The sequence below is a fragment of the Flavobacterium frigidarium DSM 17623 genome, from assembly GCF_000425505.1.
In the GTDB taxonomy this organism is placed as follows: domain Bacteria; phylum Bacteroidota; class Bacteroidia; order Flavobacteriales; family Flavobacteriaceae; genus Flavobacterium; species Flavobacterium frigidarium.
This window is the reverse complement of sequence record NZ_KE384392.1, coordinates 329329-380712: the sequence shown is the minus strand read 5'-3', so window position 1 is coordinate 380712 and position 51384 is coordinate 329329. Positions and strand designations below refer to the sequence as shown.

Annotated in this window: 44 protein-coding genes; 16 read left to right on the top strand and 28 right to left on the bottom strand. The window is 34.0% G+C overall.

The genetic code is table 11. The features are described from left to right. Positions 1-429: 429 nt before the first annotated feature. The 5 genes from H603_RS0114495 to H603_RS0114475 all read right to left on the bottom strand — a co-directional run bounded on the left by H603_RS0114495 (position 430) and on the right by H603_RS0114475 (position 3743). Complete coding sequence (locus H603_RS0114495; protein WP_026709292.1) at positions 430-909, bottom strand: hypothetical protein; 480 nt, start codon at positions 907-909, stop codon at positions 430-432. A gap of 213 nt (positions 910-1122) precedes the next feature. Further along, entirely contained in the window at positions 1123-1803 is a 681-nt protein-coding gene (locus H603_RS0114490; protein WP_157510455.1) for a hypothetical protein, read from the bottom strand. A gap of 162 nt (positions 1804-1965) precedes the next feature. Beyond that, on the bottom strand, positions 1966-2757 hold the full coding sequence (locus H603_RS0114485) for a hypothetical protein (protein WP_026709290.1): 792 nt from the start codon (positions 2755-2757) through the stop codon (positions 1966-1968). 3 nt (positions 2758-2760) lie between these two features. Then, the gene (locus tag H603_RS0114480; protein WP_026709289.1) at positions 2761-2985 is read right to left on the bottom strand and encodes a hypothetical protein; all 225 of its coding nucleotides are present in this window, start codon (positions 2983-2985) and stop codon (positions 2761-2763) included. Further along, on the bottom strand, positions 2982-3743 hold the full coding sequence (locus H603_RS0114475) for a hypothetical protein (RefSeq protein ID WP_026709288.1): 762 nt from the start codon (positions 3741-3743) through the stop codon (positions 2982-2984). The genes H603_RS0114480 and H603_RS0114475 overlap by 4 nt, the downstream gene beginning before the upstream one ends. A gap of 30 nt (positions 3744-3773) precedes the next feature. Between H603_RS0114475 and H603_RS0114470 the strand changes: the two genes are divergently transcribed. Continuing rightward, positions 3774-3986, top strand: coding sequence for a hypothetical protein (locus H603_RS0114470; protein ID WP_026709287.1), 213 nt, complete (start codon positions 3774-3776; stop codon positions 3984-3986). Between the two features lie 276 nt (positions 3987-4262). On the opposite strand, the gene H603_RS0114465 is transcribed toward H603_RS0114470, so the two are convergent. The 5 genes from H603_RS0114465 to clpB form a co-directional block, all read right to left on the bottom strand. Beyond that, complete coding sequence (locus H603_RS0114465; protein WP_026709286.1) at positions 4263-4790, bottom strand: hypothetical protein; 528 nt, start codon at positions 4788-4790, stop codon at positions 4263-4265. Positions 4791-4959: 169 nt separating this feature from the next. Beyond that, positions 4960-5814 carry a toxin-antitoxin system YwqK family antitoxin gene (locus H603_RS0114460; protein WP_026709285.1) on the bottom strand — a complete coding sequence of 285 codons (855 nt, stop codon included), beginning with the start codon at positions 5812-5814 and terminating at the stop codon, positions 4960-4962. 622 nt (positions 5815-6436) lie between these two features. Next, positions 6437-7309 (bottom strand): DUF2971 domain-containing protein, encoded by an 873-nt coding sequence (locus H603_RS0114455; RefSeq protein ID WP_026709284.1) that lies wholly within the window; start codon positions 7307-7309, stop codon positions 6437-6439. Positions 7310-7463: 154 nt separating this feature from the next. Further along, a complete protein-coding gene (gene xerA / locus H603_RS0114450) occupies positions 7464-8507 on the bottom strand; it encodes a site-specific tyrosine recombinase/integron integrase (RefSeq protein ID WP_026709283.1) in 1044 nt (347 codons plus the stop codon). 306 nt (positions 8508-8813) lie between these two features. Further along, a complete protein-coding gene (clpB, locus tag H603_RS0114445) occupies positions 8814-11420 on the bottom strand; it encodes an ATP-dependent chaperone ClpB (protein ID WP_026709282.1) in 2607 nt (868 codons plus the stop codon). A 198-nt stretch (positions 11421-11618) separates the two neighbouring features. On the opposite strand from clpB, the gene ytxJ reads away from it, so the two are divergent. After that, positions 11619-12008 (top strand): bacillithiol system redox-active protein YtxJ, encoded by a 390-nt coding sequence (gene ytxJ, locus H603_RS0114440; protein ID WP_026709281.1) that lies wholly within the window; start codon positions 11619-11621, stop codon positions 12006-12008. Between the two features lie 962 nt (positions 12009-12970). On the opposite strand, the gene H603_RS0114435 is transcribed toward ytxJ, so the two are convergent. The 14 genes from H603_RS0114435 to H603_RS0114370 form a co-directional block, all read right to left on the bottom strand. Then, positions 12971-14134 (bottom strand): hypothetical protein, encoded by a 1164-nt coding sequence (locus tag H603_RS0114435; protein ID WP_026709280.1) that lies wholly within the window; start codon positions 14132-14134, stop codon positions 12971-12973. Then, a complete protein-coding gene (locus tag H603_RS0114430) occupies positions 14131-15117 on the bottom strand; it encodes a DUF2157 domain-containing protein (RefSeq protein ID WP_026709279.1) in 987 nt (328 codons plus the stop codon). Before H603_RS0114430 ends, H603_RS0114435 begins: the two co-directional genes overlap by 4 nt. Before the next feature lie 145 nt (positions 15118-15262). After that, positions 15263-16543: an argininosuccinate lyase gene (gene argH / locus H603_RS0114425; RefSeq protein WP_026709278.1), complete on the bottom strand. Its 1281-nt coding sequence runs from the start codon at positions 16541-16543 to the stop codon at positions 15263-15265. Between the two features lie 215 nt (positions 16544-16758). Then, positions 16759-17829 (bottom strand): M20 family metallo-hydrolase, encoded by a 1071-nt coding sequence (locus H603_RS0114420; RefSeq protein WP_026709277.1) that lies wholly within the window; start codon positions 17827-17829, stop codon positions 16759-16761. A 66-nt stretch (positions 17830-17895) separates the two neighbouring features. Further along, complete coding sequence (gene argB, locus H603_RS0114415; protein WP_026709276.1) at positions 17896-18681, bottom strand: acetylglutamate kinase; 786 nt, start codon at positions 18679-18681, stop codon at positions 17896-17898. Beyond that, entirely contained in the window at positions 18671-19618 is a 948-nt protein-coding gene (locus tag H603_RS0114410; RefSeq protein ID WP_026709275.1) for an N-acetylornithine carbamoyltransferase, read from the bottom strand. The genes argB and H603_RS0114410 overlap by 11 nt, the downstream gene beginning before the upstream one ends. 68 nt (positions 19619-19686) lie before the next feature. Continuing rightward, positions 19687-20448, bottom strand: a complete 762-nt coding sequence (gene proB / locus H603_RS0114405) for a glutamate 5-kinase (RefSeq protein ID WP_026709274.1) — start codon at positions 20446-20448, stop codon at positions 19687-19689. 92 nt (positions 20449-20540) lie between these two features. Next, complete coding sequence (locus H603_RS0114400) at positions 20541-21737, bottom strand: glutamate-5-semialdehyde dehydrogenase (protein WP_026709273.1); 1197 nt, start codon at positions 21735-21737, stop codon at positions 20541-20543. 187 nt (positions 21738-21924) lie between these two features. Beyond that, positions 21925-23061 (bottom strand): aspartate aminotransferase family protein, encoded by a 1137-nt coding sequence (locus H603_RS0114395; RefSeq protein ID WP_026709272.1) that lies wholly within the window; start codon positions 23059-23061, stop codon positions 21925-21927. Between the two features lie 228 nt (positions 23062-23289). Next, positions 23290-24267 (bottom strand): N-acetyl-gamma-glutamyl-phosphate reductase, encoded by a 978-nt coding sequence (gene argC / locus H603_RS0114390; RefSeq protein ID WP_026709271.1) that lies wholly within the window; start codon positions 24265-24267, stop codon positions 23290-23292. Positions 24268-24481: 214 nt separating this feature from the next. Continuing rightward, positions 24482-25675, bottom strand: coding sequence for an argininosuccinate synthase (locus H603_RS0114385; RefSeq protein ID WP_026709270.1), 1194 nt, complete (start codon positions 25673-25675; stop codon positions 24482-24484). A 54-nt stretch (positions 25676-25729) separates the two neighbouring features. Then, positions 25730-26347 carry a GNAT family N-acetyltransferase gene (locus tag H603_RS0114380; protein ID WP_026709269.1) on the bottom strand — a complete coding sequence of 206 codons (618 nt, stop codon included), beginning with the start codon at positions 26345-26347 and terminating at the stop codon, positions 25730-25732. A 476-nt stretch (positions 26348-26823) separates the two neighbouring features. After that, the gene (locus H603_RS0114375; RefSeq protein ID WP_026709268.1) at positions 26824-28002 is read right to left on the bottom strand and encodes a hypothetical protein; all 1179 of its coding nucleotides are present in this window, start codon (positions 28000-28002) and stop codon (positions 26824-26826) included. 132 nt (positions 28003-28134) lie between these two features. Further along, positions 28135-29604, bottom strand: coding sequence for an MFS transporter (locus H603_RS0114370; protein ID WP_026709267.1), 1470 nt, complete (start codon positions 29602-29604; stop codon positions 28135-28137). Between the two features lie 403 nt (positions 29605-30007). Between H603_RS0114370 and H603_RS0114365 the strand changes: the two genes are divergently transcribed. Continuing rightward, the gene (locus tag H603_RS0114365) at positions 30008-31627 is read left to right on the top strand and encodes an ABC-F family ATP-binding cassette domain-containing protein (RefSeq protein ID WP_026709266.1); all 1620 of its coding nucleotides are present in this window, start codon (positions 30008-30010) and stop codon (positions 31625-31627) included. 64 nt (positions 31628-31691) lie between these two features. Here H603_RS0114365 and H603_RS17575 read toward each other — a convergent pair whose 3' ends face one another. After that, positions 31692-31865 carry a hypothetical protein gene (locus tag H603_RS17575; RefSeq protein ID WP_169628303.1) on the bottom strand — a complete coding sequence of 58 codons (174 nt, stop codon included), beginning with the start codon at positions 31863-31865 and terminating at the stop codon, positions 31692-31694. A 286-nt stretch (positions 31866-32151) separates the two neighbouring features. On the opposite strand from H603_RS17575, the gene pyrR reads away from it, so the two are divergent. The 7 genes from pyrR to H603_RS0114325 all read left to right on the top strand — a co-directional run bounded on the left by pyrR (position 32152) and on the right by H603_RS0114325 (position 38846). Further along, on the top strand, positions 32152-32691 hold the full coding sequence (pyrR, locus tag H603_RS0114355) for a bifunctional pyr operon transcriptional regulator/uracil phosphoribosyltransferase PyrR (RefSeq protein ID WP_026709265.1): 540 nt from the start codon (positions 32152-32154) through the stop codon (positions 32689-32691). Between the two features lie 41 nt (positions 32692-32732). Next, entirely contained in the window at positions 32733-33659 is a 927-nt protein-coding gene (locus tag H603_RS0114350) for an aspartate carbamoyltransferase catalytic subunit (protein WP_026709264.1), read from the top strand. Between the two features lie 52 nt (positions 33660-33711). Next, positions 33712-34044: a hypothetical protein gene (locus H603_RS0114345; RefSeq protein WP_026709263.1), complete on the top strand. Its 333-nt coding sequence runs from the start codon at positions 33712-33714 to the stop codon at positions 34042-34044. 69 nt (positions 34045-34113) lie between these two features. Continuing rightward, on the top strand, positions 34114-35019 hold the full coding sequence (locus H603_RS0114340) for a ribonuclease Z (protein ID WP_026709262.1): 906 nt from the start codon (positions 34114-34116) through the stop codon (positions 35017-35019). A gap of 38 nt (positions 35020-35057) precedes the next feature. Next, the gene (gene pdxH, locus H603_RS0114335; protein WP_035676105.1) at positions 35058-35708 is read left to right on the top strand and encodes a pyridoxamine 5'-phosphate oxidase; all 651 of its coding nucleotides are present in this window, start codon (positions 35058-35060) and stop codon (positions 35706-35708) included. A 526-nt stretch (positions 35709-36234) separates the two neighbouring features. Further along, on the top strand, positions 36235-37785 hold the full coding sequence (locus tag H603_RS0114330) for an amidase (RefSeq protein WP_245576125.1): 1551 nt from the start codon (positions 36235-36237) through the stop codon (positions 37783-37785). Positions 37786-37895: 110 nt separating this feature from the next. Next, the gene (locus H603_RS0114325; RefSeq protein WP_026709259.1) at positions 37896-38846 is read left to right on the top strand and encodes an NAD(P)H-dependent flavin oxidoreductase; all 951 of its coding nucleotides are present in this window, start codon (positions 37896-37898) and stop codon (positions 38844-38846) included. A gap of 242 nt (positions 38847-39088) precedes the next feature. Here the strand turns inward: H603_RS0114325 and msrB are convergent, their stop codons facing one another. Both msrB and H603_RS0114315 read right to left on the bottom strand, forming a co-directional pair. Beyond that, on the bottom strand, positions 39089-39478 hold the full coding sequence (msrB, locus tag H603_RS0114320) for a peptide-methionine (R)-S-oxide reductase MsrB (RefSeq protein ID WP_026709258.1): 390 nt from the start codon (positions 39476-39478) through the stop codon (positions 39089-39091). An 18-nt stretch (positions 39479-39496) separates the two neighbouring features. Further along, on the bottom strand, positions 39497-40363 hold the full coding sequence (locus tag H603_RS0114315) for an alpha/beta fold hydrolase (RefSeq protein WP_026709257.1): 867 nt from the start codon (positions 40361-40363) through the stop codon (positions 39497-39499). 177 nt (positions 40364-40540) lie between these two features. Here H603_RS0114315 and H603_RS0114310 point away from each other — a divergent pair, with 177 nt between their 5' ends. The 6 genes from H603_RS0114310 to H603_RS0114285 all read left to right on the top strand — a co-directional run bounded on the left by H603_RS0114310 (position 40541) and on the right by H603_RS0114285 (position 50130). Then, positions 40541-41962: a glycogen synthase gene (locus H603_RS0114310; RefSeq protein WP_026709256.1), complete on the top strand. Its 1422-nt coding sequence runs from the start codon at positions 40541-40543 to the stop codon at positions 41960-41962. After that, on the top strand, positions 41959-43239 hold the full coding sequence (locus tag H603_RS0114305) for a glucose-1-phosphate adenylyltransferase (RefSeq protein ID WP_026709255.1): 1281 nt from the start codon (positions 41959-41961) through the stop codon (positions 43237-43239). The genes H603_RS0114310 and H603_RS0114305 overlap by 4 nt, the downstream gene beginning before the upstream one ends. A 53-nt stretch (positions 43240-43292) precedes the next feature. After that, complete coding sequence (glgB, locus tag H603_RS0114300; RefSeq protein WP_026709254.1) at positions 43293-45200, top strand: 1,4-alpha-glucan branching protein GlgB; 1908 nt, start codon at positions 43293-43295, stop codon at positions 45198-45200. A 201-nt stretch (positions 45201-45401) separates the two neighbouring features. Next, positions 45402-47801, top strand: coding sequence for a glycoside hydrolase family 31 protein (locus tag H603_RS0114295; protein WP_026709253.1), 2400 nt, complete (start codon positions 45402-45404; stop codon positions 47799-47801). A gap of 89 nt (positions 47802-47890) precedes the next feature. Further along, positions 47891-48709 (top strand): M48 family metallopeptidase, encoded by an 819-nt coding sequence (locus H603_RS0114290; RefSeq protein WP_026709252.1) that lies wholly within the window; start codon positions 47891-47893, stop codon positions 48707-48709. A gap of 119 nt (positions 48710-48828) precedes the next feature. Then, complete coding sequence (locus H603_RS0114285) at positions 48829-50130, top strand: MFS transporter (RefSeq protein ID WP_026709251.1); 1302 nt, start codon at positions 48829-48831, stop codon at positions 50128-50130. A 71-nt stretch (positions 50131-50201) separates the two neighbouring features. Here the strand turns inward: H603_RS0114285 and H603_RS0114280 are convergent, their stop codons facing one another. Continuing rightward, on the bottom strand, positions 50202-50930 hold the full coding sequence (locus tag H603_RS0114280; protein WP_026709250.1) for a head GIN domain-containing protein: 729 nt from the start codon (positions 50928-50930) through the stop codon (positions 50202-50204). Positions 50931-51384 lie beyond the last annotated feature (454 nt).

The window sequence follows — 51384 nt, the reverse complement described above, 5'->3', positions numbered from 1 at the left end:
CTTCTTAACAAGCTCAATCATACAAGAAAAATAGACTACAAAACAGCCATGGTGGTTCAATTAAATGAAGCCACATCTCAAAGTCGGTAGCTATTTTATTTATTGCTTCGCTAGTTCGATCGAAGCTCTTGGGTCTTACAATCATACTGATGCTGGTGGCTGCCAAAAGCAGACCACATATAGGAGTGTGAGCTTTAAGATTATAAAAGGAAACAATATGAAACAAAAGAGGAATTAATTCTTGGCTTATTGAAAAAGTTAGAATAACTTTTTCAGTCCTAAGCCTTCGGCGGACAAAAAGTTGTTTCCAACTTTTTCAATAAGCCATTGGGATAGAATTCAATACTCGAAAAACACCTTACATATAACCCTCTCAAAAGTTGTTAATAACTAAACGATGCTTTACATAGGAATGGCTGTTACCAGCAGTTATTTCTTCTTCAATTTAGTTATTAAATCAGTTATACTTTTTAATTCAACAGATGGGAAATCGCTTATCATAAGTGTAGAATCACGAAGCATAATTCGGTTGTATATTCCGCTATGAATTGGAATGTCTTCTTTGCTTAATTTTTTTTCACAAAGTTCGTTTATGCTTTCGAGAATTAATTCACTTTCTTCGTTATTTAGCTTAATTCTTTTAATTGAATCTGTAATTTCAGGATCTTTTCCGTTTTTACAGTTTTTAGTTTTTTCAATATAGTCAGCTAATAGTTGCCCTTTTAAATTATCTCTATAAATTGTAAGTATTTTTTCATTTCCACCCCATTCTCCACATTTGTCATCCACAGTTAGAATTTCTAATTGGTTTACTCGATTAATATAAAGTAAAAGATTTGATTTAGATTGTATTTTACAACCATTAAGTAAAAAAGATATTCCAATGAGGATTATAAATTTATTTTTCATATTAAAAAACCTTTTCTTTTAGTGTTAACAAATCCATTTTTTATAATCAAAAATCTTCTTTTTTTAGGCGGAAACACGCATAATTGCTGGTAACGTTTTGCCACTTAGCGATGTTGCGAACTTCGTGACCGATTATTTTCCGCTAAAGATAAAAAATCTTGCGAAACGTAAACGTGAATTTACCACAAAACTCGCAATATTGCTAAATGGCTGTTAGCTTACGTATTTTTTTAAGTCAACAGTGATTTTTCCAAATAACCATTTTTTATCTTTTCCATTCTCCATGTACTTGTATTTAATTTCAAAGACACCATTTATAATTTGTCCTTCATCAAATAAAGTCTCTGAAAAAATTCCGTTTGTGATTTTTAAAGTATTTTCAATTTTTCCATTCGGTAAATTTATTTTAAAAATCTTATTTGTGTTTAAATTTAAAAAAGATAAAAAATTAGAGTTCTTGTTGTCAATAGTTACAAAGTATGGATATTTCTGATTTTCGCTGTGGTATATTTCTCTTCCGAGTTCTGCTATTTTTTTTCCACTAGTTTTATCAAATAATTTGAATTCATAAGGGTCACAGCATCCAGAAACATTATGATATTCTACTATAAAAGAATTTTTATATTCTATCCAATTAGCAAATCCTAATCTCCCAGTTAATTCGATTAAGTCTTTATCTAATGAAAAAAGTATTTTCTTTTTCTTACTTTCGCTTTCAAATATAACCCAAGAAGAGTCGCAATTAAATTCTCGATATATTTTAGCTCCATTTTTAAAAATAGTTTTTTCACAAGAAATAATTTCATTCAATTCGGGTCGAGTTATGCAAATACAATTTTGACCCAAGCAAAGTTGTGAAATTATTGATAATATGATTGTTACAGCTATTTTCATAATATGTAAGCTAACGTCTTGACGCTTGGCGAGGTTGCAAAACTTCGTGAATCCAAACTGTCTTTGTTAATAATTAATCTCATAGCGGAACGGTAATTCCACTGTATTTTGCAATCTTGCCAAACGGCTGTTGTGTGAGGTTATTCTTCGGTTTTGATTTTGTTATATGGGATATTCAATCAAATTATGTTTTTCTTCTTCTGTTAAATCTATTACTGTAACTTCAGTTGAACTCATATATTTGAAGTTAATGTTTATAATATCCGAATTTGGAATTACTAAATATTTTGAAGGTATTTTATAATAGTCTTTCTTATCTTCCGCATCGTTTTCTAAATACCTCCTTTCGGGAAGTTTTAAATGGACAGCTTCTAAATCTCCTTTACTATCTACGTAATAATTAAAAAATTCTCCTGAATATAGAACACTTTTACCGTTAACTTTGCAAAGAACATTTACATATTTGTCCGTTATTTCTTTGAATTCATCTGGAATTTCTGGAAAATCAAGACATTCTCCTGTAAAAATATAATGCCACTTATTTGAAAATCTTAAAAATCTGTATTTTCTGTCCCAATTTAATTTACGTACTAACTTCATTGCCAAATAGCCCAATACAATAGATGAGATAAAAACAATTATATTATAGAAAAAGATTGGATAGAAAAAACACCTTAATTGAATAAAACTCTCTTCCGTTTTATTTGATGAAGTGACTCCTAAAAGTAAATTACCCAACTGTTTGAAATCAATAAAGTATGTGGAAAATAACTCAACTAAAAATATAGAAAAAGTATGTAATATAATTGAAGGAAGTATAGACCAAGTTAAGTCATTTACTAAATTTCTATTTGGGTCTCTCACACTTAATTTTGAAGAGTTATAAGAGATTCTGAATAAAAGTCCTGGAGCTAATATTATAAAAAGAAGTATCGAAGTAAAAGCTATGTTCATATTTTATCCAAGTTCACGAACTCTAAAATATTTATCTCCAATTTTCAGAACTTTGCTTTTCCCGTCAGTTGTATCAATTCTATTAACTAATCTAACTAAAGCACTTCTGACTTCTGTAGTCTTTACTGTTGAAGTTGCTTTTTTAGATTTTTTAAATATGTTTAGGACAGCTGTCATAATCAAAAGTTTTAGTTTATCAAATATACAACAAATTTTATTCCAAATCATACTCTTACTTTTTTATCCCAATAAAAATAAAGTACAATAAATAAAAGAAAAAAGTATGCTATAAATTCAGAGTAGTCATAAAATGCAAAAATGCCGTAAAAAGAATTAGAACAATAACTTTTGCCGTTAAATAAACTGTGTTTAAAGAATGGAACAAATGGATAAAAATTACTTTTGGAAAAAATTTCCATTCCTCCACTTGAACTATTTGACGTTTCTTCATTGTACGGATTGTCATATATTGTTACTGTTTCTTTTGTAAATAGTGCGTGTTTAGTTTGTGAGGAACTCTCACAACCTTCAGTGTGGAAAACTCCCTCAATATGAAAAACATTTACAAATAAAGCTATAACATTAATTATAAGAAACTTTATAATAAGGTTTCTTTTGTGTTTTAAAAAATCTAAAAAATTCATTTGTTTGTAGTTTATAGTGTTTATTTTAATAGGTTTGGTGCTTTTTTTATTTAATTTATTTGTATTTAAATAATTTTTAAAAATTCTAAATTGATTAGGTATCCTATTTGCTAAAATGTAAAGCAATATAGATAAAGTTATTATACTTGATATTATTGAAAATATAAATCTATACTCACTTTCGTAATCATTAATGAAAAGCCAACTACTAACTATACCATTAAGCATAAAAAATATAAAAATTTTCAACCCTCCAAATATAAAGGAACTTACTAAATCAGAAAAATTTGTTGGCTTACCTGCTTCTATCTTATTAAAGAAGAAATTCTTTATCTTATTCATTATATTTGTTACTAATTAAATTTATATATTATGCAAAATCAAGGTAAATCATGGACAGCTAATGATGTTCAAACACTAATCGCTCTTATAAAAGGGAATACGCCAACAGGATTAATAGCTTTTAAACTAGGAAGAACTGAAGATGCAATAAGAGCAAAAGTAAGTTCTTTAGGTTTGTCTTTAGCACCGACCAATAAATCTCCTTACGATAGAAACTTTTCTAACAAGAAGAAAGGTAAGTAGTAACTTCTTCATACTCTTTTCTTAATTCGTTAGTCCATATATGCTCATAGTCTGTTAGGGCTAAACCTAGATTTTGTATTAGTTCAAAAATTCTTTTGTTATCCATTCTGTTTTGGTTGTTTTTAGCACGTTGGTTCTTTATAATCTCACACAACGTTTTGCTGCTTTGAGATGGCTGGAAGTTCGTAACCGCTCAATTTTCGGCTTAACGAAAACTTGATGCGGAACGGCAATTCCACTAAATTCCAGCTATATCAAAACAGCGGTTGGCAGTAGTTATTTTTTATAGATTATCTTTTCAATCTTCGGCGGCGGTGGAGGAGGTGGAAGCATTTTATAATTTAATTTTTCGAAATCTACTTTTTTATTTAATTTAGTGAATTCCGTTTTGCTTATTAATATTTTGATTTTTTCTGCAAGTTCATAAAATTCTTCTGGACCATTATCGCCATAAATAAAAATTGAATCTATTTTTTCATCACGTTTTATTATAAACCTAAAAGCTTCACCATCTTGTAAATGTTCGTCCGTATAACTCGTCTTATATTTTGAAAAATCAATATTATCAAGCAAATTAAATAAAGAGTCTTTTTGTTTTTCTCTTAAGATTCCATATTCATCTTTTTCAGGATTGGGAAATCTTGTTTGAAGATAAATTGAATCATGAGAATTTAGTTTTATTGAATAATCAAAAGGCATCGATTCATTGGAAAAAATGAAAGTTTTTAATGAACTTGTTTTTTCTGTACATGAATTTAATAAAATTAGTAAAGCTAAAACGTAAAATATTTCCAATTTTCTCATTGCTTTTTAGATTTCGATTCCTGATTCTGCGGTATAATTACTGCCAACGTTTCGCTGCTTTGAGATGGCTGGAAGTTCGTAAACGCTCAATTTTCGGCTTAACGAAAACTTGATGCGAAACGGAAATTCCACTAAATTCCAGCTATATCAAAACAGCTGTTAGCCATAGTTATTTTATGATTTCCCCTTTTTCATTCCATTGTGTAAATGTCTTATTTTTGGCGTCTCTAATAAAGTTTACTTTTCCATTTTCAAAATAACACTTATAAAATACTTCTTTCCCGTTTTTATAATCCCCTTCAAATTTTAAGATTCCATTTCCATAATAACTGTAGAATTTACCTTCATTAACTCCATTGATTATTTCTTCAAAATGGGAAATTTTTCCATTATTGAAAAAACAGATTATTTTCCCATTATATTTATCATTATTCTTATAAAGAATGTTCGATTTAGAATTTCCTGAAAAAACAATTTTTCCGTTTTCATTAAAAAATTTCACAAGGTATTCGGTTTTATTTATAGGATCATATTTGTCTAAAAAGTTACCATTTGAATAATAAAAATATTGCAAACCTCCTTCTATAAACTTCATTTTTGGATTACCATTTTGCCAATATTCTGTTATTTCTTTTTTATCATTATCATTAATTTGTTTTAAATTACCATTTTCTTGGTATTCAATACTTTTTCCAATTTGCTTTCCATAAAAATATTCTCTTGTCCATTTATCTTTTCCATTTTCATACCAATCAATATATTTATTATGACATTGATTTTTTTTTATTGGTCCAATAGATTTCTTTTTTCCTGATTCGTAGAAGAAAACATCAATATATTCAGTTTTAGTTTTTATAAATCGTAATGATCTTATCTTTTTGCTATCATAAAATGTTGTGTCAATTAATTTAAAAGTTTCAGGTTTTAAACCAATCAAATTTAATTCACTTTCAATAACTGTTTTCTTTTTGCAAGATGAACAAAGTAAAGAAACTAAGAGTATTGGTAAAATATATTTTGTCAAGTTTATTTTCAAATTATGTTGGTTTCAGTAAGGTTTTTTATAATTATGGCTAACGTCCCCGCGCTTGTGGATGTTGCGGACATCGAAGACGAGTATTTTCGGTGTAACGAAAATACTAATAAAAAACGATAATTCCACTAAATTCCGCAATAACCACAAACGTGTGTTATGGTATGTAGCGACACGTATGCTAGGCACATAAGGTTGGACGTTTCTATTGTCGATTCCAGTTTATTTCTCCGTCATTTCAATTTTACGCTTTCGATAGTTTTAATACTGTGGAATCAAACTTCTCCTAAATCTCGAAAAAATACAAAAAAAAATCCGCTATCAAATGTCTTTAGAGTAGCTCTGTATTCAATATCGGCAACAATTAATTTTGCTGCTCTAGGTTTTTATTTCCGGCAGCTTACTGTAAACTTTTTTAGTCATCACTTAAAAAAATTAAAATCACATTAGTTGAGCACGTCCAAAGAGCTATTTACCATAACGTTTTGCCGCTTGGCGAGGTTGCGAACTTCGTAACCTTATATTTTCCGTTAAAGATATAATTTCCTGCGAAACGTACACGTGAATTTACCGCCAAATTCGCAATCTTGCCAAACGGCTGTTACCTGCTGGCCTAATCTTCATAAGGCATTTTTATCAATTTAAACTTAAGCGGAATCTTTTTCATTTCAAATAATGGTATATTTTTATTCTTTGCAATTTCAGCAATCTCTTTTTTATGCTCTTCTGGAGTAAGAAGCCCAAAAACAATTTCCTTGATGTACGAATCGTTAAAATTTACGATTCTATGAGATGGTTTTTTGATTTGTTCATTATTAAACAATGATATTGCTCTATATTCACGTTCATATTCCCATTCAATACTTTTGTGTAATTGGACATTTATTTTTTTTGTTCTCCTATCATCAATATATAAGTTTGGCATTTCTTCAGAATATATTACACTTTCGCACAAATCAAATAAACCTGACACTTTTAATTTTCTCTCATCAAAACCGACACTAAAACCTTTGTGATGATTTGCATAATGTGACCACATTAAAATTGAGTCACAATTTTCAGCGAAAGAAACTATTCCAATATGTTTGTCATTAAAATCGTCAGCACTTTTTTCTGAACGAGCTTGAAATATTACTGGATAAGCAAAATTTTCGACTATTAATTTTCTTCCTTTTTCAATACTTCCATGTTCTTTTATAATATAATCTTTGTTTTCTATTAATGATTTTTCAATATGCGCATTTCTTTTCTGTTCATCATAGACCCAAGAGTAGTCGTCATAAATTCTACAATCAAAAGGATCGTTGAATAAGTTTGGTGGTGACAAAAAAATTTCGTTATCAGTTAAAATTTTTTTGTGATAGTTGTCTTCCCAGTTTCTATATTTATAAACTGTTCTTGGATATTTGTCAAAGATTTGAAACATTGAAAAAAGTGGACTTTCAACAAATTTTTTCTGAATTTCTTTAAAACGTTTTTTTTCCATATTTTTCCATTAATGCTTATTAGTCTTGTTCTGCGGGAGGCTTGCAGGTAACTAGTATATAGGCGAAACAAACCTTCTCAAAGACACCCATAATCGGGTGGATAAGCGAAGGTTTGTTTCGCTTTATTTATAAATCAAATATATAAATTTAAACTTACAAATCATCAAATGGACTTTTTATTTGCTGTAAATTTTTTGTACTTACATGTGTATATATTTCGGTAGTTTTGCTGCTGTTGTGCCCTAAAAGTTCTTGTATGTATCTCAAATCTGTGCCACTTTCTAGTAAATGTGTAGCATAACTGTGGCGCAACCAGTGTAGTGTTACGGGCTTTTTAATACCTGTTTTTTTTAAGGCTTGTTTTAGAATCAATTGCAAACTTCGAGCTTCGTAGGCTCTTCCCTCAGTTTGTCCCTCAAACAGATAATACTTGGGTTTGCAAATTTTATAATAGTCACGAAGCATGTCTAGTATCTTAGGACTCAGTGGCACGATGCGATCTTTTTTACCTTTTGAATTTTTCAACAATACGATATTGCGCTTTGAATCAATATCGGCTGGCTTTAACGCTAGTAGTTCACCACATCGCAGTCCGCAACTGTATATTACTGATAGCATGGTTTTATGCTTAATATTGCTATGCGCCTCTAATAGCAACTTTACTTCTTCCTTACTAAGTACATTTGGTAGCAATTTAGCTCTTTTGGGACGATGTATTTTATCAACTACTATTTTAGTTTCTCTAATAGTTTGAAAAAAAAGTTTGATGGCATTCACAATTTGGTTTTGATAAGAAGCCGAAAGTTTATTTTTTAAGATATAGTCGTTGTTGTAAATAATCACATCTTCATTTGTTATTTCGTTGATGGGTTTCTCACGGTAAAAGACCAAAAATGATTTTAAAGCATCGCTATATGTCGCGACGGTGCTACTACTATAACGCTGTGATCGTAAATGATTTTTAAATTTTTCGATTTGCTCGATACCTTCCCTGGATGGTAGCGATTGTGAATGGGGTAGGAGGTCAAATCTAAATCGGTTTTCGACAGTATCTGCTACGTGCCATACTGCTTTTGTAGTGCTCCACTGTGCGCCTTCACATTCCTTCACTTTTTCTTGCATTCGAATGTTTTGTTCAAAATAAACGGCAATTCGCTTTACTTTTTTATGGGTTATAATCTTTGCACTCCAGTTCATTTGTTACTACATTTTTTATAAAGATAAGCAATTTTATAAACTTAATAAATACGTAATCGGTTGTTAGGTAGTTGTATATGGTAAATAACGAATTGTTTTTTTATATTTTTATCGAATGTTCAAAACGCCAAATCTAGCCCTGATCGTCGCGGCATCCTCGTAGTCCCGACATTCCGGGACGAAGAGATATAGCAGAGAGCAGGAGGGAAGCTTGTTTTAAAAAAGGATTATACTGCTCCTAAAAATCAAAGCATAAAAAAACACCAGCCTTGCGACTGATGTTCTCTTACTACAAAAAATAATTATTTATTCTGTTAACTCTGTTTGATTTCTAAATACTAATTCGCCGTCAAAAGCATCTAGTAAAATGATGCTATCGGTTGCAATTTTTCCAGCCAAGATTTCTTTTGACAACTTGTTCAATACCTCACGCTGAATTACACGTTTCACGGGGCGGGCTCCAAATTGTGGATCAAATCCCTTCTCAGATAGATGCGCGATTGCATCGGGTGTGGCATCCATCGTAATGCCTTGTAGTGCAAGCACTTTAGTAACTGATTTAAGTTGTAAACTCACGATTTTAGTAATATTTGCCGTGGTCAATGGTGTAAACATGACAATTTCGTCGATACGATTGATAAATTCAGGTCGCACCGTTTGTTTTAATAAGTTTAGAACTTCTGCTTTTGCTGCCTCAGTGGTTTCTTCAATATTTCCATTGCTGTTTTCAAATTTCTCTTGTATGATCTGGCTTCCCATGTTAGAAGTCATGATGATTATAGTATTTTTAAAATCGGCTAGACGTCCTTTATTATCCGTTAAACGCCCCTCGTCAAGTACTTGCAACAAGATATTGAAGGTGTCTGGATGGGCTTTCTCAATTTCGTCCAATAAAATAACAGAGTATGGCTTTCTACGCACGGCCTCTGTCAGCTGTCCGCCTTCGTCATATCCCACATATCCTGGAGGCGCTCCTACCAAGCGACTCACACTGTGGCGCTCTTGGTACTCGCTCATATCGATACGGGTCATGGCATTCTCGTCGTCAAATAAATATTCAGCTAGGGCTTTTGCCAATTCTGTTTTTCCAACACCGGTTGTTCCTAAGAATAGGAAACTACCCACCGGTTTGCGCATGTCTTGCAAACCAGCACGAGAGCGGCGCACGGCATCACTCACTGCTTCGATTGCTTCTTCTTGACCTACCACGCGGCGGTGTAATTCTTCTTCAAGATGCAGCAATTTCTCACGTTCGCCTTGTAGCATCTTCATTACTGGAATTCCTGTCCATTTTGCAACTACTTCAGCAATATCCTCACGGGTGACTTCTTCTTTAATTAATGAACTACCATGCGCTTGATTCTCGAGTAATTCTTTGTGCAAAATATCCAATCGCTCTTGTGCTTCCTTGATTTTCCCATAACGTATTTCGGCTACTTTTCCGTAATCTCCATCGCGCTCCGCACGTTCTGCTTCGTATTTATAGTCTTCGATTTCAGTCTTGATGGCTTGCACATTGTCCACAACATCTTTCTCTGATTTCCATTTGGTATAAATGGTATTGCGGTCTTCTTTTAAATTGGCTAATTCCATTCCTAGAACTTTGAGCTTGCTCTCGTCTTTTTCGCGCTTGATGGCTTCAATTTCGATTTCGAGTTGCATTACTTTTCTATCTAGAACATCTAGTTCTTCTGGTTTAGAGTTGATCTCCATTCTAATTTTTGAAGCCGCTTCATCCATTAAATCAATAGCTTTGTCTGGTAAAAAGCGATTCGTAATATAACGCTGTGATAGTTCTACAGCAGCAATAATCGCCTCATCTTTGATTTGGACTTTATGATGTGTTTCATATTTTTCTTTGATTCCACGAAGAATCGAAATCGCACTTTCGGTATCGGGTTCTTCGATAATTATTTTTTGAAAACGACGCTCTAGTGCTTTGTCTTTTTCGAAATATTTTTGGTATTCGTCCAAGGTTGTTGCACCTATCGCTCTTAGCTCTCCACGAGCCAAAGCTGGTTTCAAGATATTAGCAGCATCCATAGCGCCTTCGCCACCACCTGCACCTACAAGCGTGTGAATCTCGTCAATAAAAAGTACGATGTCACCTTCGGCAGCGGTTACTTCCTTTACAACGGCTTTCAAGCGTTCTTCAAACTCTCCCTTGAATTTGGCTCCCGCAATTAGGGCACCCATGTCAAGTGAAAAAACGATTTTATCCTTTAAATTATCAGGTACATCACCATCAACGATACGATGCGCTAGACCCTCGGCTATGGCAGTTTTACCCACACCAGGTTCTCCCACAAGCATAGGGTTGTTCTTGGTTCTACGGGTTAAGATTTGCAATACACGTCTAATTTCTTCGTCGCGACCTATTACAGGATCTAGTTTTCCGGCTTTGGCTAACTCATTTAAATTTTTGGCGTACTTATTTAAGGAGTTGTAGGTTTCTTCGGCAGAGGCAGAAGTCACTCGTTCACCTTTTCGCAATTCGTCAATAGCTGCTTTCAAACCTTTTTCGGTTACACCTTGGTCTTTTAATATTTGCGAAACCTTTGAACGAGATCCAAAAATAGCCAATATTAAATGTTCGATAGAAACAAATTCATCGTTCATTTTTGTAGCGATATTTTCAGCTTCGATTAATGCGGTATTGGCATCTCTTGACAGTCTTAAATCACCTCCAGAAACTTTAGGGAAACTTTGAATGGTGCTGTCTAAAACTTGGATGAATAAGGGCACATTTACATTTAGTTTTTTTAAGATAAACGGAGCCACATTTTCATCGACTTCAAAAATAGCTTTAAAAATGTGTTCGTTCTCGATTTGCTGTTGTCCATACCCTTGAGCCAATTGCTGCGCTTGCTGAATGGCTTCCTGCGACTTAATGGTAAATTTATTGATGTTCATAATTTTATGTTTTTTACAACTCAACATTTATATATGTCGAATGCTAGAATACTTTATTGAAATTGTATAACTAATTTATTTTATCTTTGTAAATGGATATTCAATTTATATTCCATAGTAAAAATACAGACAAAACGACGTGTAAAATATGATTTTTATCATTTAATACCGTCAAAATGACTTAAATACCGACAAATTATGAGTTTTTTTAAAAATATTTTTGGGAGTTCAGAGAACGAAAATCAGTCTAACATCAAAATGGATTGGGAACCATTGAACCATATAGACCAATTGAGCGAAATTATAGCAGAATCGAAAGACAAACCGGTTGCTATTTTTAAACACAGTACAAGATGTAGCATTAGCCGCATGGCGTTGAAACAATTTGAAAACGAATTTGATTTTCCTGAGAAAGTAACGCCTTATTTCTTAGATTTAATCGCTTTTCGCGAAATCTCAAATGATATCGCTAGCCGTTTTGGAGTGCAACACCAGTCACCGCAATTGATTTTAATCAAAAACGGAAAGGCAGTTTACAACACCTCACATAGTGATATTGATGCTGCAGCCTTAAAAGCTAAAGTATAATTATATTTATCGAAAGGGAATAAATTGCTTCACATGCAATCGCTTTTAAAATTGAAAACAGATTCACAGATTTTACTTGTGGATCTGTTTTTTTTATGAGGTATTGTCTTGATTTCACAATCAGCAGAAATATTTTAACCGCAAATTCGCAAATTTTATTTTAGATACTAAATAGTAATTTGATATTCTAATTCAATTATATTTTACCGCAGATTCGCAAATTTTTACTTTTCTTTAGATAGTATATAGTAGTCTTACACATAGAAGATTGATATTCTTACTCAGTAATATTTTACCGCAAATTCGCAGATTTTTATATTTTTATAGATGTTAAATAATAGTTTTACTGATAGTCGTTATAACACATATTTTGAACCACTTTTTTAATTTGTGAATTTGCGGTTAATTTTCCACAAAATGAATCATTTATAACTTATCCAGTAGCAATTTAATTTGGGAATTGGCGGTTAACTTCCCATAAATTGAATCAAAAAAAAAAACAGAGAAAATATTTTGCCGCAAATTCACAAATTATTATTCAAATGGTTATGATTTTTAAAAGTAATATTTATAGATAATACCTATCACCAATCCTTTTTTAAATTTGCGGTTAACTTCCCACGAACTGAATCGATTGTTATAACATGTAAAACTTTAATTTACGAATTAGCAGTTTATTTTCTGCAAACAGAATCAATTAAGAAAGCAGAGAAAATATTTCACCGCAAATTCGCAAATTATTACTAAAGTGTTTATGATTTTTAAAAGTAGTATTTACTGATAATACCTATCACAAATCCTTTTTATTTAATTTGCGAATTAGCTGTTAACTTTCCACAAACTAAATCAATTTTAATTAACGCAATATCATTTCAATTTGCGAATTAGCGGTTAACTTCCTATAAACTGAATCCAACACAATTAATGCAGTAATTTTTTATTTATTGAAAGTGCGAGTCATTTTAAAAACTACCTCCCGAGCCACCACCGCTAAAATCACCACCTCCAAATTCCATTGGAGAGTCAACTGGAACTTCCGGTTTCATGCTACCCATTTGTGATGTAACCACAATTTCGGCAGCTAGGAATGCATTTGTTTCGGTGTAGCGGTCAGCCTGAAAAGTGATTCCAGTTTCTTTGTTTTTTAATTTTCGAATAGTAAAAAGCGTTGTAACAAATAGCAGTGCTCCACCGATAGTTAGAGCAATTTCGATTGGCATAATTGCATAATAAAAACGGATGGTGTAAATGGAGAAACAAAAACTTAGTAGACCAATCCATAGTAAAATTCGATCTTTCTTTACTACAGCAAAATATAAATACCCTGCAGGTACAACAAAAGTAAAAGCATAAAATAGATAAGCAAAAGGAATATCACTTCCTGCAGCAACATCCTGCACAAATAATTCAATTGAAAGTTCGCGTACTACAAGATAATTTCCGGAAAAATAGAAGAGAACTAAAGCAAAATTTTGAGCTATTGTTAATCCTAGGTAGTAATAAGATTGTTCAAGTTTCTGCTTTAATTTTTTACTTCCAAAATACAGTGTTGCGGCAAACGCCATCATTATAAAGGGTAGAAAAGAATGTACAAATGATGGTAAGCTGAAGACGCTATATACAACCACAGTTGCGAAAGCAAAACAAAATAGTAAAGCCATCGATAGATGTAGGTAACGTAAATAACTAAGTAACGCAGTCAAAGTTATGAAACTTGCAATAACGAGTTCGTAGCTGTTTGTAGTAACACCTATGGCTATTGCCAAAGTGAGTTGTGCTCCCAATATGAAGGCATCATCAAGGCCATGACCGTTAAATTTTGATCTGCTTAGTACTTCTGCGCCTATAAAGCCAATAATAGCAAAGAAAAATAGAAGAAACTCATAGCTGTTATCAATTGAATCGATAACCAACAAAGTAAAAAAACCACAGATTGATGAATACAAAAAGGTACCTAAAATAAAAAAAAGGATTCTTACTAGCAAATTTTCGTTTGTTCTAGCTAGTGTCAAATTTTCTATGACAGCTTTATATTGCTCTTTTGTAATAAATCCAGCCTTACTTAAAGTTTGTGCTTCCTGAGCTAAACCGGCATTTTCAAGTATTTTTTTGTCGTGAACTATCATTGTACTTTTTGTTTATTGAATTGCTTAATCAATTTTATAAATAAGATGATGGAACCTACGAAGTAAAAAGGCACCATAAAGAAAAACGGAATTAAAAAGTCCTCGATTCGAACGAACTCCACGATTTTAAATAAAAAAATATTAGCGCCTATATAACCATAAATGACCGTAAAAATTAAAAGCGATAACGCTTGATACTGATAACTTGCCCTATAAAAATAAAATAGTGTTGCCGCTAAAATCAAAGCGAATACGAACCAATAAGGTTGAAATAAATTATTGATGCAAGAAATCGCGATCAAGTGCAGTCCAAAAGTGAGGTATATAATTGCAAAATGTTTCTTTAAAGCAATATGCTTACTGTATATTGCCCAAGCAATTAAAGCGATTCCTAAACCTATAGCAGAATAGCTCAAGGTATTTGTATCATAAAATTCGTTTTGCAGTAGCGATTGTGGCGATACTGATAAACCCACATAAGCGGCAAGTCCGGTAATTGCAATTGATAAAATACCTTTGTTATCAAAGTAGTATGCACAAAAAAGTCCCACTGCTGTAGGAATCAATGTAGCCAAACCGTAGTGGGTTCCAAAAGCGGTGTACTGAAATTGCAAATACCCTATGAAAATACAATTCAATAATACAGCAGCAAGAATGATGTAATCATAAATGGGATTTTCAAAACTTGTTTGCGCGCTACTAAATCTATTTGAATTTTTAAAGCTAATGTAATAACACACTGCAGTTACAACCAATAAGACGGCTAAGATTGCGAGATGCCCAATTGAATCAATATTTTGGTAAATCAGGATACCAATTCCGGTTGTAAATGATAATACAGAAAGATATAGGAATAACTTTAACTCTGCATGCAATGAAAAAATCCCTAATTTCCGATAGGCCTTTACTTGGGTAAATTGGTTTTCAGTGATTAATTTCCGATCAAAAAGTTGTTGGGTTCTTTGTTCTATAAATGGATTCATAAGTGGTTTTAAATTGGAAAGTAGCCAAATATATATAATTTGGAGCAATTTCGTTCCAATTAGCTTTTACTAAATAATGGGTAAAAAAAAATCTGCTCCTTGTGAGAACAGATTTTAAAGTAGTTGTGTGTAGTTGAATATACCGCTAAAAAGCTTGATTCATTTTCTCTTTAATTTCGGCCAAACATAAGTTGTTTATGCTGCCTTCATGTGTGTGTTGGGTTGCTTTTGGAGACTTATAAGTTCCGCTTTCTAATTGCTCCGCAACGGCTTTGTAAGCATCTCTAAATGGCATTCCTGCAACAACCATTTCGTTCAAAGTATCTACTGTAAAAAGGTAATCATATTTTTTATCGTTTAGAATATTGTCTTTTACTTTGATGTCTTTTATTGAGAAAATAGCAATATCTAAGCAAGCTTGTAGGTTTTGAATCGCTGGAAACAAACCTTCTTTTAACAACTGTAAATCTCTGTGGTAGCCACTAGGTAAGTTGTTAGTGATTAAAGTGATTTCATAGGGTAATGCTTGAATTTTGTTACATTTACCACGAATCAATTCAAACACGTCTGGATTTTTCTTGTGTGGCATAATGCTCGAACCTGTAGTCAGGTGCGCCGGTAAGCCTATGAAATCAAAATTCTGACTCATGTACAAACATACATCCATAGAAAACTTAGCTAGTGTTGCTGCTACGCTACTCATTGCAAAAGCCAGTGTTTTCTCGGATTTTCCACGGCTCATTTGAGCGGCAACAGAGTTGTATTTTAAAGTTTGAAAACCCAATTCTTTGGTGGTAAAAGTACGATCAATAGGGAAGGAGCTCCCATATCCTGCAGCCGAGCCTAATGGATTTTGATCTACTACTTTCAAAGCAGCATTTAGCATCGTAATATCATCTATCAAAGTCTCCGCATAAGCAGAAAACCACATCCCGAAAGAAGATGGCATCGCTATTTGTAAGTGTGTGTATCCTGGCAACAATACGTTTTGATATTTCTCAGCAGATTCCATCAACAAATCAAAAAGCGATTTTACTTGCGCTTTCATTTCGATAACGACATCCTTTAAATACAAATTAACATCAACTAGAACTTGGTCGTTACGAGAACGTGCGGTGTGGATTTTTTTCCCTGCATCACCTAATTTTGCAGTCAATAAATATTCGATTTTCGAATGTACATCTTCAAATGAATCTTCGATTTCGAAATTCCCAGCAGCTATATCAGCTATGATTTCGTTCAAAGCGGTTACTAATGAATCTGTTTCGGTAACAGTTAATAAGCCTATGTTTCCAAGCATCTTAGCATGAGCAATAGAACCTAAAGCATCGTATTTTGCTAGAACCAAATCTAGCTCTCTGTCGTTACCCACAGTGAATTGTTCAATTTGCTTATCAGTAGGTATTCCTTTTTCCCAAAGTTTCATATTGTTTTTTGTTTCAGGTTTAAAGTTTCAAGTTTTTAGCATGAAGCTTTTATTGTATTGTTTTGCAAGTTTCTCAGAGATTCGCAAAATTCTTGATTATTATATCGTCCTTCGGTACACTTAATTCTAGCCCCGATAGCAGTGGAAATCCTTTGATTTTTTTTCTTCAAAAAATTAAAGATTGTAACGAATAGCGGGATTAGCTCCTAATTATTTTACTGCTTTAAAAAATCACTTAGTATCTTAATGTATAAGTCGATTCCTTCTTCGATTTCGTTTAAATATATAAATTCATCAGCTGAGTGGGAACGTAGCGTATCACCAGGTCCTAATTTCAAAGATTTACAGCTCAAAACCGATTGGTCAGAAAGCGTGGGAGAGCCATAAGTTGATCTTCCTAAAGCGATTCCTGCTTGCACCAAACCGTGATTTTCTGGGATTGATGACGAACTTAAATTCATAGAGCGAGGCGTAACTTCGGCATTTACGTGTTCTTGCACGATGGCCAAAATTTCGTGATTAGTGTAGCAATCGTTAACGCGAATATCAACTACGATATCACATTCTGACGGAACTACATTGTGTTGTTTTCCAGCGTTAATCTGGGTTACGGTCATTTTAACGGGTCCTAATTGCTCTGATACTTTTTCGAATGTATAATTTTTAAACCACTCCATCACGGGAATAGTTTTGTACAAAGCATTGTCGTCATTCTGATGTGCAGCGTGACTTGGTGTTCCTTTGATTTTTACATCGAGAACAAGCAATCCTTTTTCGGCTATAGCCAACTGCATCAAAGTGGGTTCGCCCACGATGGCACATTCTAGCTCGGGAAGGCTTTTTAAAACGCTATTTAAGCCATTTTTACCGCTGCTTTCTTCTTCTGCCGAAGCCACCATTACAATATTATACGGCAAGTTTTCTGCAGCATAAAAATGGACAAAAGTAGCCAACAGTGAAACTAAACAACCACCAGCATCGTTACTACCTAAACCGTATAGTTTTCCATCTTCGACAATGGCTTTCAAAGGGTCTTTAGTATACGCCTGATTGGGTCTCACGGTATCGTGATGCGAGTTCAATAAAAGTGTTGGTTTGTTTTTATCGAAAGACTTGTTGTACGCCCAAATATTATTGTTTTCTCTCTCAAATGGAATACCATTAACAGCAAACCAGTTTTCAATTAGAACCGCAGTATTTTCTTCTTCACTTGAAAAAGACTGCGTTTCAATTAGGTTTTTTAATAAGGCAACTGCTTCTTGAGTAAGTGTTTCTTTGTTTTTCATATTTTTCTATGACGAAGCACTGATAGTGCTAAGTTTTTTTAATTTGTGAAAATTCGTGCTTAGTTGCTACAATTCTATAATTGTACAAACTGCATTTGCATCTTGCAACATTTTATGATGTCCGATCTTTATTTTTTGCACTCCTTTAGACAAGCTGTTGAAACAGTTGTCTAATTTAGGAATCATACCGGAATGAATGGCTTTTTCAGCCTTTAATTTGGCGTACAAAGCAGGATTCATTTTTGCAATAACCGAACTGTCGTCTTCGGCATCGAATAAAACACCTGGTTTTTCGAAGCAATAACTTAGCGTTACTTCAAAAACTTCCGATAAAGCTATTGCTAATTCACTTGCAATCGTATCGGCATTTGTGTTTAGTAACTGTCCGTTTTTATCGTGCGTAATTGCACAAAAAACAGGAACTATTCCGGTATTTAATAATGTCGCTAAAAGGGGAGTATTGACTTTTTTGACATCACCTACAAATCCGTAGTCAATTGTTGGATGGTTTCTTTTATCAGACTGGATTAAATTTCCATCTGCTCCAGAGAATCCCATCGCATTAGCACTGTTAGCTTGCAATTGCGCTACAATGTCTTTGTTGATTTGGCCTGCATAAATCATCACGACAACCTCAAGCATAGCAGCGTCAGTAATACGGCGTCCATCAATCATTTGAGGAACTAAACCAATGCTTTGCGCCATCTTAGTAGCCGATTTTCCGCCACCGTGTACCAATACTTTTAGTCCGTCAATTTTAGCAAAATCAGCTAAAAAATGCTTCAATTCTTGGGCGTCATCAATGATGTTTCCACCAATTTTAACTACTGTAATGGATTTCTTATTCTGCATTTTCAAGGATTTTTTGCAGTACTAGTTGTGCTGCATAGGTTCTATTATTCGCTTGTTCGATTACGATGGAGTTTTCGCTATCAAGTACCTCATCAGAAACTATCACATTACGTCTTACCGGTAAACAATGCATGAATTTGGCATTATTAGTCAAAGCCATTTTCTCAGCAGTTACCGTCCAATTTGGATCATTATTTGTGATTTTACCATAATCAATATAGTTGCTCCAGTTTTTTGTGTAGATAAAATCGGCATTTTCAAAGGCTTTATTTTGATCGTGCTCAATAGTAGCTCCTTTAGTAATTTCAGGATTTAGTTCGTATCCTTCGGGATGTGTTATTACAAAGTCAGCATCTTGCAGTAACATCATTTCTACAAATGAATTGGCAACAGCCTGAGGTAAAGCTTTAGGATGCGGCGCCCATGACAACACTACTTTTGGTTTGTGTTCAGTTTTATATTCAGCCATTGTAATTGCGTCAGCAAGTGCTTGCAATGGATGTCCCGTACAGCCTTCCATGTTCATGATAGGCACTGTAGCGTGTTTTAAAAAACCTGCCAAAACGGTTTCGGCATTGTCTTTTTCTTTGTCTACCAAGCCAGCAAAAGCTCTCACTGCAATGATATCGCAATATTGTGAAACTACTTCAGCCGCTTCCTTGATGTGTTCTGAAGCTCCTTGATTCATCACGGCTCCATCTTCAAACTCTAGTGTCCAACCTTCATTGGTAAAATTCATTACCATAACGTTCATTCCTAAGTTTAAAGACGCTTTTTGAGTGCTTAAACGCGTTCTTAAACTTGGATTAAAGAACAACATTCCTAAGGTTTTGTTTTTACCTAATTTTTTGTTCTTAAGTGGCTTTTTCTTGATTTTTAAAGCTTGTTTAACCCATCTATCGAGTGAGTCTATATTTTTTAAAGAAATGTAGTTCATTTTTTTATGTGTTTAATTGGTTTTTGTTTAATCAGTTAATCGCTTGACCGGTTAAACAAATAAACGTTTTATATTATTTTCGTAAACGGAATACTGTTTTTTATGGCGTTCAATATAAAATTGTCTTTCAAACCATTCACAATCCACGTTTCAATATTTGCTGCTTTTGCAATCGCTGCAGCTTCAATTTTAGATTGCATACCACCAGTTCCATGAGATGATTTTGCATCTCCTACTTCTTGAGCCATCAAAGCTAAATCATTGACTTGCAAAATAGTCTCTGGAGCAGCATCGTGAATAGAGGCTTTAGTGTAAATTCCGTTTGTGTTTGTTGCAATAATCAAAATATCTACATTTAAAAGGACAGCGGTTAATGCAGCCAACTTATCGTTGTCACCAAACTGGATTTCGTCCGTTGCTACCGTATCGTTTTCATTGATAATAGGGATGTAATTGTTCTCGATTAGCACGTTGATGGTATTGACAATATTAACTTTAGATTGCTCTTTTTCGAAATCAGAATAGGATAGTAGACACTGCGATGTCAACAGTCCTAAATCTTTGAAATTTTCATGGAAAATCCGCATTAAGTGTGGCTGACCAATAGAGGCCAAAGCTTGTTTGACAATAATTTCCTTGCCTTTACTTTCTAGTTTTACAAACTGCTTTGCAGCTGCGATTGCTCCAGAACTCACGATTACAAATTCGTAATCGTCGTTTAAAGCCGCAATTTGGATTCCAATATCCTCAATTTTTCCTCTCGAAATATGATTGGTTTCCTTAGTTAAAGTATTGCTTCCTATTTTTAGTAATATTCTTTTCTTAGCCATTGTAATGTAATTTAAAAATTGAAAGATTTAATAATTTAAAAATTTCGTTGTGTTAATCCTTTAAATGCTTCAATCTTTTAATCTTTCAATTTTTATCTAATCTGCCCTTCTCCGTAAACATACCATTTATTGGTCACCAAATGTTGTAAACCTATCGGTCCGCGTTGGTGCAATTTATCGGTGCTTATTGCCAATTCACCACCAAGTCCAAATTGACCTCCATCTGTGAATCGGGTAGAAGCATTGTGGTAAACCGCTGCAGTATCAACATTATCCATGAATTGCTGGGCGATTTCGTTGTTTTCTGTAATTATGGAAGCCGAATGTCCGCCACAGTACTTATTTATTTTGGTAATGGCTTCTTCATCTGACTGTGTGGTACCAATAACAATTTTATAATCTAAAAACTCTTCGAACCAAATCAAATCATTTTCAATCACTGGAACCTGAGTCGCTTTAGCGAAAGCGTCATCTCCTAAAATAGTCACATTAAATGCTTTTAATTTGCTTACTAGTTCGTTTGCAAAGACTTCCCAATTGGGTAAATTAGTATCAATAAAAACTTTATCCAAAGCATTGCAAACTGATATGTTTGAGGTCTTTCCATTGATAATTATGGTTAACGCTTTTTCTAAATCGGCTTCTTTATTTACGTAAACAAAGTTATTACCACGACCACTTACAATAACAGGGCAGGTTGCATGTTTCTTTGTAAAAGCAATTAATTGCTCTCCTCCACGCGGAACAATCAAGTCTACTTTTTGTGTTGGATTTTCTAAGAAAGCTTGCGTTTCAGTACGATCATAATTTAAATATTCTACCCATGAAGTGGCAACATCATTATCCGTCAATGCTTGATGCCAAAGATTCACAATTTTTAAATTAGACAGTACAGATTCTTTTCCGCCTTTCAATAAAATCTTGTTTCCCGACTTAAATGCTATTCCGCCAGCCTCAACAGTGACGTCTGGACGCGATTCATAAATGATTAAAATCGTACCAAAAGCAGCAGTTTTATTGCTGATTTTCATCCCGTTTTCGTGGGTGAAATCAAAACGAACTTTCCCCACCGGATCTTCCTGAGTTGTTAATTGTTGCAATGACAAAATCATTCCGTCAATCTTCGCGTCATCAACGAGCAAACGTTTCTCCATAGCCAAATCATCACCAGAATAATTGCTTAAATCCTGTTGGTTTACTGCTTTAAGGTTGGCTCTTTCTTGTTCTAGGAGTATTGCCATCGAACTCAAAACGGCATTTCTTTTTACTATGGACAATACTGTTTTCATGTTTATTTTTTATTTGGGCGTGACCCTGTGGGTCGGGCGATTCGCTACAATCTTTTTTATTTCTTTCCGCTGCGCTACAATTAATAAAAAAGGATTTCCACTGCTATCCCTCACGCAAACCTATCTTGTAATAATTCACTTTTGTACGATACTCAGAAACTTTGAGCCTTTGCAACTTTAAAAAATACTACTTCAACTCTTTCAAACTCTCCTGCAAAGCCACTATAAACGTATCAATAGCAGCCGTTGTGATCGTCAAAGGAGGTAGGATTCTCAATAAATTTTTGTTATTAGCTCCACCAGTAAAGATGTGTTTTTCGATAATCATTTTCTTTCTCAAGGCGCTAACGTCAAAATCGAATTCGACTCCTAGCATTAATCCTCTTCCTTTTACTTTGATAATTTCTGGAATTACTTTAATTGCTTCTAAGAAATACGCTTCTATTTTACTAGCATTTGCCATTAAATTTTCTTTTTCGATCACTTCAAGAACTGCGATACTTGCGGCACAAGCCAAATGACTTCCACCAAAAGTAGTTCCTAGTAAACCGTAACTCGCTTTAAAATGAGGTGCGATTAAAATTCCTCCAATAGGGAAACCGTTCCCCATACCTTTTGCCATGCAAATAATATCAGGTGTGATGCCGTGAAATTGGTGTGCAAAGAATTTTCCGCTTCTTCCAAAACCAGATTGTACCTCATCCATAATCAAAACGACATCATGTGCTTTGCAAACTTTTTCGAGCCCTTGAAAAAATTCGGTTGTTCCTTGATCTAAACCACCAACACCTTGAATAGGTTCGATAATCACACAAGCAACATCTCCTTTTTTAAGTTCAGCCTCAACCAAATCAATTTGGTTTAATGGCAAAAAAGTAACGACCTGTTGTGCGTTTATTGGAGCGACAATTTTCGGATTATCTGTTGTCGCCACAGCTGCCGACGTACGTCCGTGAAAAGCATTTTCAAAAGAAACAACTCTTGCTTTATTGGTATGAAAAGAGGCCATTTTTAAAGCGTTTTCATTTGCTTCAGCTCCCGAAGAGCACAAAAATAAGCTGTAATCCGTGTAACCTGAAAGTTTCCCTAGTTTGTCTGCCAGTTCCACTTGTAGTGGGTTTTGGATGGCATTCGAGTAAAAACTCAATTTGTCTAATTGGTCTTTTACTTTGGCAACGTAATACGGTTGGGTATGTCCAATCGAGATAACTCCGTGACCAGAGTACAAATCTAAATATTCAATTCCATTCTCGTCTGTAATTATGCAATCAAGCGCTTTTACAGGTGTGATAGGGTATAATGGGTAAACGTCAAATAAGTTCATAGTATTCCTCCCCCTAACCCCCTCCGAAGGAGGGGGAATAAATACGTACAACGGGGGGTGTTGCTTTTAGATTCTTATTATTCTTTCTTCTTAAGAGAAAGAACAATAAGTTCACGATTAGATTAATTCATTTTTATTTTTTTAATTAGTCGATAAGACTAAAAAAAAAAATCGCAAAGTATATAAAATACTGTCTCCCTTCCCTTCGGGGAGGGCTGGGGTGGGGATTTAGAATCCTGATGGTTTCAAATGCAACCCGGTAGTTTCCTCGAGTCCAAACATGAGGTTCATATTTTGAACGGCTTGTCCAGAAGCTCCTTTAACTAGATTGTCAATTATTGAAGTGATTAGAATTCGGTTTCCTTTTTTCATTAAACTAATGATGCATTTGTTGGTTTGTACCACCTGCTTCATGTTGATGTTTGTGGTTGTCACGGTTACGAAAGGTTGGTCTTTATAATAGGCTTCGTATTTGGCTACCAAATCTTCTAAGCTTTCTTCAACGGTGGTGTATAACGTAGCAAAAATTCCTCTAGCAAAATCTCCTCTATTTGGCACAAAGATTATTTCGTCATTGTAAGAAGCTTGCAACTGATTTACGCTTTGGTTTATTTCGCCCAAATGCTGGTGGTCAAAAGCTTTGTAATGTGACATATTATTTGATCTCCAACTAAAATGTGTCGTCTCAGAAGGGCTGACTCCAGCACCGGTACTTCCTGTTGTTGCGTTGATGTGCACATCGCTAGTTAGTAAATTGTGTGAAGCTAATGGCAATAAAGCCAATTGAATTGCTGTTGCAAAACACCCTGGATTAGCAATATAATTGGCGTTTTTAATGTTGGTTTTATTTAACTCCGGTAAACCGTAAACAAATGATTTCCCTTCAAAATCTTTGTCCTTAGTTAAACGGAAATCGTTTCCTAAGTCGATGATTTTAGTATGACTGGCAAACTTGTTTTCTTTTAAGAATGAAATCGATTTACCATGTCCTAAACAAAGAAAAACTACGTTGACATTAGGATTCACAGTGTCTGTAAAGTTCATTTCGATATCACCCAATAAATCATGGTGTGCTACTGATAATGGTTTTCCAGCATTTGTAGTGCTGTAAACAAAATCAAGCTTTGCATTAGGATGAAACATCAAGATTCTAATTAATTCTCCTGCTGTATAACCTGAACCGCCTATTATTCCTATGTTAATCATATTCTTTTGTTTTATGTGAATAAATCCGAATTCGTTTATTCTATTTATTTTTGATCAGCCAACTTGTCGAAAGCGTGCTAATCCTATTGCTTGCGTGAGGGATAGGAGCGGCATCCTTTTTTGTAGTCCCGAAGCTTCGGGACTACAAAAAAGATATAGCGGATAGCCCGACCCGTAGTTTTTACGAAGGGTCACGCCCAAATCCAAGACCTTATTATTCGTAGGTTTCGTTGTTTACAGCTGAAAAAATGTTTTGGGCATTCCCTAAAATCTTAATAAATCCTTTGGCATCATCTGAAGTCCAAGCATTATTCATTTCGCCATATTGACCAAAACTGTTTGTCATTAAATCATTATCAGATTTGATTCCGTCCAATGAAAAATGGTACGGTTTCAATGAAACAGTCACCGTTCCGTTTACTGTTTTTTGAGTATCTTCAAGGAATGCCTCGATGTTACGCATTACAGGATCCAGAAATTGCCCTTCGTGAAAAAGCATTCCGTACCAATTTCCTAGTTGCTCTTTCCAGTATTGTTGCCATTTTCCTAAGGTATGTTTCTCTAGTAAATGATGTGCTTTGATGATGATAATTGGTGCTGCAGCTTCAAAACCCACTCTTCCTTTGATTCCGATAATCGTATCACCCACGTGAGTATCTCTCCCGATAGCATACGCATTAGCCAATTTTTCTAAAGTAACGATGTTGTTAGAAGATTTGTCTTTTTTACCATTTACGGCAACCAATTCTCCTTGTTTGAATTCAAGAGTCACTTTTTCTTCGCCTTCTTTAGTTAATTGCGATGGATAGGCTTCGCTAGGTAATGCTTGGTGTGAAGTCAAAGTTTCTTTACCACCTACACTAGTTCCCCAAAGTCCTTTATTGATTGAATATTGTGCTTTTTCCCAAGAGTAGTGCACGCCATTTTTTGATAAATAATCCACCTCTTCTTGTCTTGATAATTTCAAATCACGAATAGGAGTGATGATTTCGATTTCAGGAGCAATGGTTTGGAAAATTAGATCAAAACGGATTTGGTCATTTCCTGCACCGGTACTTCCGTGAGCAATCGCTTCGGCACCCACAGATTTAGCATATTTTATAGCTTCAATGGCTTGAAAAACACGTTCAGCACTTACTGATAAAGGATAGGTATTGTTTTTTAAAACATTACCGTAAATTAGATATTTAATAGCTTTATCATAATATTTATCAACGATGGTAAGGTTAGCGTGTTTAGCGCTTCCTAGTTCGTAGGCCCTTTCTTCAATAGCCGCTAATTCTTCATCATCAAAACCACCTGTATTAATTAATACGGTGTGAACTTCGTACCCTTTTTCGTTTTTTAAATATTTTAGGCAGTAAGATGTGTCTAAACCTCCACTATATGCTAATACAACTTTTTTCATTTTTTTTATTTTTTGATCTCGTGACAAATTGCCCCAAGTTATTAGTTTGTTTTTTTAATCCTCTAAGAACAACGCTTGTTTTATCTTTTTTAAACGGTTCCAAATCCGGACGTTAAAGGTGTGTTTAGGTGGGATTTTTTGTTTCTCTTTGGGATCATACAACATTCCGGTACACAAGCACATTTTATTGTCTTTGCTTTTTAGGATTTCGTAGTTCGTGCACGTTTGGCAACCTTTCCAGAAACTAGGGTCAGTAGTCAACTCTGAAAACGGAACAGGTTTGTATCCTAAATCGGAGTTGATCTTCATCACGGCTAATCCCGTTGTGATTCCGAATACTTTAGCATTTGGATATTTCTTTAACGAATATTCAAATACTTTTGATTTAATTTTTTTGGCTAAGCCAAGGTTTCTAAAATCAGGATGTACAATTAATCCTGAATGCGCTACATAGTTGCTGTCTTGCCAGCTTTCTATGTAGCAAAAACCTGCAAAAGTTCCATCGACTAATGCAATAACCGCATCCTTGTTTTCCATCTTTTTTTGGATGTATTCAGGTGTACGCTTAGCAATTCCGGTTCCTCTCAATAAGGCAGACGATTCTATCGTATCGCAAATAACTTGTGCATACTTAAAATGTTCTTCCTGTGCTATAATAATGGAAATATTCATTTCAGAAGATGAATTTTTGAGTTAAAAATGATTTTTTGATATCAGCGGAAAAGCAACTGAAAAGTAAAGATTTATTATTAAATAAACGAGTATAACTGATTGAATAATATTTAGTTATAAATAATATCAATGTTAGGGCAATACAAGTTTTTGGATATGTAAATCCAATGGAATACAGTTGGAATTTCAAAACGAGAAAATGAAAAAATGAATAAAATCGAATGACTTAAATAAACACTATAGTGATAGTGTCCGTACTTCGGGCGAAGCAGGAGTCAATTTTATCCGTGAGATAGAAGTTATATGTAAACTTTTATTTTTCATTACTGCAAAAGTACATATATTTTTAATGCGTTGTTAATAAAATAGCTATTCTAACAAAATTTTAATTTAATGTTAGTTAATTGGCAAAAAAAAATAGGTCGTTGAACAGTTGTTCAACGAGCTAAATAGTAGGTGTTTCCTGTGATGTATTATCACATTCGATTATTTTTTAAAATTAATTTAAGTTTGCTTTTGAGATCTTCCCCCGTATCAAATACCATCTGTTCATTAGAAGGAAAAGGCATAGGACGGCGGTCAAAATAATCATTGTAGTTCAAGTCAATTGCTCTACGATCTCCTCTAAAAGTGGCGTAAATATTATCAAAGATAGATTCGCTATTTAAAGGGAAAGATTGAATTAGCTGGTTGTTTTGTAAATTGGTAAAGACCACATTAGCAATCACTTGACAAGCTTTGTATTGCTGGTACTCATAAATTCTAGCGCTTACAGTTTTAAAATTATCAACTTGGATGGCTTTACCTAAACTGTCTTTTACAATATTACCTTTTTTATCTAAGAGGTTCTTTAAGCCAACTTTAATCTGTCTCTCATTATAAAAGTTTTTTTCGTTTACACGCTCTGGACTAATATTTATAGCTTGAAAATTAAGTGCTACTGCATAATCATATTTAATATTGTTTTGGCGACTACTATGATAGACCGTCCAATCAGTGTTTAAACCATATGTACTAAAATCCAGTAGATCATTTTGAAGATCTCTAGGAATTACCATATTAGTTTGGTTGTTCAACTGCACAGTAATGAAATCAGTGCCCTTGAATTGCGCTTCGTCCATTAATTTGATTACATCTTTATAATTGGGATTGATTTGGTTTAAATAACTTAAATCATCATAAGCGCGACGAAATATTTTTTTATCGTTAGTAAGCATTAAAGCTTTAGAGTTATCATAGAGATACTGCGACAACTTATTTCTACTACTTACAATTTGATTATTATAATTTTCGAAAGGAAAAATAGCGTCCCGTTTTCTATCTAATAGTGGAAGTGGTAATAAAGGTCGAATAGTTTCTTGTCGCTTAGTTAATTGCATGAAAGTGGTGTAAATTGCCTCATAATCACGTGGATTATTGCCCTTTATAAGCAAGTCTAATTTGAGTAAATCACGCTCTTTAGCTTTGGCGAAAGCCTCTTCGAGAAGGTAAACATAATCTTGTTTTCCTTTAGAATCCTTATTAGTTCTCAAACCTTCTACGGCACGATTTATTGCGGCATCGTAATCACCTTCACTCAATAGATTTTGAGTTTTCTTCACTCCACAAGAGCTAATTATAACAATCGAAAAAAAGAAAAGTAGTAGTTTTTTCATAATCTAAATTTGAGTAAATGTATCTGTTATATTTCGAAAATTCAAAAGTGATGCCAAAAAAAAGACCACCAAATAAATTTGGTGGTCTTAGGGTCGAATTAAAGATAACTTATATGTTTAAGATATATGTGGTTAATGACCACCACCCTCAGTTTCAATATGGCTGATGCCTTGTTTTTTCAAAATTCTAGGGCAATAAAAACCATACCATCCTAAATAAGCAAAACCAAGTAATGGAATAACGTATGAGAAATGTGTCCAAGAAATTCCGAAAATTCCAGCAGGATGTGTCAAGTCATAATCACAAATTTTACCTTGTACTAATGGAATTATTCCACCTCCTAGAATCATCATGATTAAGAAAGAAGAGGCTTTTCCAGTGTTTTTTCCTAGTCCAGCGATAGCCAAATCGAATATTGAAGGCCACATGATAGATAAGAATAAACCTCCTGATATAAAGAAGAATTTTGCAATTTCAGTATCTGGACAAACAAGACCAGCAAACATCATTACTAAACCTGATAGACCAAATAACATTAAGGTTTTACCTGCGTTTTTACCACCTATAAAGCTTACCCCAATAAATAGTAAAATCCAAATAGGATAGATATAGAAAGAAGAAACATCATGCTGAGCAAAAATATTTGCACCTATAATAACACCAAATGCGATCGCGGGAACAATGAATTTAAGAGCTGTATTTACTAAATTTGAAGTATTAAATACATTTACACCACCATTCCAACGGCCTATCATTAAACTTCCCCAATATAATGCAATAAAAGGGGAGATGGCGTCTTCAAGAATTTTACCAAACTCGGCAGTATGCAATAATGCTGGTAAGTTACTTATAATAGTTACCTCTGTACCTACATATATAAATATGGCTAGCATTCCTAAATAAAGTTGTGGATAGTCTAAAATATTGAATTTATCAGTATTGTCTGCGATAACTGTTTTTTCGATTTTGGCAGGATTCTCTATTTTAGAGAAATTCATAAAAATCGCTACAAGTATAAAAGCAACACCTAAAATAATGAACGGCAGCTTTATATCTTCAAGTGACAGATTTGTTTTTTTATTACTCCCCATCCCAAATAATGCGATTCCCAATAAAATAGCTCCTATGGTAGTTCCAAAAGAGTTTATTCCTCCTGCCAACGTCAAACGGTGTGCACCGGTATCAGGACTACCCATTTTAATAGCTAGTGGATTTGCTACAATTTGTTGAATCGAAAACCCAAGTCCTACAGTAAATAATGCAGTTAAGAAAAATGGAAAACTTTCCATTGTAGCTGCTGGTACAAATAAGAACGAACCTACGGCAGATAATAATAAACCTGCTGATAATGTTTTCTTGTATCCAAATTTTTGTAAAACATCAACTTTTAAAGACACTAGGAAAAAAATTATTGATCCTACAAAATACGCTACATAAAAGGCCCATGCTACAAGCTGTGATTCTACCTGTGATAATGTAAATACTTTTTTAAATACGGGAATTAAAATGTCATTGGCCGAACCAACAAAACCCCAGAAGAAGAAGACAATAATCAAAGAGATAAATTGTCCCCACTTGGTTTGTAAATTTTCTGAATTCATAATAGTAAGTGGATAATATTTTATTAGATTTTAGTTCGGTCGTAAATGTAGATTTTAAGCGCTTTAAAAAAAAATATATTTAAAAAAATATTGGGAAAAATGCATTAAATGAATTTATAATACAGTTATATTCCGATTTTACTTACTAGTGCCTTATAATCATTGAAATAATAAGGGAAAACTGAGTTACTTTCGAGATAAGTATAATTATGAACTTTAATTTCAAAAATACTTTGCCAACCATTGATTTAACTAGACTACATTCCTTATTTATCATTTTGAAATCTACCGCAATCACTACTGTTACTTTTTTAATTTTTGGAGCAAGATCATAATACTACATGCATTCTTAAAATCATTATATTTTTTGTAAATTTGCACAAAATTTATAAAACAAACATGCATGTTAACAGTTAATAATTTATCAGTTCAGTTTGGAAAGAGAATCTTATTTGATGAAGTAAACACCACGTTTACTCATGGAAATATATATGGGGTTATTGGAGCAAATGGAGCTGGAAAATCTACATTTCTTAAGATAATCTCTGGAGATATGGATCCTACCTCAGGTCATATTCATTTAGAGACAGGAAAACGTATGTCGGTTTTAAATCAAAACCACAATATGTTTGACGAACATACTGTACTTGAAACCGTAATGATGGGGAACAAAGTATTGTATGCAGTAAAAAAAGAAATGGACGAACTTTATCTGGATTACAATGATAAAAATGCAGATAGAATAGGAGAATTGCAAGTGCAATTCGAAGAAATGAATGGTTGGAATGCCGATTCTGATGCGGCTTCGATGCTTTCAAACCTAGGAATTACTGAGGAACATCACTATACTTTAATGGGTGATCTTGAGGGAAAAATTAAAGTACGTGTGTTGTTAGCACAAGCGCTTTTTGGGAATCCGGATTTATTAATCATGGATGAGCCTACCAATGATTTGGATTTTGAAACAATTGCTTGGTTAGAAAATTTCCTTGCAAATTATGAAAACACAGTAATTGTTGTTTCGCATGATAGACACTTTTTAGATTCTGTTTGTACTCATATTTCTGATATTGATTATGGTAAAATCAATCACTATTCAGGAAACTATACATTCTGGTATGAATCTAGTCAATTAGCAGCAAAACAACGCGCACAACAAAATAAAAAGGCTGAAGAGAAGAAACAAGAGTTAGAGGAATTTATTCGTCGTTTCTCTGCGAATGTTGCCAAGTCTAAACAAGCGACTTCTCGTAAAAAGATGATCAGTAAATTAAACATTTCTGAAATCAAACCTTCAAGCCGTCGTTACCCAGCGATAATTTTTGATCAAGAGCGTGAAGCAGGAGATCAAATTTTAAATATCCAAAATTTAAGTGCCTCTGTTGATGGAGAAGTTTTGTTTAAAGGAGTTGATTTGAATATGGCTAAAGGAGATAAAATTGTTTTATTTTCTAAAGATTCCCGTGCGACAACTGCTTTCTACGAAATCCTAAACGGAAAACAAGATGCAGATACCGGAAATTTTGATTGGGGTGTAACTACAAACCAAGCTTATTTACCAGTTGAGAATCACGCCTACTTTGAAAATGATTTATCATTAGTAGATTGGTTGCGTCAATGGGTTAAAACAGAGGAAGAACGTGACGAAGTAAACATTCGTAGTTTCTTAGGGAAAATGATTTTCTCAGGTGAAGAAGCATTAAAAACTTGTCGTGTATTGTCAGGAGGAGAAAAAGTACGTTGTATGATGTCTCGTATGATGATGGAAAGAGCTAATGTATTAATGATTGACGAACCTACAAATCACCTAGACCTAGAATCGATTACTGCTTTTAATAACTCTTTAAAAAACTATAAAGGATCAGTTATTTTTACCACTCATGATCATGAATTTGCTCAAACTGTTGGTAATAGAGTAGTAGAGCTAACTCCAAATGGAGCGATTGATAGCTACATGACTTTTGATGAATATCTTGATGATGAAAAAGTTCAAGAATTAAGAACTAAGATGTACGCTAAGTAATCTTTATATAGATATAGAATAGTATAAAAAAACTCCTGTAAATTTACAGGAGTTTTTTTTATTTTTATTTTCGACTAAAAACTTTACTGACGATCCATAAAATGACTGCTATTACAGCAACTACAATGAAGATTCCTACTCCCATTCCTGCTTTAAAAATTCCTCCTACTACTTCACAACTTGTAAATGAAAATAACACTAAAAAAAGCATTAATAATCTATTGATTCTCTTTTGCATATCGTATAAATTAAATTGTTATAATTGATTTGTTTTGTTACTGTAAAAGTACACAGAACACCATTTTAACATTTTATACAATTACGACAAAGAGTTGTGATATTTTGATGTAACCCTATTATTGCGTCAAATATGGATAATTTAAACTATTTTAAAATTATTGACAGCAGTTACAAAATTGTGTCCACATAAATTTTCTATTTATAAATTGTATTTTCTAAAGCGTTATATAATCATTGATAAAATTGAATTTGTATATTTGTCACACCAAACACCATATATTACTATGACTCAAAAAGTTTTACTTAATGCCAAAGAAGTCAATATCATTCTACACCGTTTGGCTTGTCAATTAATAGAAAAACATCTCGATTTTAAAGATACTATATTAGTAGGTATTCAACCTAGAGGTACTTTTATGGCTGAGCGTTTAAAAGAAATTCTAGAAAACGATTACAAGACTCCAGAAATCATGTTGGGTTATTTAGACATCACTTTTTTTAGAGATGATTTCCGTAGAACAGATAAGCCACTTGAAGCAAATAAAACTAACATTAATTTTATAGTCGAAAATAAAAAAGTCATTTTTATTGATGATGTATTATTTACCGGTAGAAGCATTCGAGCTGCATTAACAGCAATTCAATCTTTTGGAAGACCTTCAGAAATTGAACTACTTGTTTTAATAGACCGACGTTTTAGTCGCAATTTGCCTATACAGCCTGATTATCGTGGTAGACAAGTCGACGCTATAAATAATGAGAAAGTAAAAGTGAACTGGAAGGAGAATGAAGGAACTGATGAAGTTCATTTAATAACCACATAAGTAGCTACAATTAAGCGTATAAAATATTTAATCATACTATAATGAAAGAGTTAAGCGTAAATCATTTGTTGGGAATAAAATACATCAATAAAAATGATATCGATCTTATTTTTGAAACTGCTGATCATTTCAAAGAAGTCATAAACAGACCGATAAAAAAAGTACCCTCTTTACGTGATATAACTATTGCAAATATTTTTTTCGAAAACAGTACTCGTACAAAACTTTCTTTTGAATTAGCTCAAAAAAGACTTTCGGCAGATGTGATCAGTTTTTCAGCAGCACAGTCATCAGTAAAAAAGGGAGAAACATTAATTGACACAGTGAACAATATTTTATCAATGAAAGTTGATATGGTGGTGATGCGTCATGCTACTCCCGGTGCAGCTCATTTTTTATCTAATAATGTTAAAGCAAGTATCGTTAATGCCGGTGACGGTGCTCATGAGCATCCCACTCAAGCTTTACTAGATAGTTATTCAATTAGAGAGAAATTAGGTGATGTTGCTGGTAAAAAAGTAGTGATTGTTGGAGATATTCTACACTCTAGAGTGGCATTATCTAATATTTATGCTTTGCAAATGCAAGGTGCTGAAGTAAAAGTATGCGGTCCAAAAACATTGATACCTAAATATATTGAATCTCTAGGGGTAACGGTTGAACCTAATCTTAGAAAAGCACTAGAATGGTGTGATGTTGCAAATATGTTAAGAGTGCAAAACGAACGTATGGATGTGAACTTTTTTCCTTCTACAAGAGAATACGCGCAACAATATGGTTTAGATAAAGCATTGCTAGATAGCTTGAATAAAGAAATAGTTGTGATGCATCCTGGACCTATTAATAGAGGAGTCGAAATCACATCTGACGTAGCCGACTCACAACAATCTGTAATTTTAAATCAGGTAGAAAATGGTGTTGCTATTAGAATGGCAGTCATTTATCTATTGGCCTCTAAAATTCAGTAAATCTTTTTTCTTCACTATCTTAGCTATAAAATAACCACCTAACACACATAAAATGAAAGTAGATCATAAATCACATACTGTTATAATCAAAGATACTCAAGGTGATTTGGCTTCTTTTGTAACTAAGCTAACGCAGCAGTACAAATCTTTTGAAAAACTAAATATTACTGTTGATTTGCTTGCTCATAAAAATCTAACTGTTGCAGACGTTGAAGTTTTTTCGGCGTTGTCAGAACAACACAAGGCAGCTAAAAAATCTTTTATTATCGTTGCTGATGATATTGATTTTAATGAGGTCTCAGATGATATTAGTGTTGTTCCTTCTTTATTAGAAGCTCATGACATAATTGAAATGGAAGAAATTGAACGCGATTTAGGTTTTTAAAAACCAATTATAAATTTGTTCTCTTATCATTATAATTGGCTCAAACAATTAATAAAATAAAATTTCAAATTGAATTTAACTATACTTGGTTGCTATGCAGCCACCCCTCGCACTTTTACAAATCCTACTGCCCAAATATTATATATTAAAAATAGATTGTTTTTAATAGACTGTGGTGAAGGAACGCAAGTGCAACTCCGTAAGAACAAAATTAAGTTCTCAAAAATCAATCATATTTTTATTTCGCACCTGCACGGTGATCATTTCTTTGGACTCATTGGTTTGATTTCTACATTTATGTTATTGGGTAGAAATACTGACTTACATGTTCATGGCCCCAAAGGAATTAAAGAGATTATTAAACTACAACTGAAATTATCGAATTCTTGGCCAACATTTAATTTGCATTTTAACGAATTAGAAGCTAAAGAAAGTGTTGTTGTCTATGAAGATGAAAAAGTTATTGTGCGCACTATTCCTTTAAAGCACCGCATCTATACTAATGGTTTTTTATTCGAAGAGAAAGTAGAAGCTAGGAAGTTAAATATTCAAGTAGTGGCATCTTACAATATTGATAAATGTTATTTCCAAAATATTAAAAACGGAAGAGATATTACGTTAGATGATGGACGCGTAATTCCAAACGGGGAGTTATCGCTTGATCCAGCAGTCCCTATGCGATATGCGTTTTGTTCTGATACTGTGTACAACGAAGCAATTATTCCCTTGATAAAAGATGTAGATATTTTGTATCACGAATCTACATTCTTAGATTCTGAAGAAGCTCTTGCTAGTAAGACCATGCATACAACAGCAAAGCAAGCTGCCACAATTGCTTTAAAAGCAGGAGTAAAACAACTAGTTTTAGGTCATTATTCGACAAGATATGACAAAATTGAAATTTTCAAGGAAGAAGCTTTAACTGTTTTTCCAAATATATTATTGGCCGAGGATGGTAGAAGTTTTAGTTTCTAACGCTGGCCTTATTGTAACACTTTACTATTACTAAAATTATGAGTACAAACGATTTAAGTGATTATAGAAAATCATACGAAAAAAACGAGTTATTAGAAACAAATGTTCCTGAGGACCCTATTAATTTATTCAATCAGTGGTTTCATGAAACTGAAGAATATGGTGGAGTAGAAGAGGTAAATGCAATGACTGTAGCAACAATTGGGAAAGATGGTTTCCCGAAATCTCGAGTGGTACTTCTAAAAAAATTCAACGAAGAAGGATTTATTTTTTATACCAATTATGATTCTGAGAAAGGGCAAGCAATAGCAGAAAATCCAAATATTTGCCTTTCTTTTTTTTGGCACAGTATGGAGCGACAAATTATAATTAAAGGAGTAGCAAAAAAAGTGGCTCCAAGTACATCAGACAATTATTTTGACTCTCGTCCAGAAGGCAGTAAATTAGGTGCTGTTGTATCTAACCAAAGTCAGGTGATTCCTTCGAGAGCGTATCTTGAAGATCATTTGGTTGAGTTAGAAAAAAAATATGAAAAGGAGAGTATCTCTAGGCCAGAAAATTGGGGCGGATACATTGTTGAACCTACAGTAGTCGAATTTTGGCAAGGTAGGCCTAATCGTTTGCATGATAGAATTAGGTACTCAGTAGAAAATCAACACGATTGGAAAATAGAAAGACTAGCTCCTTAAAAATAAGTTTTTAGGTACCTTTTTATATTTTTAATGTATTTTATCGGTAAAACATTGTGTTTTATCTGATTATTTTTATATTTGTAGAGTAATTGAGAAGCAATTATTAAGAGTTTGCCCTAACTCTACTATAAGTTTGGCCGCTAAGGTTTATCATAATAATTACTTAGTTGGTTTTTTGTAATTCAGGATGTTTGAAAGTATTTTCGAGCATCCTTTTTTATTGTTTATTATTTGAGCAAGCTTTGATTTTTTATTGTTTTAAAATTTGCAAAGTTCTCACGTCTAAATAGTGTAGCAAGTAATTGCTATCGGCTCGTCTTGTTAATCGCCAATATCTTTCTGCCTCGCAACAGCTACAGCTGAAATGATTACTGTTAATTTTCGAAAACATTTTTAGTTTACGTACTAATAAAGTAAATTTAGAACTTTAATTAACCAAACCATTACCATGAAAAGAAGGTCTTTTTTGACAGCCACAACGCTCGCCTCTGTAGGGCTGAGTACACTTATTATAACAAGTTGCATGAAGAATAGTAAAGATGAAGAAGCTGCAAATGATGTAGTTCCAGTTGACAATTTATTATTTGATCTCGACGAACAAACAATTGCTAGTTTGAGTCAGAAATTTGAGGCAGGAACTTACACGATTGAGCAAGTGACGAAGCTATATCTCGACCGTATACTAGCTATTGATAGAGATGGTCCCAATTTGAATTCGGTTATCGAAATCAATCCTGAAGCACTTGAAATTGCCAAGAAACTAGATGCCGAGTTAGCAGCAGGTAAAAAACGTGGACCTTTACACGGCATTCCGGTATTAATAAAAGATAATATTGACACGGCTGATAAAATGCAAACTACGGCAGGTTCGCTTGCCATGATGGGAAATATCGCTAGTAAAGATGCTTTTTTAGTTCAAAAATTGCGAGCTGCAGGTGCTGTGATTTTAGGAAAAACTAATTTAAGTGAATGGGCTAATTTTAGGTCTACGCAATCTTCTTCAGGATGGAGTAGTCGTGGACGACAAACTAAGAACCCTTATATATTAGATCATAGCCCGTGTGGTTCTAGCGCTGGTTCTGGGGTCGCTGTTTCGGCTAACTTGTGTGCTGTGGCTGTAGGGACAGAAACTGATGGATCTATCGTATGTCCAGCATCTGTGAATGGGATTGTTGGGATAAAACCCACTGTGGGATTGGTGAGTCGATCTGGAATTATTCCTATTTCTGCTACTCAAGATACGGCAGGACCAATGGCTCGAACTGTTACCGACGCAGCAATTTTATTAGGAGGAATGATTGGGATTGATGAAAATGATGCAGTTACTCTAGAGAGTAAAGGAAAACAACAAATAGATTACACCAAGTTTTTAGACAAAAATGGATTGGTAGGAAAACGCATAGGAATCGAAAGAAAGCTTCAAGGTACAAATCCTGTCATCAATGCTGTTTTCACCGATTCAGTTAACTTATTAAAAAGTTTAGGAGCTACTGTAGTTGAGATAGATTATTTGGGTCGAATAAGTGAACTAGGCGATGCTGAATACACTGTTTTACAATACGAGTTCAAAGATGGATTAAATCGCTATTTGGCTACAGCCAATGCCAACGTGAAATCTTTGAAAGAAGTTATCGATTTCAATTTACTCAATCGATCCAAAGCGATGCCCTACTTTAACCAAGAGATTTTAGACAGTTCACAATTGAAAGGTCCTTTGAACGAACAGGAATATAAAAAAGCATTAACTAAAAGTTTCGATGGGAGCAAGGCTATTCTAGACAGTGTTATCGAAGGGAATTCCTTGGATGCTATTTGTGGCATCACAATGGGACCTGCTTGTAGTATTGATGTTATTTATGGGGATAAATGGGGTTATTCGCTTACCATGCCAGCGGCCGCAAGTGGCTATCCACATATTACCGTTCCAGGTGGAGTAGTATATGATTTGCCTATTGGTTTTTCATTTTTTGGTTTGCCATATACTGAGGGTAACTTAATAGGTATGGGATATGCGTTTGAGCAAGCGACTATGAAACGTGTGAAACCTAATTTTAAAAAGGCCTTTTTGTCATAAGATAGATATTTAGTTTTGATTTTAAGACCTTATTCAAATAGGTCACCAGGAAATATACTAGGCACGCATAGTATATTTGACTATATTTGTTACAACTAAAAAACTTCAAAATGATAAAACCTACGCTTACTGCTCTTTTAAATATTAGCCATCCGTTAATTATGGCACCTATGTTTCTTGTTTCGAATACAAAAATGGTAATCGAAGGAATGAACGCAGGAGTTGCAGGGTGCATACCAGCATTAAATTATCGAACAATTGAAGAGTTACGTACTTCAGTTCAAGAATTGAAGAGTGCTAAAGTTGCTGGAGGTAGTTTTGGTTACAATTTGATCGTTAATAAATCGAATATTAAATACAAAGATCAGTTGGCTGTATTGTGTGAAGAGAAAGTTGATTTCATCATAACTTCGCTAGGTTCTCCAGAAGAAACGATTAGGCAGGCACATAAAGCAGGAATCAAAGTTTTTTGTGATGTAACCGACCTCGCTTTTGCAAAAAAAGTAGAAAGCCTTGGGGCAGATGCTTTAATCGCAGTTAACAATGAAGCGGGTGGGCATAGAGGAAACTTGTCGGCAGAGCGACTGATAAAGGAACTCAATGAGAATACATTATTACCAGTGATTTCTGCAGGAGGAGTGAGCAATAAAGCCACTCTTGATAAAATGTTATCTTATGGTGCAGTGGGTGTATCTGTGGGTAGTCCTTTTATTGCCTCTTTTGAATCTGGAGTATCGCAAGAGTACAAACAAGCTTGTGTTGATTTTGGTGCTAAAGACATTGTATTAACTGAAAAAATTTCAGGAACTCCTTGCACCGTGATTAATACTGCTTACGTTCAAAAAGTAGGTACAAAGCAATCTTGGATCGAACGTACTTTATACAAAAACAAGACGTTGAAAAAGTGGGTTAAAATGATTCGATACATGATAGGGTCAAATGCCGTGACAAAAGCGGCCACCGAAGTTACTTATAAAACAGTATGGGTTGCAGGTCCTACAATCGAAGATACTACGGCGATCACTAGTGTGCAAAATATTGTTGCTAAAATATGCTTATAGGCAATTATAAATAAGTTAAAAAGCCTTTTCATCATGCTGTTGAAATGGCTTTTTTTATACACTGTCGTTAGTATGTTGAGCATAAAAGAAACTAGCTAAAAGGCAGTATGCTTAACTAGTTGTTTGGGTTTTACTCAACGCCTCGCATAAGTTTAATTCTCATTGCAGTTTTATTACTCCATAAAAAAAATCGGGACTAAGTTATAAAAACCCAATCCCGACTTTTAAAAAACATATTTAAGTTATTCTTTGAAATCTACTGAGAGTGAATTTACGCAGTATCTTTGTCCTGTAGCTGTAGGGCCGTCATTAAAAACATGACCTAAATGACTTCCACAATTTGCACAAACAATTTCGGTGCGAATCATTCCATGTGATTTATCCAGTACATTTTTTACTTTACCCGGTATGGCATCGTCAAACGATGGCCAGCCACAGTGCGCATCAAATTTAGAGTCGCTTTCAAATAGGGGTTCGTTACAAGCGCCACAACAGTAAGTACCTGCTTCATAATGTAAGTTATAGGTGCCTGTATGAGGACGCTCCGTACCTTTTTCTCGTAAAATGCGGTATCTTTCTTCCCCTAATTCCTCTTTCCATTGTGCTTCTGTCTTATTTAAAGGATATTCCATTTTGTATCAGTTTTAATATTAATGTGTAACTGTAAAGTTAACGACTTTTTCAATAACTTTAGTATCACCAAGTATCTTCCGGTGTCCTAAATTTTCTGTTAATAAAAGTTCTCCATTTTTTAAGTGCTTATAAATATTTTTTCCTGCTGTGACTGGCACTTCATAATCTTGATTGTCATGAATAACGAGTACGGGTATGTCAATTTTTTTAGCCGCTTCAAATGCCGAATAATCGCTCATTTTTTCGCCATATTTTTTTTCGAAATGTTCACGTAGTAAAACAGCGTACTTTTTATCCAGATTTAATTTCGAAATAAATTCTTCTATAATATCTTGTACCACGTCACCACTACCTATCACTGAAGCATTTCTGACTTTCAAACCTTGCTTGATCGCGTTTAATACTGACATTCCGCCTAGCGAATGACCAATAGCGCCTTCGAAAGGACCGTATATTCTATCGATCTCTAAAATAGCAGCAATAAAGTCGACCATAATACTATTGTTTCCCGGCGACTTACCATGTCCAGGAGCATCAAAACTTACTGTTGAATAGCCTGCTTTCACCATTTCATCGGCAATTTTAAAAAGCTGTGTTCCGCGGCCAGACCAGCCGTGAACTAACAATATTTTCTTATCACTTTTTCCGTATTCATATACGACAATATCTTTTTTAATTGCACGTACCGTAACTTTACTTTGCGTACTATTTGCATCCATATTCAATTCACGCTTAGGTGTTTTGTGTTTGATGGGCGTTGTAAATAATTTTGATGTAAAAAGGGTAGTTAATTTTGGTGAAATATGTGAGATAAGTTTACTGCTCCGCAATATTATGGTAGGAATTTTTATGGATTGTGTAGGAATTGGAGATTTTTTTGACATTTCAATAAATTTTTAGAAGGTCGGTTATTGTATTAATTTTTAACTAATTTTAGAAAGGGTTAAAAGTACTCTATTTTATAGTTAATCTGTCACTTTTAAAACATTAACGAAAGTGTATGAATTGCAATATGAGAGAAATATAACCTTAGAATAGACTGTAAAATTTAAAAAAGTATAATGGATATAGTTCATATTAGTGCAGAATGTTACCCCGTTGCAAAGGTAGGCGGTCTAGGCGATGTTGTAGGTGCATTACCAAAATATCAAAACAATGCGGGAAATACGGTAAGCGTCGTGATGCCTTGCTATGATACTAAATTTAAGGAAGCAAATCAATTCACTGCAGTTTATGAAGATATTGTAAAACTAGGGCAGTTTGAATTTCCTTATGAGGTTTTAAAGGAAACAACAAATAAATTAGGTTTTGAATTGTATTTAATTGCAATTCCGTCCTTGTTTGACCGTCCGGATGTTTACGGTTATGAAGACGATATTGAGCGTTTTGTATCGTTTCAGATTGCAACATTAAACTGGCTTTCAAACCGCGCTACGGTGCCGGATATTATAAATTGCCACGATCATCATACAGGATTAATTCCTTTTATGATGCTTTATTCACATCGCTATGAAATATTAAGAAATACGCCTTCAATTATTACTATTCATAATGGTTTATATCAAGGACAATTTGGCTTTGATAAATTACATTATCTACCAGAGTTTGATGTAGAGCATGCTAACCTATTAGAATGGGATTATTGCATTAACTCATTAGCTGTAGGAGTAAAGTGTGCGTGGCATGTAACCACGGTTTCTCCTAGTTACTTAGAGGAAATAAGCCATTTTGCAAATGGATTAGAACGACTATTTACAATGGTGCAATATAAGTCTAGAGGTATCTTGAACGGGATTGATACGCAATTATGGAATCCCGCATCAGATAAATTATTAGAAAAGCACTATGACATCAGTAATTTTGAATTAGGGAAATTAGAAAATAAAAAAATACTGTGTAAGCTATTTAATTTGGATCCTGAGAAACCGCTGTTTTCATTTATAGGAAGATTACTAAATGAAAAAGGAGGAGATTTACTGACACAAGCTTCAGCTTTAGCTTTATCAGAAAATTATAAGGAAATAAATATATTGATATTAGGATCGGGAAATACTGAGATTGAAAACGACCTTAATAGATTAAAGGGAGATTATGTAGGTAATTACAATACATATATAGGCTATAACGAGGAGTTAGCCCATTTAATATATGCTGCTGCTGATTTCTTATTAATGCCATCAAGAGTAGAGCCTTGTGGTTTGAACCAAATGTATGCCATGCGTTATGGGACGATTCCTATTGTAAGACGTACAGGAGGGTTGCAAGATACGGTTATCGATTATGGAGACAACGGAAACGGAATTTGTCATGATCAAGCTTCTGTAGGTGATATATGTTATTCCATCAAGAGAGCGGTGGGTATATACAATGATAAAGAGCATCTCAATAAAGTTATTCAATTAGGCATGAGCACCGATCATTCATGGGAGCGTGTATGCCAAGAATATTTAGAAGTTTACAAACTATTAATAGATAAAGTATGAAAGTCAAAAAGAAAAATGTAGTATCAATTATTCTTGGAGGTGGGCAGGGATCAAGATTATCTCCTTTAACTGCTACTCGATCAAAGCCAGCTGTTCCTATTGCTGGAAAATATAGACTAGTTGATATACCTATTTCAAATTGTTTAAATTCAGACATTAAGAGAATGTTTGTTCTTACTCAGTTCAATTCAGCGTCACTAAATGCACATATTAAAAATACCTATACCTTCAATGCTTTTAGTCAAGCATTTGTAGATATTCTGGCTGCTGAACAAACACCTGATAATCCTACGTGGTTTCAGGGAACTGCTGATGCTGTGAGACAATGCATGCCGCATTTTTTAAATCATGAGTTTGATTATGCTTTGATTCTTTCAGGAGATCAGTTGTACCAAATGGATTTTAACGATATGATTGAAGCACATGTTAACGCTAATGCAGAAATTACGATAGCTACATTACCGGTAAATGCTAAAGACGCTTCTGATTTTGGTATTTTGAAAACAAATGACAAGAACGAAATTGTTTCTTTTATCGAAAAGCCTGTCCGTGATTTATTGCCTGATTGGGAATCTGAGGTCAGTGAACAAATGGAAAGTGAAGGAAAAAAATATCTTGCATCGATGGGGATTTACATTTTCAATAGAGCGCTGCTCGAAGAGTTAATGAGTGATCCAGAAACAAAAGATTTTGGTAAAGAAATAATACCACAAGCTGTTGGTAATCGAAATATTCTAAGCTATCAGTATGAAGGATATTGGACAGACATTGGTAATATAGACTCCTTCTTTGAAGCAAATATTGGGTTGACCGATGATATTCCGCAGTTCAATTTGTTTGACAACGATAATAAAATTTATACGCGTCCAAGATTATTGCCTCCTTCTAAATTTCACAATTCATTAATTGAAGAGTCATTAATTTCTGAGGGTTGTATTATCAGTGCCAAAGAAATTAAAAAATCGGTTATAGGGATTAGAGCACGCATAGGTAATGATACCATTATCCATACCAGTTACGTTATGGGTAATGATATGTATCAAAGCTTAGAGGAGATGGATAGAGATAAAGAGAATGGAAAAATTTTAATAGGGATAGGAGAACGCTGTTTTATTAAATGTGCTTTAGTAGATAAAGATTGCCGTATTGGTAATGATGTTTATATTAATGGAGGACCGCATCTTGAAGATTTCGCCAATGCACTTTATGTCATTAAAGATGGAATCGTAGTTATTAAAAAAGGCGCCGTTATTCCTGATAATTATAGAATAGAATAGCAACATTTTTTTATCAAAACTTACATTCATCTATTATTACATCACAAGCTTATATGAGCAACGTACAAACACATTCTCTTTTTACTGATTTCGACATCAATTTGTTTAAAGCAGGTAAGCATTATCGTTTATATGAAAAACTAGGCGCCCATCTAATTGAAAAAGACGGTATAAAAGGCGTTTATTTTGCTGTTTGGGCTCCTTCAGCGGCAAGTGTTTCGGTAGTTGGAGATTTTAATTACTGGACCGGTGGCGAAAATTTATTACAAGTTCGCTGGGACTCCTCAGGTATTTGGGAAGGCTTTATTCCTAATATTGGTCACGGAGCAATTTATAAATATAAGATAGCATCTTCCATAGATGGCGTGATTACAGAAAAAGCAGATCCTTTTAGTTTTTACTGTGAAAAGCCCCCGCACACTGCCTCGGTAGTTTGGGACTTAGAAAATAAGTGGATCGATGAGAGCTGGATGCTAAACCGTAAAAAACACAACGATCTAGACAAACCATATTCTGTTTATGAGGTACATCTTGGTTCTTGGAAACGCGGCGATGATGGAAAAACATTTTTAACGTATTTAGATTTTGCTAAAGATTTAGTGGGTCACGTGAAAGAAATGGGTTTTACACACGTAGAGTTCATGCCGGTTATGGAGTATCCCTATGATCCTTCATGGGGGTACCAACTCACAGGTTATTTTGCGCCAACATCTCGTTTTGGGACTCCACAAGAATTCATGCATTTAATAGAGCGTTTGCATCAAAATGACATAGGGGTTATACTTGACTGGGTTCCATCACATTTTCCAGATGATGCTCACGGATTAGGCTTTTTTGATGGTTCCAATTTATATGAACATCCAGATAGGAGAAAAGGATATCATCCTGACTGGAAAAGTTTAGTTTTTAACTACGGTCGCAGTGAAGTACGCTCTTTTCTTATAAGTAACGCTTTATTCTGGCTACATCATTACCATGTTGACGGCTTGCGCGTAGATGCCGTCGCTTCTATGTTATATCTTGATTATTCTCGAGATGATGGAGAATGGGAACCAAATATCTTTGGTGGAAACCAAAACTTAGATACCATCAGTTTTTTAAAGGAATTTAACGAAGCGGTCTATCTCAATTATGAGGGTGTACAAACCATTGCCGAAGAGAGTACTTCTTTTCCTATGGTTTCTAAACCCACAGATATGGGAGGTCTTGGATTTGGAATGAAATGGATGATGGGTTGGATGCACGATACCTTGAATTATTTTAAAAAGGATACCGTTTATAGAAAATACCATCAAAACGAACTAACCTTTTCCATGACTTATACTTTCACTGAAAATTTTATGCTGCCATTATCTCATGATGAGGTAGTGCATGGTAAAAAATCTATTTTTGGTCGAATGCCGGGTGATGAATGGCAGAAATTTGCAAATTTAAGGTTGTTGTATGGCTATATGTTCACGCATCCAGGAACCAAGTTATTGTTCATGGGCTGTGAATTCGGACAAAGTGCAGAATGGAATTTCGAACAAAGTTTAGATTGGCATTTGCTACAATACCCTTATCATAGTGGTATTAAAAAACTAGTCACTGATTTAAATGGATTATATAAGTCGGAACCTGCTTTGTATGAAAAACAATTTTCTTCAGAAGGTTTTGAATGGATCAATTATTCTGATCATCAAAATGCCGTTTTTTCTTTTATTCGAAAAGGAAACTTAGAGAAAGACAACCTTATAATAATTTGCAATTTCACAGAAGTAGTGCGAGAAGATTACCGAATTGGAATTCCGACAAGAGGAATTTTGACTGAACTTTTCAATTCTGATGCTAAAATTTATGGCGGAAGTGATGTCTTAGATAGCAAGAAAGTGACGATTGACACTTCTCCATATGATGGAAGAGATTATTCTGCAGCATTATTATTAGGTCCGTTAAGTGTTAAAGTTTTTAAAATTTCATAATTGTCACAAATTAGAATTAAGTCTAATTAGCAATTCTGTTTTTTTAAAGATTAAAAAATATTTAAATGGTAAATAACTGCAGTGTGAGTAGGAGGAGAGCTTATATCGTTTTCGTGAATAACTAGTTAATAATAAAGCTTTAAGGTCTTTTTTTTTGTACGTTTACTTGCAGAGAATAGTTAAATAATAATATCAAATAGTATGATAACAAATACCGAATTAGAATACAAAGGAGATTTATATCCTACAAAAATAGTATCATTTGAAAAAAATGTAGATTCGTTTTATTTTCACACAGATAACAATGTTGTTTTAAAAGTAACTGTTCTTAGAGATAGCTTGATACGTTTTCGATTTACAACAAAAGGTTATTTTAGTAATGACTTTTCGTATGCAATCGATACTACGCAACTGCATGGTTACAATGCTTTAGAATTTAGTGATGAGGTAGATTATTACCAAATTACAACGAGTAAAGTAAAATGTAAAATTCAAAAAGCCGATTTAAGATTATCTATATATGATTTATCTGATGCAGTATTGCTTGAGGACGAACTAGGATTTCACTGGGAGGAAAGTTACGAGTTTGGTGGAAACATCGTAAAAATGAGTAAAGCTTCAAAAGATGGAGAGTCTTTTTATGGTTTGGGAGACAAAGCGACTCAAATGAATCTCAAGGGAAAACGTATTGAGAATTTTGCTACAGATCAATATGCTTTTCAAAAAGATCAAGAACCACTTTATAAAGTAGTTCCTTTTTATATTGGACTTCAAAACAAACAATCCTACGGTATCTTTTTTGACAATACTTTCAGAACATTTTTTGACTTTTGTCAAGAAAGAAGGAATGTAACTAGTTTTTGGTCTGAGGGTGGTGAGATGAACTATTACTTCATTTACGGCCCTAAAATGGAAGATGTTGTTACCACTTATACTGATCTTACCGGTAAACCTGAGTTGCCGCCATTATGGGCGCTAGGTTATCACCAGTGTAAATGGAGCTACTTTCCTGAGAGCAATGTGAAAGAAATTACAGCCAAATTTAGAGAGCTTAAAATTCCTTGCGACGCAATTTACCTCGACATTGATTATATGGAAGGTTTTAGATGTTTCACTTGGAATAAAGAATATTTTCCAGATCCCAAGAGAATGGTCAAAGAACTTTCTGATGATGGTTTTAAAACGGTAGTAATTATTGATCCAGGAATTAAAATAGATAAAGAATACCCTGTTTATCAAGAAGGGTTAAAGAACGATTATTTTTGTAAAAGAGCTGATGGACCTTACATGAAAGGAAAAGTCTGGCCAGGAGAATGTAACTTTCCTGATTACACGAATCCCGAAGTAAGAGAATGGTGGGCAGGATTATTTAAAGAATTAATTGCCGAAGTTGGTGTCAAAGGAGTTTGGAATGATATGAACGAACCTGCAGTGATGGAAGTTCCTAATAAAACGTTCCCTATGGACGTACGACACGATTATGACGGTAATCCATGTAGTCATAGAAAGGCGCATAATATCTATGGAATGCAAATGGCGCGTGCAACGTATCACGGGGTAAAAAAATATACCTATCCCAAACGTCCTTTTATAATTACTAGGTCGGCTTATGCGGGAACGCAACGCTACAGTTCATCATGGACTGGTGATAACGTAGCAACATGGGAACATTTATGGATTGCTAATATTCAAGTGCAACGTTTGTCTATTTCAGGAATGGGATTCACAGGATCTGATATTGGTGGTTTTGCAGAGCAGCCTTCCGGCGAATTGTATGCTCGATGGATTCAATTAGCAGTATTTCATCCATTTTGTAGAACACATTCTTCTGGTGATCATGGTGATCAAGAACCTTGGGCATTTGATACAGAAGTAATTGACATTACTAGAAAGTTTGTAAACTTAAGATACCAGTTGTTGCCATATTTGTACACTATGTTCTGGCAATATATTGAAGAGGGAGTACCTATGTTGAAACCTCTAGTATATTATGATCAAGATGATACGCAGACACATTATCGCAATGATGAGTTTATTTTTGGGAATCAAATATTAGTTTGTCCTATTTTAGAGCCTAACTCTGTAGGACGTAGAATGTATCTCCCAAAAGGGGAGTGGTATAACTACTGGACCAATAGATTAGTATGTGGTGGAAAAGAAATGTGGATTGATACTAAATATGATGAGATTCCAGTATTTGTAAAAGCCGGTGCTATAATTCCTAAATATCCAGTACAACAATATGTAGAAGAATTAGATTTTGACGAACTTACATTAGATTTATACTATAAAGAAGGTATCGAAAAATCTGTGGTGTATGAGGATGCTCAAGATGGTTATGATTATAAAAAGGGAAGATTTAGTTTTTTAACTTTTCAAGTGACAGCTAAGGAGAAAGAGGTTATCATTCAATTGCATAAAGAAGGTAAGTTTGAAACGAATTATTCTGATTATAAAATTAATTTAATTGGATTGCCATTTAAGATTAAAAGTATACAACTGAACAATGAACATGAGGATTATAATTGTGATGAAATTAATGCCAATGGATTCTTAATTGTGCCAAAAGAATTTCACGTTTTACATTTAATGGGTGCTTAAATAGTTAGATTGTGATATAAATGAACAGAATTATATAAATGTTAAATGGATAATATTTGTATTTTTGTTAACTAATTAAATAAATAACCATGAAAAAGCATTCAATATTAGTAGGATTAGGAATAGTAGGATTATTATTTTCTTGTGCTACCAACCCATTAACAGGTAAAAAGACTTTAAATTTTGTTTCTAATAGTGAATTGTTTCCAACATCTTTTCAGCAATATGGTGAGTTCTTAAATGAAAATAAAGTTGTTACTGGAACAACAGACGCTAAGAAAGTAGAAACTGTTGGAGTTAAAATCAAATCAGCTGCTGAACGTTATTTAGCGTCTTTAGGTCAAACAGCTTATTTAGATGGATACCAATGGGAATATAAATTAGTACAAAGTCCTGATGTTAATGCTTGGTGTATGCCAGGTGGAAAAATTGTTGTTTACTCAGGGATTTTGCCAATTACTAAAGATGATGCTGGTTTAGCAACTGTTATGGGGCATGAAGTTTCTCACGCATTAGCAAATCATGGTGCGCAACGTATGAGTGTTTCACAAATTCAAGAATTAGTTGGTGCTGGAGTTTCTGTAGCAACATCAGGAAAAAGTGCTGCCACTCAACAAGCATTTAGCACTGCTTATGGATTAGGTTCACAATATGGTGTTACATTACCTTTTAGTAGAAGTAACGAATCTGAGGCGGATAAAATTGGACTAACGCTGATGGCAATTGCTGGTTACAATCCAGAAGAAGCTGTAAGTTTTTGGACAAGAATGTCAGCTAATTCAGGTGGTGCAGCGCAACCAGAATTTATGAGTACACACCCTTCTGATGCTACACGTATCGCAAACATCAAAGCAATGATTCCGGAAGCAAAAGCTACTGCAGCTAAATTTGGAGTTATTTTCAAATAAAATATAAAGCGAAATTATATAAAGCCAATTCTTCGGAATTGGCTTTTTTTATGATTATTTTTCATACCATTACGCGAGTTGCAAAATAAATTAAATACATTAGTCTAAAATAATTTTCTATGAGATCATTGCAAAAAGGGGACGAAAAATTAATTAATGCTTGGGCTTTTTACGATTGGGCAAACTCAGTATACAGTTTGGTTATTGCTACAGCGATTTTTCCTATTTATTACGATTCGGTAACTGGTGAAAATGGTGGTAGAGTACAGTTTTTAGGTACTGATTTTAATAATAGTACGCTATTATCCTATTCCTTATCATTTTCATTTTTAATAGTGGCCCTGCTTTCTCCAATTTTGTCTGGAATTGCCGATTATACCGGAAATAAGAAAAAGTTCCTCAAGTTCTTTTGTTATTTGGGGTCACTATCAGTAATTAGCCTTTTCTTTTTTAGAGGTCAGGATACATTATGGATTGGGATTTTAGGAACCGTACTTGCGAGTATTGGTTTTTGGGGAAGTATTGTATTTTATAATTCTTACTTGCCCGAAATTGCTCATCCGGAGCAACATGATAGAGTGAGCGCAAAAGGCTTTATGTTTGGTTATCTAGGTTCGCTATTGCTATTAGGTTTTAGTTTATTATTAGTGATGAAGCCAGATCTTTTTGGTATTACAGATAGTTCTTTACCCGCAAGGATTTCTTTTTTGGCTGTAGGGATTTGGTGGATGGGATTTGCTCAAGTTACTTTCTATTATTTGCCCAATAATGTTTTTCATAAAAAGCCTGAGAAGGACTATATATTTAAAGGACTGAAAGAATTAAAAATTGTCTTTAAAAATGTACTTCAACAAATTGCACTCAAGCAATTCCTGATCGCATTTTTTCTATATAGTATAGGGGTGCAAACGGTTATTTTACTAGCGGGACTATTTGGAAAAAAAGAATTAGGAATCGATACTAGCAAGCTAATTATCATTATTTTAATCATCAATGTAGTAGCAATATTTGGAGCTTTTTTGTTTTCGAGAATATCTGAAAAGATTGGAAATATCAATACGTTAAAAGTTACGATTATCATTTGGTGCGGAATCTGCATAGCTGCTTACCTGCTAGATGCTAAAAGCGATTCAATTGATTTGCAGTTTTACGCTTTAGGAGGAACAATAGGGATGGTTCTAGGGGCAATTCAAACACTTTCACGCTCTACGTATTCAAAACTACTACCAGACACAGAAGATCACGCTACCTATTTTAGTTTTTTTGATGTGACCGAAAAAATTGCCATAGTATTTGGAACATTTATTTTTGGGTTTGTAGGAGCGATTACAGACTCTATGAGAGATTCTTTTTTGATATTGGCTTTATTCTTTTTACTGGGATTCATAGTTCTAGCAATGATGAAGAAAGAGGAAAAATAATTATTTTCGAACAAAAAAAAGCTGCTAGATTATGGTCATAGCAGCATTTTAAGTTTTAAAAATAAAGCAAATTACTTCATAGATATTCTACCTGATCCGCTTACTTTAGTGTCTTTTGTCACAGGAGTACCTTTACAACTTATATTTCCTGAACCCGCTACTTTTGCTTGCAAATCATTGCTGCAATTCACGCTGATGTCTCCCGAACCAGAGAGTGCTGCTGACACATTTTTAGCGACAAGTTCTTCACTTTTAATATCTCCAGAACCAGCCAAGCTTGTTTCATAATTATCAGTTGTACCTCTTAATACGATATCACCTGAACCGCTTAATGATGCTTTTACATTTTGTGAGGCCAATGTGAGATTGATATCTCCAGAACCCGACAGCTGTATCGCTATGTCCTCAGCTTTTATAGTTGTTTGTGAAGTTATACTCCCTGATCCTGCTAATGAAATTGAAGAAACTGCTTCTACAGGAATTGTTATCAAGAGTCTTTTTTTGCTACTAAGACTTGTGTTTTTCTCAGTATAAGCTGTGAGTACGTTATTTTTAACTTCTACTACGACTACTGGAATTATATTTTCTTCCCCTTCGATCACAATATTTCCCTCTTTACCTTCAACTAAAGAAACGTCAAAAAATCCTGCAACCTTAATTTCATCATAGGGTGCTGTTGTGCGTCTTTCGGTGACAACATTACCATTGCCTTTTATTGTTTTTTTTGATTTCCACTGTGCATTTGCTGCTACAATAAATAAAAGGCTCAAGCAAGCCGTTAATGTGATGGTCTTTTTCATGTTTAATTGATTTGTTATTGATAGATTTTGTATTAGATAAAATTGAGATTCATTTTCCAGATGCCTTTTGTTAATACTAGTTGTTTCATATTTTAGTTTTTATGACTTAAATCGGAATGATTAATCCTATAATATTTAGATAAAGTTACTAACTAAAATGATTGTATAGTTCTATAAATCAATATTTTTACGTTAATTATATTACTTTCTTAATTCATCTTGAAAACTTTTGGGTTACAGTATAATTCTAAATATGATTTTTTCTTCTTATTCGAAAAACGAGGTAAAGACAGGATTATTAGTAATTGATGACGTTGATTAAATATAAAGCGGTCCTTGATTTAGTATACTATCGTATTTAAAATAAAATTAAAAAGGTATTATATTTAAAAGTAATTAATTGTTATTTTAGTCTTTTCCATCAATGAAATAAAACGATTACTGTAGTAACTTA

Coding starts and splice junctions, on each gene's coding strand:
- H603_RS0114400 (WP_026709273.1), bottom strand. CDS start 21,737: ATGAAAACAGTATTGTCCATAGTAAAAAGAAATGCCGTTTTGAGTTCG.
- H603_RS0114480 (WP_026709289.1), bottom strand. CDS start 2,985: ATGATTTGGAATAAAATTTGTTGTATATTTGATAAACTAAAACTTTTG.
- H603_RS0114370 (WP_026709267.1), bottom strand. CDS start 29,604: ATGAATTCAGAAAATTTACAAACCAAGTGGGGACAATTTATCTCTTTG.
- H603_RS0114350 (WP_026709264.1), top strand. CDS start 32,733: ATGAAAGAGTTAAGCGTAAATCATTTGTTGGGAATAAAATACATCAAT.
- H603_RS0114465 (WP_026709286.1), bottom strand. CDS start 4,790: ATGAGAAAATTGGAAATATTTTACGTTTTAGCTTTACTAATTTTATTA.
- H603_RS17575 (WP_169628303.1), bottom strand. CDS start 31,865: ATGCAAAAGAGAATCAATAGATTATTAATGCTTTTTTTAGTGTTATTT.
- H603_RS0114325 (WP_026709259.1), top strand. CDS start 37,896: ATGATAAAACCTACGCTTACTGCTCTTTTAAATATTAGCCATCCGTTA.
- glgB (WP_026709254.1), top strand. CDS start 43,293: ATGAGCAACGTACAAACACATTCTCTTTTTACTGATTTCGACATCAAT.
- H603_RS0114280 (WP_026709250.1), bottom strand. CDS start 50,930: ATGAAAAAGACCATCACATTAACGGCTTGCTTGAGCCTTTTATTTATT.
- H603_RS0114375 (WP_026709268.1), bottom strand. CDS start 28,002: ATGAAAAAACTACTACTTTTCTTTTTTTCGATTGTTATAATTAGCTCT.
- H603_RS0114385 (WP_026709270.1), bottom strand. CDS start 25,675: ATGAAAAAAGTTGTATTAGCATATAGTGGAGGTTTAGACACATCTTAC.
- H603_RS0114365 (WP_026709266.1), top strand. CDS start 30,008: ATGTTAACAGTTAATAATTTATCAGTTCAGTTTGGAAAGAGAATCTTA.
- argC (WP_026709271.1), bottom strand. CDS start 24,267: ATGATTAACATAGGAATAATAGGCGGTTCAGGTTATACAGCAGGAGAA.
- H603_RS0114295 (WP_026709253.1), top strand. CDS start 45,402: ATGATAACAAATACCGAATTAGAATACAAAGGAGATTTATATCCTACA.
- argB (WP_026709276.1), bottom strand. CDS start 18,681: ATGCAGAATAAGAAATCCATTACAGTAGTTAAAATTGGTGGAAACATC.
- ytxJ (WP_026709281.1), top strand. CDS start 11,619: ATGAGTTTTTTTAAAAATATTTTTGGGAGTTCAGAGAACGAAAATCAG.
- H603_RS0114455 (WP_026709284.1), bottom strand. CDS start 7,309: ATGGAAAAAAAACGTTTTAAAGAAATTCAGAAAAAATTTGTTGAAAGT.
- xerA (WP_026709283.1), bottom strand. CDS start 8,507: ATGAACTGGAGTGCAAAGATTATAACCCATAAAAAAGTAAAGCGAATT.
- H603_RS0114395 (WP_026709272.1), bottom strand. CDS start 23,061: ATGAACTTATTTGACGTTTACCCATTATACCCTATCACACCTGTAAAA.
- argH (WP_026709278.1), bottom strand. CDS start 16,543: ATGAAACTTTGGGAAAAAGGAATACCTACTGATAAGCAAATTGAACAA.
- H603_RS0114380 (WP_026709269.1), bottom strand. CDS start 26,347: ATGAATATTTCCATTATTATAGCACAGGAAGAACATTTTAAGTATGCA.
- H603_RS0114485 (WP_026709290.1), bottom strand. CDS start 2,757: ATGAACATAGCTTTTACTTCGATACTTCTTTTTATAATATTAGCTCCA.
- H603_RS0114490 (WP_157510455.1), bottom strand. CDS start 1,803: ATGAAAATAGCTGTAACAATCATATTATCAATAATTTCACAACTTTGC.
- clpB (WP_026709282.1), bottom strand. CDS start 11,420: ATGAACATCAATAAATTTACCATTAAGTCGCAGGAAGCCATTCAGCAA.
- H603_RS0114495 (WP_026709292.1), bottom strand. CDS start 909: ATGAAAAATAAATTTATAATCCTCATTGGAATATCTTTTTTACTTAAT.
- H603_RS0114435 (WP_026709280.1), bottom strand. CDS start 14,134: ATGATAGTTCACGACAAAAAAATACTTGAAAATGCCGGTTTAGCTCAG.
- H603_RS0114330 (WP_245576125.1), top strand. CDS start 36,235: ATGAAGAATAGTAAAGATGAAGAAGCTGCAAATGATGTAGTTCCAGTT.
- H603_RS0114305 (WP_026709255.1), top strand. CDS start 41,959: ATGAAAGTCAAAAAGAAAAATGTAGTATCAATTATTCTTGGAGGTGGG.
- msrB (WP_026709258.1), bottom strand. CDS start 39,478: ATGGAATATCCTTTAAATAAGACAGAAGCACAATGGAAAGAGGAATTA.
- proB (WP_026709274.1), bottom strand. CDS start 20,448: ATGGCTAAGAAAAGAATATTACTAAAAATAGGAAGCAATACTTTAACT.
- H603_RS0114310 (WP_026709256.1), top strand. CDS start 40,541: ATGGATATAGTTCATATTAGTGCAGAATGTTACCCCGTTGCAAAGGTA.
- pyrR (WP_026709265.1), top strand. CDS start 32,152: ATGACTCAAAAAGTTTTACTTAATGCCAAAGAAGTCAATATCATTCTA.
- H603_RS0114410 (WP_026709275.1), bottom strand. CDS start 19,618: ATGAACTACATTTCTTTAAAAAATATAGACTCACTCGATAGATGGGTT.
- H603_RS0114345 (WP_026709263.1), top strand. CDS start 33,712: ATGAAAGTAGATCATAAATCACATACTGTTATAATCAAAGATACTCAA.
- H603_RS0114420 (WP_026709277.1), bottom strand. CDS start 17,829: ATGAAAAACAAAGAAACACTTACTCAAGAAGCAGTTGCCTTATTAAAA.
- H603_RS0114315 (WP_026709257.1), bottom strand. CDS start 40,363: ATGTCAAAAAAATCTCCAATTCCTACACAATCCATAAAAATTCCTACC.
- H603_RS0114285 (WP_026709251.1), top strand. CDS start 48,829: ATGAGATCATTGCAAAAAGGGGACGAAAAATTAATTAATGCTTGGGCT.
- H603_RS0114470 (WP_026709287.1), top strand. CDS start 3,774: ATGCAAAATCAAGGTAAATCATGGACAGCTAATGATGTTCAAACACTA.
- H603_RS0114290 (WP_026709252.1), top strand. CDS start 47,891: ATGAAAAAGCATTCAATATTAGTAGGATTAGGAATAGTAGGATTATTA.
- H603_RS0114475 (WP_026709288.1), bottom strand. CDS start 3,743: ATGAATAAGATAAAGAATTTCTTCTTTAATAAGATAGAAGCAGGTAAG.
- pdxH (WP_035676105.1), top strand. CDS start 35,058: ATGAGTACAAACGATTTAAGTGATTATAGAAAATCATACGAAAAAAAC.
- H603_RS0114430 (WP_026709279.1), bottom strand. CDS start 15,117: ATGAATCCATTTATAGAACAAAGAACCCAACAACTTTTTGATCGGAAA.